At 61.5% G+C, this 55,210-nt stretch carries 51 protein-coding genes, 2 tRNA genes and 7 pseudogenes (2 of these 60 running past the window's edge); 25 read left to right on the top strand and 35 right to left on the bottom strand.

Annotated elements, in window-relative coordinates; translation table 11 throughout:
- The 6 genes and pseudogenes from ACFQJB_RS03765 to rdgB all read left to right on the top strand — a co-directional run.
- Positions 1-3: the 3' portion of a universal stress protein gene (locus ACFQJB_RS03765; protein ID WP_379727946.1), read on the top strand. The gene continues 417 nt to the left of window position 1, outside the view; the window shows 3 of its 420 coding nt (coding positions 418-420); the start codon falls outside the window, past its left edge; the stop codon is at positions 1-3.
- Between the two features lie 129 nt (positions 4-132).
- A pseudogene (locus ACFQJB_RS03760) lies at positions 133-877 on the top strand (lycopene cyclase domain-containing protein).
- 77 nt (positions 878-954) lie between these two features.
- Positions 955-1,260, top strand: a complete 306-nt coding sequence (locus tag ACFQJB_RS03755; protein ID WP_120100367.1) for a 30S ribosomal protein S24e — start codon at positions 955-957, stop codon at positions 1,258-1,260.
- A 6-nt stretch (positions 1,261-1,266) separates the two neighbouring features.
- The gene (locus tag ACFQJB_RS03750) at positions 1,267-2,979 is read left to right on the top strand and encodes a bifunctional N(6)-L-threonylcarbamoyladenine synthase/serine/threonine protein kinase (RefSeq protein ID WP_379724123.1); all 1,713 of its coding nucleotides are present in this window, start codon (positions 1,267-1,269) and stop codon (positions 2,977-2,979) included.
- A gap of 76 nt (positions 2,980-3,055) precedes the next feature.
- Positions 3,056-3,349, top strand: a complete 294-nt coding sequence (locus tag ACFQJB_RS03745; protein WP_120082628.1) for a DUF5808 domain-containing protein — start codon at positions 3,056-3,058, stop codon at positions 3,347-3,349.
- A 48-nt stretch (positions 3,350-3,397) separates the two neighbouring features.
- Positions 3,398-3,964: an RdgB/HAM1 family non-canonical purine NTP pyrophosphatase gene (gene rdgB, locus ACFQJB_RS03740; RefSeq protein ID WP_379724119.1), complete on the top strand. Its 567-nt coding sequence runs from the start codon at positions 3,398-3,400 to the stop codon at positions 3,962-3,964.
- Here the strand turns inward: rdgB and ACFQJB_RS03735 are convergent.
- From ACFQJB_RS03735 to ACFQJB_RS03715, 5 genes and pseudogenes are all read right to left on the bottom strand, one after another.
- Entirely contained in the window at positions 3,952-4,566 is a 615-nt protein-coding gene (locus ACFQJB_RS03735; RefSeq protein WP_379724116.1) for a DUF7384 family protein, read from the bottom strand. The two genes, rdgB and ACFQJB_RS03735, sit on opposite strands and share 13 nt — an antisense overlap.
- 42 nt (positions 4,567-4,608) lie before the next feature.
- Positions 4,609-5,265, bottom strand: coding sequence for a potassium channel family protein (locus ACFQJB_RS03730; RefSeq protein WP_379724114.1), 657 nt, complete (start codon positions 5,263-5,265; stop codon positions 4,609-4,611).
- A 59-nt stretch (positions 5,266-5,324) separates the two neighbouring features.
- Entirely contained in the window at positions 5,325-5,774 is a 450-nt protein-coding gene (locus ACFQJB_RS03725) for a DUF5807 family protein (protein WP_379724111.1), read from the bottom strand.
- 62 nt (positions 5,775-5,836) lie between these two features.
- A complete protein-coding gene (locus ACFQJB_RS03720; RefSeq protein ID WP_379724108.1) occupies positions 5,837-6,424 on the bottom strand; it encodes a DUF7112 family protein in 588 nt (195 codons plus the stop codon).
- Between the two features lie 40 nt (positions 6,425-6,464).
- Positions 6,465-6,869 (bottom strand): annotated as a pseudogene (locus ACFQJB_RS03715) (30S ribosomal protein S6e); the annotation flags it as partial.
- 101 nt (positions 6,870-6,970) lie between these two features.
- Between ACFQJB_RS03715 and ACFQJB_RS03710 the strand changes: the two are divergent.
- Together ACFQJB_RS03710 and ACFQJB_RS03705 are read left to right on the top strand one after the other, a co-directional pair.
- The gene (locus ACFQJB_RS03710) at positions 6,971-7,804 is read left to right on the top strand and encodes a hypothetical protein (protein ID WP_379724105.1); all 834 of its coding nucleotides are present in this window, start codon (positions 6,971-6,973) and stop codon (positions 7,802-7,804) included.
- A gap of 145 nt (positions 7,805-7,949) precedes the next feature.
- Positions 7,950-8,477, top strand: a complete 528-nt coding sequence (locus ACFQJB_RS03705) for a hypothetical protein (protein ID WP_379724102.1) — start codon at positions 7,950-7,952, stop codon at positions 8,475-8,477.
- 52 nt (positions 8,478-8,529) lie between these two features.
- Here the strand turns inward: ACFQJB_RS03705 and ACFQJB_RS03700 are convergent, their stop codons facing one another.
- Positions 8,530-9,870, bottom strand: coding sequence for an RNA-guided endonuclease InsQ/TnpB family protein (locus tag ACFQJB_RS03700; protein WP_379724100.1), 1,341 nt, complete (start codon positions 9,868-9,870; stop codon positions 8,530-8,532).
- Positions 9,871-10,316: 446 nt separating this feature from the next.
- Between ACFQJB_RS03700 and ACFQJB_RS03695 the strand changes: the two genes are divergently transcribed.
- Entirely contained in the window at positions 10,317-10,763 is a 447-nt protein-coding gene (locus ACFQJB_RS03695) for a TRAM domain-containing protein (protein ID WP_379724097.1), read from the top strand.
- Positions 10,764-10,880: 117 nt separating this feature from the next.
- Here the strand turns inward: ACFQJB_RS03695 and ACFQJB_RS03690 are convergent.
- Positions 10,881-10,952 (bottom strand) — tRNA-Thr (locus ACFQJB_RS03690).
- Positions 10,953-11,026: 74 nt separating this feature from the next.
- Positions 11,027-11,689, bottom strand: a complete 663-nt coding sequence (locus ACFQJB_RS03685) for a DUF7114 family protein (RefSeq protein ID WP_120100392.1) — start codon at positions 11,687-11,689, stop codon at positions 11,027-11,029.
- A 258-nt stretch (positions 11,690-11,947) separates the two neighbouring features.
- Between ACFQJB_RS03685 and ACFQJB_RS03680 the strand changes: the two genes are divergently transcribed.
- Both ACFQJB_RS03680 and ACFQJB_RS03675 read left to right on the top strand, forming a co-directional pair.
- On the top strand, positions 11,948-13,216 hold the full coding sequence (locus tag ACFQJB_RS03680; protein ID WP_379724093.1) for a hypothetical protein: 1,269 nt from the start codon (positions 11,948-11,950) through the stop codon (positions 13,214-13,216).
- A 59-nt stretch (positions 13,217-13,275) separates the two neighbouring features.
- A complete protein-coding gene (locus ACFQJB_RS03675; RefSeq protein ID WP_379724090.1) occupies positions 13,276-14,139 on the top strand; it encodes a DUF7504 family protein in 864 nt (287 codons plus the stop codon).
- 442 nt (positions 14,140-14,581) lie between these two features.
- Here the strand turns inward: ACFQJB_RS03675 and ACFQJB_RS03670 are convergent, their stop codons facing one another.
- Positions 14,582-15,403 (bottom strand): hypothetical protein, encoded by an 822-nt coding sequence (locus ACFQJB_RS03670; protein ID WP_379724087.1) that lies wholly within the window; start codon positions 15,401-15,403, stop codon positions 14,582-14,584.
- A 324-nt stretch (positions 15,404-15,727) separates the two neighbouring features.
- Here ACFQJB_RS03670 and ACFQJB_RS03665 point away from each other — a divergent pair, with 324 nt between their 5' ends.
- Positions 15,728-16,840 (top strand): signal peptidase I, encoded by a 1,113-nt coding sequence (locus ACFQJB_RS03665; protein WP_379724084.1) that lies wholly within the window; start codon positions 15,728-15,730, stop codon positions 16,838-16,840.
- A 43-nt stretch (positions 16,841-16,883) separates the two neighbouring features.
- Here ACFQJB_RS03665 and ACFQJB_RS03660 read toward each other — a convergent pair whose 3' ends face one another.
- The 3 genes from ACFQJB_RS03660 to ACFQJB_RS03650 all read right to left on the bottom strand — a co-directional run bounded on the left by ACFQJB_RS03660 (position 16,884) and on the right by ACFQJB_RS03650 (position 20,804).
- A complete protein-coding gene (locus ACFQJB_RS03660; protein WP_379724081.1) occupies positions 16,884-17,714 on the bottom strand; it encodes a hypothetical protein in 831 nt (276 codons plus the stop codon).
- Between the two features lie 330 nt (positions 17,715-18,044).
- Entirely contained in the window at positions 18,045-19,424 is a 1,380-nt protein-coding gene (gene serS, locus ACFQJB_RS03655; protein WP_379724078.1) for a serine--tRNA ligase, read from the bottom strand.
- A gap of 39 nt (positions 19,425-19,463) precedes the next feature.
- Positions 19,464-20,804 carry a ribonuclease catalytic domain-containing protein gene (locus tag ACFQJB_RS03650; protein WP_379724075.1) on the bottom strand — a complete coding sequence of 447 codons (1,341 nt, stop codon included), beginning with the start codon at positions 20,802-20,804 and terminating at the stop codon, positions 19,464-19,466.
- Between the two features lie 91 nt (positions 20,805-20,895).
- Here ACFQJB_RS03650 and ACFQJB_RS03645 point away from each other — a divergent pair, with 91 nt between their 5' ends.
- On the top strand, positions 20,896-21,168 hold the full coding sequence (locus ACFQJB_RS03645; RefSeq protein ID WP_120100418.1) for a MarR family transcriptional regulator: 273 nt from the start codon (positions 20,896-20,898) through the stop codon (positions 21,166-21,168).
- A gap of 1 nt (position 21,169) precedes the next feature.
- Here ACFQJB_RS03645 and ACFQJB_RS03640 read toward each other — a convergent pair whose 3' ends face one another.
- Positions 21,170-21,472, bottom strand: coding sequence for a DUF7536 family protein (locus ACFQJB_RS03640; RefSeq protein ID WP_379724072.1), 303 nt, complete (start codon positions 21,470-21,472; stop codon positions 21,170-21,172).
- A gap of 77 nt (positions 21,473-21,549) precedes the next feature.
- Positions 21,550-22,896 (bottom strand): MFS transporter, encoded by a 1,347-nt coding sequence (locus ACFQJB_RS03635; RefSeq protein ID WP_379724069.1) that lies wholly within the window; start codon positions 22,894-22,896, stop codon positions 21,550-21,552.
- A 113-nt stretch (positions 22,897-23,009) separates the two neighbouring features.
- On the opposite strand from ACFQJB_RS03635, the pseudogene ACFQJB_RS03630 reads away from it, so the two are divergent.
- Together ACFQJB_RS03630 and ACFQJB_RS03625 are read left to right on the top strand one after the other, a co-directional pair.
- Positions 23,010-23,968 (top strand): annotated as a pseudogene (locus ACFQJB_RS03630) (succinylglutamate desuccinylase/aspartoacylase family protein).
- Between the two features lie 180 nt (positions 23,969-24,148).
- Complete coding sequence (locus ACFQJB_RS03625; protein ID WP_120100429.1) at positions 24,149-24,553, top strand: response regulator; 405 nt, start codon at positions 24,149-24,151, stop codon at positions 24,551-24,553.
- Positions 24,554-24,569: 16 nt separating this feature from the next.
- Here the strand turns inward: ACFQJB_RS03625 and ACFQJB_RS03620 are convergent.
- Positions 24,570-25,885: pseudogene (locus ACFQJB_RS03620) on the bottom strand (TiaS agmantine-binding domain-containing protein).
- Positions 25,886-26,046: 161 nt separating this feature from the next.
- Here ACFQJB_RS03620 and ACFQJB_RS03615 point away from each other — a divergent pair.
- Entirely contained in the window at positions 26,047-27,015 is a 969-nt protein-coding gene (locus tag ACFQJB_RS03615; RefSeq protein WP_379724066.1) for a transcriptional regulator, read from the top strand.
- On the opposite strand, the gene ACFQJB_RS03610 is transcribed toward ACFQJB_RS03615, so the two are convergent.
- From ACFQJB_RS03610 to ACFQJB_RS03595, 4 genes are all read right to left on the bottom strand, one after another.
- On the bottom strand, positions 27,012-27,257 hold the full coding sequence (locus ACFQJB_RS03610; RefSeq protein WP_379724063.1) for a glutaredoxin family protein: 246 nt from the start codon (positions 27,255-27,257) through the stop codon (positions 27,012-27,014). The two genes, ACFQJB_RS03615 and ACFQJB_RS03610, sit on opposite strands and share 4 nt — an antisense overlap.
- A gap of 113 nt (positions 27,258-27,370) precedes the next feature.
- Positions 27,371-27,778, bottom strand: coding sequence for a DUF7475 family protein (locus tag ACFQJB_RS03605; RefSeq protein ID WP_379724060.1), 408 nt, complete (start codon positions 27,776-27,778; stop codon positions 27,371-27,373).
- 128 nt (positions 27,779-27,906) lie between these two features.
- Positions 27,907-29,313, bottom strand: a complete 1,407-nt coding sequence (locus ACFQJB_RS03600; protein WP_379724057.1) for an NCS2 family permease — start codon at positions 29,311-29,313, stop codon at positions 27,907-27,909.
- A gap of 149 nt (positions 29,314-29,462) precedes the next feature.
- A complete protein-coding gene (locus ACFQJB_RS03595) occupies positions 29,463-30,176 on the bottom strand; it encodes a phosphoribosyltransferase family protein (protein ID WP_120100451.1) in 714 nt (237 codons plus the stop codon).
- 237 nt (positions 30,177-30,413) lie between these two features.
- Between ACFQJB_RS03595 and dpsA the strand changes: the two genes are divergently transcribed.
- Entirely contained in the window at positions 30,414-30,959 is a 546-nt protein-coding gene (dpsA, locus tag ACFQJB_RS03590; protein ID WP_379724054.1) for a DNA starvation/stationary phase protection protein DpsA, read from the top strand.
- 178 nt (positions 30,960-31,137) lie between these two features.
- Here the strand turns inward: dpsA and ACFQJB_RS03585 are convergent, their stop codons facing one another.
- The 3 genes and pseudogenes from ACFQJB_RS03585 to ACFQJB_RS03575 all read right to left on the bottom strand — a co-directional run.
- The gene (locus ACFQJB_RS03585) at positions 31,138-31,302 is read right to left on the bottom strand and encodes a hypothetical protein (RefSeq protein ID WP_165853216.1); all 165 of its coding nucleotides are present in this window, start codon (positions 31,300-31,302) and stop codon (positions 31,138-31,140) included.
- Positions 31,303-31,406: 104 nt separating this feature from the next.
- On the bottom strand, positions 31,407-31,706 hold the full coding sequence (locus tag ACFQJB_RS03580) for an ATP-binding protein (protein WP_379724051.1): 300 nt from the start codon (positions 31,704-31,706) through the stop codon (positions 31,407-31,409).
- Between the two features lie 485 nt (positions 31,707-32,191).
- Positions 32,192-33,433: pseudogene (locus tag ACFQJB_RS03575) on the bottom strand (histidine kinase N-terminal 7TM domain-containing protein); the annotation flags it as partial.
- A 295-nt stretch (positions 33,434-33,728) separates the two neighbouring features.
- On the opposite strand from ACFQJB_RS03575, the gene ACFQJB_RS03570 reads away from it, so the two are divergent.
- Entirely contained in the window at positions 33,729-34,079 is a 351-nt protein-coding gene (locus ACFQJB_RS03570; RefSeq protein WP_379724048.1) for a DUF7547 family protein, read from the top strand.
- Positions 34,080-34,516: 437 nt separating this feature from the next.
- On the opposite strand, the gene ACFQJB_RS03565 is transcribed toward ACFQJB_RS03570, so the two are convergent.
- Both ACFQJB_RS03565 and ACFQJB_RS03560 read right to left on the bottom strand, forming a co-directional pair.
- The gene (locus ACFQJB_RS03565) at positions 34,517-34,924 is read right to left on the bottom strand and encodes an OB-fold domain-containing protein (protein ID WP_379724045.1); all 408 of its coding nucleotides are present in this window, start codon (positions 34,922-34,924) and stop codon (positions 34,517-34,519) included.
- Complete coding sequence (locus ACFQJB_RS03560; protein ID WP_379724042.1) at positions 34,921-36,075, bottom strand: thiolase C-terminal domain-containing protein; 1,155 nt, start codon at positions 36,073-36,075, stop codon at positions 34,921-34,923. Before ACFQJB_RS03560 ends, ACFQJB_RS03565 begins: the two co-directional genes overlap by 4 nt.
- An 87-nt stretch (positions 36,076-36,162) precedes the next feature.
- On the opposite strand from ACFQJB_RS03560, the gene ACFQJB_RS03555 reads away from it, so the two are divergent.
- Entirely contained in the window at positions 36,163-36,576 is a 414-nt protein-coding gene (locus tag ACFQJB_RS03555; RefSeq protein WP_379724039.1) for a DUF7548 family protein, read from the top strand.
- A 26-nt stretch (positions 36,577-36,602) separates the two neighbouring features.
- On the opposite strand, the gene ACFQJB_RS03550 is transcribed toward ACFQJB_RS03555, so the two are convergent.
- On the bottom strand, positions 36,603-37,565 hold the full coding sequence (locus ACFQJB_RS03550) for an NADPH:quinone reductase (protein WP_379724037.1): 963 nt from the start codon (positions 37,563-37,565) through the stop codon (positions 36,603-36,605).
- Between the two features lie 63 nt (positions 37,566-37,628).
- Positions 37,629-39,557: a threonine--tRNA ligase gene (gene thrS, locus ACFQJB_RS03545; protein ID WP_379724034.1), complete on the bottom strand. Its 1,929-nt coding sequence runs from the start codon at positions 39,555-39,557 to the stop codon at positions 37,629-37,631.
- A gap of 728 nt (positions 39,558-40,285) precedes the next feature.
- Between thrS and lpdA the strand changes: the two genes are divergently transcribed.
- Both lpdA and ACFQJB_RS03535 read left to right on the top strand, forming a co-directional pair.
- On the top strand, positions 40,286-41,698 hold the full coding sequence (gene lpdA, locus ACFQJB_RS03540; protein WP_379724031.1) for a dihydrolipoyl dehydrogenase: 1,413 nt from the start codon (positions 40,286-40,288) through the stop codon (positions 41,696-41,698).
- 392 nt (positions 41,699-42,090) lie between these two features.
- Complete coding sequence (locus ACFQJB_RS03535) at positions 42,091-42,309, top strand: TrmB family transcriptional regulator (RefSeq protein WP_120100475.1); 219 nt, start codon at positions 42,091-42,093, stop codon at positions 42,307-42,309.
- A gap of 87 nt (positions 42,310-42,396) precedes the next feature.
- Here ACFQJB_RS03535 and ACFQJB_RS03530 read toward each other — a convergent pair whose 3' ends face one another.
- The 5 genes and pseudogenes from ACFQJB_RS03530 to ACFQJB_RS03510 form a co-directional block, all read right to left on the bottom strand.
- Positions 42,397-43,677, bottom strand: coding sequence for a hypothetical protein (locus ACFQJB_RS03530; protein WP_379724028.1), 1,281 nt, complete (start codon positions 43,675-43,677; stop codon positions 42,397-42,399).
- Between the two features lie 88 nt (positions 43,678-43,765).
- Positions 43,766-43,839 (bottom strand) — tRNA-Pro (locus tag ACFQJB_RS03525).
- A 45-nt stretch (positions 43,840-43,884) separates the two neighbouring features.
- Positions 43,885-45,120: an MBL fold metallo-hydrolase gene (locus tag ACFQJB_RS03520; protein WP_379724025.1), complete on the bottom strand. Its 1,236-nt coding sequence runs from the start codon at positions 45,118-45,120 to the stop codon at positions 43,885-43,887.
- A gap of 51 nt (positions 45,121-45,171) precedes the next feature.
- A pseudogene (locus tag ACFQJB_RS03515) lies at positions 45,172-45,463 on the bottom strand (hypothetical protein).
- Positions 45,464-45,529: 66 nt separating this feature from the next.
- Positions 45,530-46,858: a dihydroorotase gene (locus tag ACFQJB_RS03510; RefSeq protein WP_379724022.1), complete on the bottom strand. Its 1,329-nt coding sequence runs from the start codon at positions 46,856-46,858 to the stop codon at positions 45,530-45,532.
- Positions 46,859-47,093: 235 nt separating this feature from the next.
- On the opposite strand from ACFQJB_RS03510, the gene ACFQJB_RS03505 reads away from it, so the two are divergent.
- The gene (locus ACFQJB_RS03505) at positions 47,094-49,316 is read left to right on the top strand and encodes a CDC48 family AAA ATPase (RefSeq protein WP_379724019.1); all 2,223 of its coding nucleotides are present in this window, start codon (positions 47,094-47,096) and stop codon (positions 49,314-49,316) included.
- A gap of 135 nt (positions 49,317-49,451) precedes the next feature.
- Here the strand turns inward: ACFQJB_RS03505 and ACFQJB_RS03500 are convergent, their stop codons facing one another.
- The 4 genes from ACFQJB_RS03500 to ACFQJB_RS03485 form a co-directional block, all read right to left on the bottom strand.
- A complete protein-coding gene (locus ACFQJB_RS03500) occupies positions 49,452-49,898 on the bottom strand; it encodes a DUF7313 family protein (protein ID WP_379724016.1) in 447 nt (148 codons plus the stop codon).
- Between the two features lie 2 nt (positions 49,899-49,900).
- Positions 49,901-50,650 (bottom strand): ATP-NAD kinase, encoded by a 750-nt coding sequence (locus ACFQJB_RS03495; protein ID WP_379724013.1) that lies wholly within the window; start codon positions 50,648-50,650, stop codon positions 49,901-49,903.
- Positions 50,651-50,738: 88 nt separating this feature from the next.
- Positions 50,739-51,362 carry a DUF420 domain-containing protein gene (locus ACFQJB_RS03490; RefSeq protein ID WP_379724010.1) on the bottom strand — a complete coding sequence of 208 codons (624 nt, stop codon included), beginning with the start codon at positions 51,360-51,362 and terminating at the stop codon, positions 50,739-50,741.
- Between the two features lie 105 nt (positions 51,363-51,467).
- Complete coding sequence (locus ACFQJB_RS03485) at positions 51,468-52,523, bottom strand: NAD(P)-dependent glycerol-1-phosphate dehydrogenase (protein WP_379724007.1); 1,056 nt, start codon at positions 52,521-52,523, stop codon at positions 51,468-51,470.
- 85 nt (positions 52,524-52,608) lie between these two features.
- Between ACFQJB_RS03485 and ACFQJB_RS03480 the strand changes: the two are divergent.
- The 3 genes and pseudogenes from ACFQJB_RS03480 to ACFQJB_RS03470 form a co-directional block, all read left to right on the top strand.
- A pseudogene (locus ACFQJB_RS03480) lies at positions 52,609-54,032 on the top strand (APC family permease).
- The gene (locus ACFQJB_RS03475; RefSeq protein ID WP_379724004.1) at positions 54,032-54,736 is read left to right on the top strand and encodes a universal stress protein; all 705 of its coding nucleotides are present in this window, start codon (positions 54,032-54,034) and stop codon (positions 54,734-54,736) included. The pseudogene ACFQJB_RS03480 and the gene ACFQJB_RS03475 overlap by 1 nt, the downstream one beginning before the upstream one ends.
- Positions 54,737-54,870: 134 nt before the next feature.
- Positions 54,871-55,210, top strand: the beginning of a protein-coding gene (locus ACFQJB_RS03470) for a DUF7537 family lipoprotein (protein ID WP_379724001.1). It continues 389 nt past the right edge of the window; 340 of the gene's 729 nt are visible here — the first part of the coding sequence; the start codon lies at positions 54,871-54,873; its stop codon lies off the right edge, out of view.

The following is a 55,210-nucleotide window of genomic DNA, read 5'->3' as shown; positions in this document are numbered from 1 at the left end:
TAACCAGATCGGCCGGGGATAGCCACCGTCCTGTCGAACGGCGGTTCGTCCCACGATATCGTGTCACCGCATCGACGCATAGTGGGCGCTGTAGCCGCAATGTTGTTTTATCAGTGGGTGCTACGATAAGCAGTGCCCACCACCTATCTGCAGTTCCATCTCGTTTTGACACTGCCACTGTTGGCCCTGCTGTGGTACCTGACGCCGGCATACGATCGGATTCGGCGGCGACGCGGCGCGGCCGGGCTGGCGATCCTCGTTGCCATCGCCGTCGCCTACACGACGCCGTGGGGGTCGTATATGATCCAACGCGGCGTCTGGTGGTACGGTGAGGGGTCGTCGCCGCCCGACTGCTGTCGATTCCGGCCGGCGAATACCTGTTTTTCGGGATCCAGACGCTGACCGTCGGCTTTTATCTATACTGGCGCGGGTTCGATCCGAGCTACGAGACGGGCGATTTTGCGTGGGGCCCCCGGATCGCCGGCGTCGGTGTCGGCGTGCTGTTGTTCGGCGGTGGGCTCTGGATGGTGTTTCAGCAGCCGTCGTGGCTGTACCTTGGCGGGCTACTCGCGTGGGTTGGCCCCGTCGTCGCCCTCCAGTGGGCCGTCGGCGGCGGCTATCTCGTTCGTCGACCGCGGGCGTGGATCGAGGCGGCGTTGGTGCCGACGATCTATCTGTGGATTATCGATCGCTGGGCGATCGGTCAGGGACTGTGGGTGCTCTCTGAGCAGTATACGACCGGGATCGCCCCTTTGGCCTGCCGATCGAGGAGATCCTGTTTTTCCTCTCGGCTGGGGTGATGACCGTTACCGGGCTCGTGCTCTTCGAGTGGGTGCTGGACTGGAACGACACGCGGACAGCCGCGGCCAAACAGTAACAGCAGGTATCGTGGCGGGCAAAAGAGCCCCTTCGAAATCCTTTTACAGCTTTCGGGTGGAGTATCACCAACTAACCATGGACGTAACTATCGTCTCCGAGGAGGAGAACCCCATGTTGCATCGCACGGATATCCGGTTCGAGACGGTTCACGACGAGGCCACGCCATCACGGCTCTCGGTGCGTGACAGTCTCGCGGCCAAACTCGACAAGGACGCCGAAGAGGTCGTCGTCCACGAACTCGATACCACCTTCGGCATGCGAAAAACGGTCGGCTACGCGAAGGTCTACGACAGCCCCGACCACGCCGCCGAGGTCGAACAGGAACACATGTTGGAGCGCAACAAGATCGCCGACGACGCCCCCGACGCCGAGGAAGCCTAAGGCGACATGCGTGTGCTCGGCATCGAGGGCACCGCATGGGCCGCCAGCGCGGCCTGCTACGACGACTCCGACGACACCGTTTTCATCGAGTCGGATCCCTACCAACCCGATAGCGGCGGCATTCACCCGCGTGAGGCCGCCGAACATATGGGTGAAGCGATCCCAAAAGTCATCGACCGCGCGCTTGCGCACGCCGCTGAGACTGTCGACGACGCTGCCGACACAGCCGCCAGCGACGCTGACAGTCCAAACCGCTACGGCATCGACTGCGTTGCGTTCTCGCAGGGCCCGGGACTCGGCCCGTGTCTCCGCACGGTTGGCACCGCCGCCCGCGCGGCCGCGCAGGCCCTCAACGTGCCGCTGGTCGGCGTCAACCACATGGTCGCCCATCTCGAAATCGGCCGCCATCAGTCGGGGTTCGACTCGCCGGTCTGTCTGAACGCCTCGGGCGCAAACGCCCACCTGCTGGGCTACCACAACGGTCGCTACCGGGTGCTCGGCGAGACGATGGACACCGGCGTCGGCAACGCCCTCGATAAGTTTACCCGACACATCGGCTGGGAGCACCCCGGCGGCCCGAAAGTCGAGGCGGCAGCCACGGACGGCGAGCTCATCGATCTCCCCTACGTCGTCAAGGGGATGGACTTCTCGTTTTCCGGCATCATGAGCGCGGCGAAAGACGCCGCCGACGACGGCGAGGCGATCGAGGATATCTGCTTTTCGCTGCAAGAACACATCTTCGGGATGTTGACCGAAGTCGCCGAGCGCGCGCTGTCGCTGACGGGCACCGACGAACTCGTCCTCGGCGGCGGGGTGGGCCAAAACGCCCGCCTGCAGTCGATGCTGGAAACGATGTGTGAAGAACGCGGTGCGAGGTTCTACGTTCCAGACAACCGGTTTCTCCGTGACAACGCGGGGATGATCGCCGTCTTGGGGGCCAAACAGTTCGCCGCCGGGCAGACAGTCGCCATCGAGGACTCAACGGTCGATCCGAACTTTCGGCCCGACGAGGTCGCTGTCGCGTGGCGGCAGGGTGAGCAGTCAGTCGCGCGTGGCCGTGGCGTCGAGGCGGCGTCGTCAGCAGACGAGGCGACAGCGACGCAGTCCGTCGGTGATCGGCATGGTCGCCAGCGCGGGGCGGAAGCAGTCGTCGACATGGTTGCGCCGACCGACTGCGAGTACGAACTGCCCGCTCAGTGTGTTCGGAAACGCCGACTCTCGAAGACCTATCGCCATCCCGCCCTCGATACGACACTCACCGGCGAACGCACGACGGCTGAGGCGCGACTGACCAGCGAGGCCCGCGCCGCTGGTGTCCCGACACCCCTTGTCTGGGATGTCGACCGCGAAACCGCGACACTCCACCTCCAGCACGTCGGCGAGGCTGATCTTGCCGAGCGACTGACCACCGACGCGGTCACGACGGTAGGGAACCATCTCGCAGCGATCCACAATGCAGGGCTGGTGCATGGCGATCCAACCACCCGAAACGTCCGCGTCGGCGACCGTGTCTGGCTGGTCGATTTCGGCCTCGGCTTCCATTCGGGCCACATCGAGGATTACGCGATGGATCTGCATGTGCTCCGCCAGAGCCTCGCGGCGACCGCTGACGACCCAAACCCACTACTCGATGCGGTGAGTGATGGTTACACTGCTGCCGGCAACCCAGAAGTCATCGATCGGCTGGCAACGGTCGAAGATCGCGGCCGGTATCAGTAACCGGCACCGCGGCGAGCCCTAACCTATCAGTGCAGAAAGGCGAATTTTCATTACACTGAGGCAACTACCACCTCCCATGGGAAAGAAATCCGAGTCCGGAACGCTGTTTGGCATCCCGTATAACTTCGAACGCCCCTCCATCGGCCGGCTGCTGTCGGCCCACTGGAAACCCGACGAGGGGATGCTCGTCGAGAAACCGTTCGGCATCGGCTACACGCTGAACCTCGCCAGCTGGCGGTCGTGGGTCGCCCTGGGTGTCACCGGCGCGCTGCTCTATCAGGAGCGCAGCGGCGGCAGCGATGACGGCGAGGACATCGATCTCGACGACGACGGCGACGACGAGCCGGTCGAAGTCATCGTCGAAGACTAACACCCCGTAAATCGACGCCTCTTTTCGCGCCGCGACGAACCACCAGCCATGCTGCAGTATGTGACGACCAACCCCGGCAAGCTCCGGGAGGCCGAAAGCTATCTCGGCGACGGGACGATCGACACCTACGACTACGACTACCCGGAGATCCAAGCCCCGACGCTGGAGCCGATCGCGGCCGCAGGGGCCCGCGATGCCTACCGCGAGGTCGGCGAGCCGGTCGTCGTCGACGACGCTGGGCTCTTCATTGACGCCTTTGATGGCTTTCCGGGGCCGTACTCCTCGTTTGTCGAAACCACCATCGGCGTCGACCGCGTCTGGGAGTTAGCCGAGCCACTGAGCGATCGCAGCGCTGCGTTCCGCTGTGTGTTAGCCTACTGTGATGGCGAGGCGGTCGACGACCCCGTCGACGATGGCAGCCTTCCAGTACAGTGTTTCACCGGCGTCGTCGACGGTGAGATCGTCGCCCCGCGCGGTGACGGCGGCTTCGGGTACGATCCGATCTTCGAACACGACGGAGCGACGTTTGCGGAGCGCACCGCCGTGGAGAAAAACGAGCTGTCACATCGTGGCCGCGCGCTTGCGGCCTTCGCCGAGTGGTATCAGCAGCGGTAGCTACGCCGATCGTGGCTCCCGGTTCGGGTCGGGGAGGAATCGTCGGCGACCGTGCCGTACAGTCGGTCTGGGTCAAACAGTTGTGCGAACGCCGCGGGCTCGCGCACGCTAACCGGGAACCGCCCGCTGAGTGTCGCCCCAGCCTGCGCGCCGGTGAGTCCCTCATCAAACGACAACAGGTGCATCGCGCCACCGCGGTAGGCCGAGGCGAGTGCCGGGTGGTCGCCGGGGTGGTGGACAACAGGCTCCCGCCACGAATCAATGGCTGCCCGCCAGTCGCGCGCCAGATCGCTGTCGGCGATCGTTTCGATGACGGCTTCGGCGTCGGCGAGTAGGTCGTCGCTGGCGACGAGCGTCGTCCAGGAGTGTTGCCACAGGGGTTCAAGCGCGGCTCTGGCGTCGCCGTCGCCACACAGGTCGGCTACAAGCACGTCGGCATCGGCGACAACGCGGACGGGCTGTGACTCCCGTGGCTCGGTGATCGCCGCAGCGTCGGCCTCAGAGGCCGCCTCAGTTGTGCGATCACGGTGTGACGAGAGCGCAGTTTCGATGGCTTCGCGGTCGACCGTCGGCGCGCGAGCAAACAGCTCGGGCCAGTGCATACGCGGCGTTGCAGGCCCGTTTACAAGAGCGTTCCCAGTCGGCTACTCGCCAAGGAGGATCGCGGTAACCTCGTCGACAGCGTCCTGCTCGACGACGAGTGCCAGTCGATCACCGGCCTCAACGGTTGTCGTCGGCAGCGGGATCGTCATCGGATCGCGTTTGTGGCCGTGGGCGTAGAGCCGCGCGGTCTCCGGCAGATCGATCTCCGAAACCCGCTGGCCGACGATCGGGGCGTCGTCATCGACAGTGACCGTCGTCAACTGGAGGGCCTCGGTCAGATCGCCGATCGCGTTGAGACTACCGCCGAGGAGCGCGGTTTTCGCGCCGGCCGCGCCGAGTCGCTGTGGGTAGATGACATCATCGGCGGCCGCGGCGTACTCCTCATATTTGTCGCTGCTCACATCCTCGCTGATCCGCAGGACGGTGCGACAGCCGTACTCCTGGCCGAGCAGACAGATCTCGTGGTTGACCGCCACATCGCCGGTGATCCCGCCGATGGCGTCGGCGTCGTCGATGCCGGCTTCCTGTAACACCGATTCGTCGGCCCCGTCGCCGTGGATCACGGTCAGCCCCGTCTCACGGGCGCGGTCGACCTTCTCGCGATCGTTGTCAACAACGACGACATCGTAGCCTTCCTCGTCTAACACCCGGGCCGTGCGGGCTCCAACCCGGCCGTAGCCAACGACAATGATTCGCATACGGCTTCGTATGAGAGTCGGCGTCAAAAAGGTATGTTCCCGGCGGCGACAGTGGCCGCTCAGGCCGGTGGATCGGCCACCCACTTCTGGCTGAAGTCGGTGCCACAACTACAGTGGGCGTAGGCGTGGATCACATCGCCCTCAGCGTAGAGCCCGCCAACCTCTTGGTTTTCGGCCTCGGCAAACGCGAAGCCGAACTCGATGTGGTGATCGTCGATGGCCGCCTCGGCGTCGGTGTCGCCTGCGTCGGGACAGACGCCACCGGCGAGGCGGTCATCGATCTCGCCGGTACGATCCATCGCCTGCTTGGCAAACGCCATCGGATCAAGCCCGGTGCTGTCAGCGAAGGCCTCTCGGCCCGTCTCGCCGGCCACGACAACGACGACGCCACCATCGACAGCGATACCGGCCGTTGACAGTGGGTGGTCACCATCGAAGACAGTATCAGCGACGTAAATCGCTACGTCATCCAGTCGGTCGCCGGCGAGAAACGCGGTGAGATCGTCCATACTCGGTGTGGTGACGCCACGCATTTAGGAATATCCACTCGGTCGGGATCCCAGCCAGCGGCTCAGTTGTCGCCATCGAGCGATTCGGCGATCGACTGCAAGGAGTCCCGGGGTTCATGTTTGACCGTGTAGACGGCGCGATCACCCGGCGCGCGCAGCCCGTATCGCTCGCCGTCGACGATCACATCACAGATAACGCTGTCGCCGATCTCGCGGTCGAGCCCGCGGAGCCACTCGCCGAGTCGGTTGGTGCCCTCGCCGGTCGACCGGGCCTGTTTGCGGGTGGCATAGGCGCCATACAACAGTCGCCCGCTGTCGTCGCCCGCAACGGTCGCAAAATAGTCCGCGCCGTCGATCACGATCGTGAGTCGGTCGTCGACGGCGACCGCCTCGGCGACGGCTGCCGGGAGTTCGAGACAGGGGTGCGGCTGCCGCCACGGCGGACGATCGTCGCCCGATATGAATCGACCGCGTCGCTGTCGCTCGGAAGCCGCGTCGACATGGACGGTCTCCTTACGCGTCCGCTTTCTCGTCGTCGCTGTCAGCGTCGGCCGCCTCGTCAGCATCCGCCGCATCGGCGTCTGCGTCAGCATCTTCCGCAGCGTCTTCGGTATCTGCATCCTCAGCATCGTCGGCGTCCGCCACTTCATCCTCATCCTCGTCCGCGTCCTCAGCATCGGCGTCTTCCGCTTCTTCGTCTTCGTCTGGTTCCGGCTCTTCGAGGCCGAGAGCGACACGAACGTTGTCGTCGCTGTCGACGATCGTCGCGTTGACCTGTGCGGTCTCCTCGGAGACCTGGCGGCCGCGAACAGTGATGCGTTTGCGCTCGCCGTCACGGGTGGGGTTGAAGCCGACGCCGCCCTCAAGCAGGCGTTCGCGGATCTGTGCGCCCGGAACATCCTCCCGCATCGGACGGCCTGTCTCGTCGGAGCCACCGGTCAGTTTGAGCGTGTACTCATCAAGGCCGACCGCACCGCCGTCGACCTCCTCGCCGAGCTCTCGCCCGAGGAATCGGTTGGCGTCCTGTCCGTCGACCTCATGTTGATACGTCTGTCCGTCGGTCGGGTCAGCGACGGCGACTTGGAATTCTGCCATACCACTGTCTGTTCGGTCGCCGATAAAAAGCACGTCGAAACCGCCCTCACAGCCACCGGCGGTTAGTAATCGTTATACACCGGACGTACGTTGCCCGAAACATGCAACGACGCGCTGTGGCCGTGTACGTCGCGTTGTTCGTCCTCATCGGCGTTGCGTCGTACACGCTGATGGTAACCGCCGAACAACCACAAGTAGCGGTCGAGAATCCGAATTTCCAGCTCTCATCGGGTGATGGATTCACCGTCGACGGACAGTCCTACACCGCAGCGACGGTCGAAGAGGTCACCGAGGAGGGCGGCCACGGGAGTACAAGCACCCACAGAGAGGCGACGCTCGAATGGACGGTGGCGAATGTCGAAAACACCGACGACTGGGCAGTCGGCGACACGATCACCGTCGACGAACGCGAGTGGAATGTCGTCAGTACCTCAGCCTCGTCGGTGACCGTCGAGGAGGCCATCGACCGCACGGCGATCCTCGAAGCCGATCCGGCTGCTGACAACACAACCTACTCCGGTGACAACGGCGAGTTCGTCCTCGTCGACGACGAGCGCGTCCCTGTCTCGGAGTACTTCGATCCCGCAACGGTGACATTCACCGAGGGTGAAACGGTGCCGTACGATGGCCAGCAGGCCACGATCGATACGGTCACCAACGAGAGTATCACCGTGTCGTGGACGGCTGATGAGTCCAACAGTCAGACGCTGAAAACCGGCGATACGATCACGCTTGCCGACAACACCACTTACACCGCCTACTTCACCGGGGCGAACACCGTTGAGCTGACCGACAACGCCGAGGCCTACCAGGCATCCGTTAGCGAGCAGGAGACGTTCTCTCAGCGCGTCACCGGGCTGCGGTGGGTCACGTTCACCGCCGGCTTCATCGCGATGCTGTTGATCGCTTTCGCGTTCCTCCCCTCGCGGTACTGAACGCACACCGTTCCAAGCGGATCTTTTCACCTCGGTCGCTGTCGACGGCAGGTGTCGGTGATGGTGACCGCCATGCGGCGTCGCGGAAGCGTCGTGACGATGTGTATGCAGGAAGTATTTATTCCGGCTTCGGTAACGGGAGCACATGGAACCGGGCGAGTACGTTGTTGACACCGAGGACGACGAACCTGATCTCGCGGTCGTTGTCTTGCAGCGAGACGCACCGATCAGCGAAGTCACCGTGTCGGATCCCGACTCGGATCGAACGGTCGCCGCTGACAATCCCGACTACGAGGCCTCCGAGCCCGCCGTCAGCGTTGCTTTTGTCGAATCCGGGCTCAACCGACGGTGGCCTGACTGGACAGACGCCCCACCCAGCGAACTCTATGGCGGGGCAACCGAGCACAACGTGAAGCTCTACACCTTTCCCGAGGGTAGACTTCGGACGCTGACCGGCCAACAAGCGGCGATTATGCTCGCCGAGGAGACGGTTGATCTCACCGCCCTCCAAGCACGGCTTGAAGACGCCGGCTGGACGGTCGACCCCGCCGACCATCTGATCACCGTCGAGAAACGCGACGAGCAGTATCGGATCTACAAAACGGGCGACGTTGACGGAACGGGCAAACTCCGAACGCCGCTGACAAATCTCGTCGAGGAGTACAGCGAATGACATCCTCCGCGCCGTGAACGGCGCGGTTTCCACCATGGGAGTCTCAGCCGGTCTAAGATTCCCCGGCGGCAAGATTCCCGTCGCTGTTGACGGTACTCGGGTCTGTGCGCTGTTGTTTGGGACGATGAGAGTGTGATATCTCCAGCCACTCATGGCTGTCCCACTCCAACCGCACGGGCCGTGCCATCGGCCTGACTGCCTGCACGGTCTGCCGCGCTAAGAACGTCTCACTAGCGGTGAGGTCGGCGTGGCCCTCAAACCCGCACTGACACATCAACGTATCTTGATGTCGGTGTGTTCGATCTGTTGAGCCACACTGCGGGCACTCTCGACTCGTCCACGCCTCTGATCGAACCGCAATCGAAATATCGTATTCCTCGGCTGTCGTCGCCAACCGTTCGGTGAACTGTTTGAACGCCCAGAAGTTGTGTGTCTTGGCGTTCGTCTCGACCGACCAGTGGGTGTCGAGTACGTCGGTCAAGCCGCCGATATACACGGTAGCAACGCCCTCGTCGTACAGTCGTTCGATCAGGTCACGACACAGCGCGGCTTGGGCGTGGTCGCGGCGGCGAGTACGTTGGCGATACAACCGCCGGATACGCTGGCTGCTGTATCGGCCTTCCGATAGCTTGGACTGTAAGCGAGCGATTTCTCGCGTCGTGTCGCGGAATCGGTCGAACAACTCACGCCCTTCGTACAGATATTGCTCACCGGTCGTTGTAGTGCAAGCGACGAGATTGTTCGCGCCAATGTCCAGAGCGGCTTCTTCCGAAGCCAGTGGAGTTGCCTGTGCATCGTCAGAAACAGTCACAGGCTGCGAAGCTCTGAATACATCGTCTGTCTCGTCGTACCACAGTTCTAACCGGCTTTGATCGTCATACTCAGGCCAGTTTGGGTCACCAACGATTTCGAGTCTGAAGCGACTTTTCGGGCTGCTGTGTTTGTCTCGCAGTTCCTCGCCAACAACGAACTCAAGCCGGGATCGGTCGCCCCACTCGACGGTGTATGCGTCCTTGCGGATGACACCTTTGAAAACACGCCCATCGTCTTCGTTGCCACGGAATCCCGGCGGTTCCGGGTGTTCGGTGACTTGCTGGTTATCAGGATCGTGGAACTCGTCTTTGAGGCGGAAGAACGACCGCCACGCTTCACTGTTTGTCGCAATCACTTGCTGGGCGGTTGAGGCACCGAGAACGCATTTGTATTGGCCTTCGAGTTGACCGGTATCAGCGTCCCATACGTCACCCTCGAAGCCGTCTTCGTCGTTGTACCGCATCAAACGCTGGTAGTTGATTTCGTTCCAAAGCGCAGCAGAAGCGTCCAACAACTCCCGTAGCACTTGCTCATCGTCGTCGGTGAGCGGTCGCACGGCGAAGGTGTTGGTGCGCTTCATCCAAAGTATAATATGTCCCAATGTCTAATAAGACTATTGATGCGACCGAATATCGACATTGATTGGGCGACCCACGGACGAATCAAAGACCATGCAGAAGCGAACGATCTTGACCTTTCAACAGCCTACACAGAGGTTCTGGAGGTTGGACTCGACACGTTGGAGACTCAGGACTAGCAGCGGTTCGGTGGATGGTTTAGTCAAGCGCACGCGATTCACGCCCGTCCCCAGAAATCGGAGATTTCTGGTGTGCAAACAAATCGCGGAGCGATTTGTCAACGCCCTGTTCGGCGTCCGGTTCCGACTGGTCGGAACGCTCCCGCCTCACGGTAAGGACGGGACTCTCTCGCTATATTAGGTAGCCCCGTTGCCGCTGTCTCCAGCGACATCGCCGCCTGTGGCGTCGATAGGTTCAAGAGACTGGCCGCGTCTTTTTCAGCAACTCAATGGAGATCCCCGAGCAACTCGCTTGTTTGTACACCGCAGAGCTCACCGAAACCGAGGACAGCTACACGCTCACCGTGCCAGCAACGGAGGTCGAAAAAGGGGCTGTCACACCGGGAGAGACGCTCCGTGTCGCCATACTGGCCGACAGCGAGGGCAGCGATAGCAACGACAGTCCCGACGACAGCACCGAGGCAACACCGTCGACAGCACGGTCTGAGACACCGACGGCGTCGCAGCCCGAGCCGCCGGTGAGCGAGGATGAGACGCGCGTCGTCGAGATCGAAGATGTAGGCGACCAAGGCGACGGGATCACCCGCGTCGAACGCGGCTTTGTGGTGATCGTCCCCGAGACCGAGGAGGGCGAGACCGTCGAAATCCGGATCGAAACGGTTCGACCGAACGTTGCCTTCGGAACCGTCATCGATCGACTTGACCACGCCGAGTAGCCGCCGCCTGCTGTCGTATCGTGAGATGACTCAATCACCACTGTTCAGTCGTGGCTACTGAACGCTGCTCGGTGGTGATGACCACCCGCTACGTAGATAGGAAGTCAGTATAAGGAAAGCCTGGGCCGGAATTTGAATCCGGGGTCTCGTCCTTACCAAGGACGCGCTTTACCGCTAAGCTACCCAGGCACGCACTCAGTCGTAGTTCGGGTTTGTCTTTAGGCGTTTCGATTCGGCGGTGCCGCCCCGCGGTTTGTGGCCGGTCAGCGATCACCAACAGATGACGCGACTGGGTCGTCGCTGCCGGCGGCCAGCTCGGTCAGTCGTTGCCGAACCGGCTCAGTGACGACGCTCGCCGCCGGCGGCAAGGTCTCGTAGTTGCGGGCGGCGTTGGCCGCAAACTCAAGTAGCGCCTCGGTGGGATCAGTACCAACGGCGGTGACGCCGGCCCGAACTGCCAACACGAAGATATCAGCCTCAAGATTGCGATCGAGCGTGGGGGCGTCAGCGTCGGGCTCCCGGCGGCGGGTCTGATCCCGACCGAAGGCCCGGATGGTTTCGACAGCAGCATCCGAGACCTCGGTTCGAGCCAATAGATAAAATCCCCGCGAGACGAGGATATCGGCCGCCAGAATCTCTAAGTCGGCGTCGATTTCGCTCTCCTCGGCGGTTGTCCATGGCTCCTCGTGGGCCAACGATCGCGTCAGTCGGAGCCCTTCGTAGATAAGTTGGACGCCAACACTTCGGTCGATAACGGCCTCCGGGGCAAGCGAGGGCTTTCGGCCAAGCGCGCTCTCATACACTAAGACACCGGGTGCCATCGACGCCCGCTCAAGGCGATCGAGCAGGACGGCTCGCAGCCGTGGTGGCTCAATATCTTCAACTGTGTCGCGGGCCGCAGTCCGCGCCCGCACGGCAGCATCCATTACAATACTGTAGGCAAGCGACAGGCAAAGACCTTTGGAACCACCCACTGACCGACGGCACGCGGCCGAAACACAGCGGGGCGACAACAGGTCGCTGGTGCTGCCAACACGGGATATCGCCATCAACGATGACGAATGTCCGACAGACAGCTGACAGAAACGGCGCGGCTTTGGCGTATCAGGGTTTCACGCGTTCGAAATACAGTATGTTTTTAACATAGTATCACGATAATTGATTTCACAACAAACGTATCGCTCATGTCACGTGATCAACTCTCGGACGACGGAACGCCCGCGGTCGACACGGATGCACTCGGCGCGTGGGTCGCCGAAACCGCGGCGAAGAAAGGCGTCTCCGAGCGGGAGCTCCTCGATGAGATCCTCTCGTCGTACTGGGTGCTCGAAGAGCTCTCAGATGTCGTCCTCAACGGCGATCCGACCGCCGAGGGCAGCGAACACACATCGAGCCGTCAAGAGGCTCCACCGGATCCCACCCCTCGGACGGCGTCGCCCGACCGACGGGAACAGCCCACCGACCGGCAGGAGCGATCTACCGACCACCAAGAACGACCAACTGACGGCGGCGAGCAGCCGTCGACCAAGCGAAACTCGACGGCCGAGCCGGAGCCGTCAGCCGAGTCAAATCGACCGGCGGCGTCGACGGCAGACGAGGACTTAGAGCTCTCAGGGATCGAACAAGAGCTTGGAAAGCTTCGGACGGTCATCAACGAACTGGCGAGCGAACAGTCGCTGCCGACACCGGAGTCGGCGACGCCGAACGCTGAGCGTGCTGACCCCGAGGCGTCATCGTCAACTGACAGGGACGATGAAGCCGGCGAGTTTGAGGAATTTACGCCAGCAGACACGGAATCGTGGGCGGAGAGTCGCGGCGTTGTCGCCGAGTTAGACGATGAGCTCATCGAGATCAGAAGCCGGCTCTCCGAGCTCGAAGCCGAGCTCACCGACCGGCTCGCCGAGGAGGCCGACGAACGGGCGGAACTCGAAGCGTGGATCGAAACTGAGTTCGATAATATCGAGGACGTACTCCAACACCTGCTGTCGACGACCGACAACCTCGAATATCGGCTTGGGTCGGCGATCGAATCACAACGCGAGCAGCTTGAACCGCTGCAGGCCGCTCATGCCGAACAGGAGCAGTTGCAGACGCTGAAAAACGAGGCGATCGAAAAGGGCGTCGACGCCGCCGACTGTGACGATTGTGGCGAGACGGTTGATCTCGGTCTGCTGCCGGAGCCGTACTGTCCGAACTGCGATCAGCAGTTCACCGGTGTCACCGCAAGCAGTTGGTGGCCCTTTGATACGGCGACGCTGCGAACCGCGACCGCACGGCGATCACAGACAGAGAACGCATGGGGAAGCGCCCCACCCGAGGAATCACACGCGGCTGACCGACGATCGAACCAGAACGACCAACCACCAGCAGCCCCACACAACGATCAACAGGAGCGGTCGGAACTCGACGGCCAACAGCGAACCGATGGTGGGTTCAATTGGGTTGATGACTGACGATCCCCGAAATCGTCGCCGACCAACTCACGACGGAAAGATGGACTTCGGTGTCATCGATGAATAACAACAGCCCACGCCAGGAACACGAGGTGAACGCCACCGCCGGACAGGTCGTCTCGGCGGCGACAATGGCCACCACCGGCGGAGCTACAGCGGCACCCGCGCAATCGGCTAATCGGCTGTGGGATGATTTCAGTGATGACAACGACACCGACGCAGAGGCAGCGTCGACTGCTGACGAGGCCGTCGCCACGGAGTCGACATCGACACCCCAGCAGTCTCCAGAGCCAGATCAAGCGTTCGACGGCGTCTTAGAGACGCTGTCTTCGTTTGGGCAATCAACCTCGCCGACGCAGGTGCTCGTACTGAGCCCGACGAATCACGGCGTCACCAATGATATCTTCACGCAGATCTGTGCGACCGAGGGAACGGCCACCCAGAACGTCGTCTTCGTGACCGCGACGCGGTCAACCAGCGACCGGCTCCCGATGACCCGAAAGTTCCAGGCGTGGGTTGAAGGACACACAACGCTGATCGAGGTTGGCCAGCCGCGGTCAGATCCGGAATCGACGCGCGGTACCAATACGCTGGGACGAAAAGTTGACTCACATAAGGAAGTGCCGAATCCACAGAATCTGGCGAAACTCGGCGTCGTCATCAGCCACGAGTTCAGCCGGATCGACAATCAGTATCCGACCGTGCTGGGATTCCATACGCTATCGTCGATGGTACAGCATCTCGGCACTGAAACGGTGGTGCCGTTCCTGTATACGCTCTGTTCGAAGCTCGATGAGTCAGGCGTGATGGGCTACTGTCATCTTGATCCGGGCCGACACAGCGACGATGATGTCGAGACGATCAAATCGGTGTTTGATGTGTCGGTTCGGATTCAACCGGATGGTAGTGTGGATATTGAGTGAGTTCGTAGAATTCGTTGCAACGGAACTGCTCTGGTAGTCCTACAATCTGCGTGTAGCACGTTTTATCAGTATGATTTTACACATCAGAAATAGCCACATTCAGGGGGAACATCTCGTTGACTCAAAGCACCCAAGACGAGGTCTGAGAGCGTCTCCGATACCCTCTTCAGATTGGTTGGAGATCGATAACGAGGAACTCGCTGAAATTCGCAACGAGCGGACGCAGATATCGTCCGACAAACCGTGAACGAACGACACGAGCGTCGAAACGAGGCTATCGAGAAACCTGCAGCGATAGGGGACTTCTGATATGGTGTTAGACACAGCGTTTCTGATCGGGGTAAACGCGGCTCGGGCCAAGATACCTTCCATTGATTCGTTACGAACCTGATAGACAGTGCCGCCGCTGGCAGCCGTAAAAAACTGAGAAGGACGAGGGTGGTTACTGGACTTCGCCGAAGGTGACGCTCGTCAGGAGGTCAACGTTTGCGAACCCGTCATTCTGGAAGTCGTAATCCGACCCGCCCGAGGCCGCACTTGCGAGGGCCTCTTCGAGCGCGCTGTTGTAATTCAGCGTGAGGTCAACGGTGGCAGTTTCCCCTGAATTGATCGTGACCGTATTGTTGGCATTGTCACCGGTTCCAAGAGCACCCTCCGAAGGATCGGGGGAGACCTTGCCGCCGGAAGTATTGGTGTCAGTGCCTTCGTTGACGCTGAACGTGATCAGCTGGTTCACGTCGGACTCGTCCAGATTATTGCTCGTATCTGTAACGTCGTCTCCGTACGAGTAGCGCGCCGAAATTGTCTTGTTCTGTCCGCCGTTGTTGGCGATTTCGAGCGGTGGGATACCGTTTGTGTCACTGTAGGGACTCGCGTTCGAACCTACCGTACTGTTCTGATTGTCTTCGACGGTGGCGTCGTTGGGTGTCCCCAGTGCCATACTCAGGCCGTCGTTCTCTTGGTCGTTGACCGTCAGTTGCGGGGTACTGACATTCTCGATACCGGAGCCGATGGTGTCGTTTATCGTCCCCTCTGAGTTAACGTAACTCACCGTGTCGTTGACGTAATTTTCGGTGCTGTTGTCGATTTGACTGCCGACCGTAGGAAGATCACTGTTCCGCCGGATCGTGAGGTTGTTTGTAGCGATAACGTTGAAGTTCGCGCCAGCGTCAGCACTGCCACTGATCGATGCGCCTGTCACTGAAGCGGCTCCACTGAGTGTGGCTGCCGTCCCCAGCCCGAGGATAAAGTTTCGTCGATTCATTGTACCGAACGGTAGTTACCAACTTATGCTATCCATATAATTATTTCGGAATAGAATGTCGCGGGTGGATACACCACATAGGCAATATTTCCGATAGCAGGAGAAACAGCACGGTTTTTGAACCCATCAAACAGGGACTAAATAAATATTCAGATGTAGGTTTGCATTATAGGTTATAGTTGCACAGCGGTACGCGGCAGCTGCAACAACAAATAGAACTGATATTCATACACAAGAATAGCTGACGAGTCGGAAAGTACATCTACGACGGCCAGTTACATACTGGCCGGTCGCTATACAATTATCCGGGCGACTGGTACAACTATGCGCCTCAGATCAGCCGCCGGAACGGCGGTAACCGTGCTGTTAGTCGTCGCCGTTGTCCTGATACTGGTGACGCAGGTGTTCGGCTTTCCCTCACCGATCAGCTTCGTTGCGACCGACAGTATGGAGCCGCAGCTGGAGCCGGGGGACGGCTTCATCGGGATACCGAAGCCGCTAGCAGGCGAAATCAAGCCAGGAGACGTGATCACCTTCGAGGCACAGGAGGTCGGCGGGGGTGGGCTGACTACACACCGAGTGGTCGAAGAAACCGACGAGGGATATATTACGAAAGGTGATGCCAACCCGTTCAGGGATACAGCGGCTGGAGAGCCTCCGGTACAGGAAAGTCAGATACAGCTCGTCGTGGTTCAAATGAACGGCGAGATCGTCGCAATCCCCTACATTGGGCAGCTGCAAAGTATGGTACAGGGCACTATTGCGACGGTAATCAATGGCCTCGGTATCAGTGCGATTTCCTCGAGCAACCCTGGTGTCATCATCGGCGTCGTCGGTTTTATCCTCGTGGTGGTGTCAGGATTCTACGAAGCTTTCACCCCTGAGAATGACCGAACGCTCAGCCGCTCGATACGGCGACGGGGGACGATTGATAGTCGAGTTTTGCTCATTGGGCTGCTGCTTGTGCTGTCACTCCCGTTGTTGTCGGTCTCTGCCATCCCGAGCAGCACCGACGAGCTAACGATTATCAGTTCTACTTCGCCTGATCCCGACGATCCATCGATAATCAAAGCCGGAAATTACACCGAAGCGAACGTCACCATCGAAAACGGCCAGCCGATACCGATGGTAATTATCGTCGAGCCGGCGAGCGAGGGGGTGAAAGTGTACGATCAGGTACTCCCAGCTGCCAGCGGCGAGACGGTAAAATCGAAGTTCCGGGTATACGCACCGGAGGAAACCGGGCCGTTCGTCCGGAGTCGATCCACCAGTTACTACATCCACTCGCTTCCGACCTCCGTGATCGCCTTCCTCCATCGAATCCATCCGGTCATCGCGCTCGCGGCGACAATAGGAGTGATATTGGCACCGGTGGCAATCGGATTCCTGCTCGTCGTCGGTACCCGACAGATCCCACTCCGGGATGTCGGTCGCTAGCAGTCAGCGATCCGCGATGTGAGAGGCTACTGTTCGTACGTGATCAGTAGGTGTTGTTTTCGACCGTGATCGCATCGAGCAAATCAACCGTCGTGATCGAGTCTCCGAAGCTCGCGGTCGTATCGATGGCGTCCCTGATGTTCTCCTTCGGGTTCAGTGTGGCCGACCCCAGCACAGTGTTTACCGTCAGCTCCGTCAGATCGACCTTCAGATCGATCCGGAACGAATCGCCGGGCTCTACGATCTTCGATTCGGTCGGCGTATCGTCGTTGGTCGTCGGATCCGGCGATAGCCGCAGGTCGGTGCCGTTGGCCGGGTCGCGCGATTGGAACCGATACACATGCTGTACGTCGTGCTGGGAAAGCTCGTTCGAGAAATCACCTCCGACGACCACGTCCTCGCCGTACTGCCCGTTCGGATCGTAGGCCTGGTTGTCCCGGTCGTATCTGATGGCGACGTTCTTGTCGTCACCACCGTTGTTCTCGACGCGGAGAATATCCTCGAAAAGAAACGTGTCAGTACTATTTTCGATTGAGAGTGCAACCTTTATCTCTAGCTCGTCGTTTACCGTGGTATCTCGCGGGGAGACTGTTGCCACGGGAGCGTCATCGCGAGAGATATCGTCGAGTGGGTCGCTCCCGCTCTGAAAAAACGAATCGTTCGAGGGGTAGGGGACGTACTGCTCCTCATAGGAACTTCTGACCGTTCCGTCGTCGTTGAATGCGGCCCCCGCCTTGACCTCGAGGTTTTCGTCAACGATGGCGTTGATGTTCGATGATGCATCCGCTGTCCCGGCGATAGCCGCAGTCGTCGCAACCGCGCCGCTCCCGGAGGCAAGCGCACCGATACCGGCAAGCAGTGTTCGACGTTTCATTGTGGATCACAACCGCCTGCAAACACGAGGTTCGAGACAGACACGAGATCTCGTTCCAGTCAAACGGCGGTTGTCGAGGAGTGTCGGCGAGATGTGGTGCTACTAATATGTGATTTTTTGTATCAGGTTTATGCGTTGCTATATTCACGTATTGAGCGACAGACGAGGCGGTATTGACAAAATTGATCGATGAAATAGATGATAGCACAAACTAACGACTGTCACTGATCGAGCCACATCCTATTACTGGAATCAAGCTGTGCTGTCAGCGGCAAATCTTAGCATAACAGGTGAAGTGACCATGGTGGTAAGTGTACACTGCCATCCGCGTCAGTCGTCTGTCCCGTCACCAACCGCGCTCTCACCCACTGCCTCGTGACCCTCAATCCGTTCCTGTCCACCCATGTACGGCCGCAACGCTTCCGGCACCGTCACGGTGGCATCCTCGTTCTGATAATACTCTAAGATCGCAACCATCACCCGCGGCACCGCCAGCCCCGAGCCGTTGAGCGTGTGGAGATACTCCGCGGATTCGTGCTGCTCGGGACGGTACTGAATCCCCGCCCGCCGGGCCTGAAACGCCCGGAAGTTCGACACTGAGGAGACTTCCAGCCACCGACCACCCTCCTCAGGGCCGTCCTCCATGTCGTCACCAGGGGCCCAAACCTCGATGTCGTATTTTTTCGCCTGCGTGAACCCGAGATCACCGGTACACATCTCCAAGATCCGGTACGGCAGTCCGAGTTCCTGGAGCACCGATTCGGCCTCGCTAACAAGCGCTTCAAACCGCTCGTCGCTGTCCTCGGGACGGACGAAGTTCACTAACTCGACCTTGTTGAACTGGTGGACACGGACGATCCCACGGGTTTCGGTGCCGTGTTCGCCGGCCTCCTGCCGGAAGTTCGGTGAGTAGGCCTGATATTTGAGGGGGAGGTCGTCATCCAACAGAATCTCATCGCGATGGAGGTTAGTGACGGGCACCTCAGCGGTCGGCAGCAGCCAGAGATCATCATCGTCGTAGGGCTCGCTGTTGTCGCCCTCGATCCGGTAGGCATCCTCGGTGAACTTGGGGAACTGGCCGGTTCCGCGCATCGACGCGCTGTTGACCGGCAGCGGCGGGAAGATGTCGGTGTACCCCTGCTCGCGGTGGAGCTCCAGCATAAATTGGATCAGGGCGTGTTCAAGGCGCGCGCCGTCACCCTTCGCGAAGTAGAAGCCGCCACCGGAGACCTTCGCACCGCGGTCGAAATCCAGAATCTCAAGCTCCTCGCCGAGGTCATAGTGCGGTTCGATCTCGTCGGGAAGCTCTCGGTGGTCGTCGAAGCCTTCGCGGCGACGCTCGACGTTTTCGCTTTCATCATCGCCGACCGGCACGGAATCGTCGGGCAACTGTGGCAGCGTCAGCAGTGCGGCTTCGAGTTCGGCCTCCAGCTCGTCGGCGCGGGCTTCGATCGCCTGCAGCTCGTCTTTGAGCTCCGAGGAGCGTTCGATGGCCTCCTCGGCCTCGTCATCCTTCCCCTCGGCTTTGAGCTGGCCGATCGTGCTTGAGACCTCGTTGCGCTCATGTCGGAGGTCATCGCCCTCACTTTTGAGTGATCGCCACTCCTCGTCGATCTCCAAAATCCGATCCAGGTCGACGTCGACACCCTTCTGTTCGAGGGCAGCACGAACGGCCGCGGGGTTCTCGCGGACAAACTGTCTACGCAGCATTGCCGGAACGTTTTGCCGTCGGTGTGAAAACGGTATCTATTACTGCTGAGTTTCGGGCACCTGATTGACGGTCTCGCGTTCTTCCTCGTCCATCTCCGCAAAGTCGGCGTCGTCGACGACTTCGAGCCCACGGTCGTTGATCGCATGGCCTTCGAGATGCAGTTCCTCCATATACTGCTTGTAGAGGCGTTCGACCGTTTCTCCATCTTTCTCCTTGTCGGAGGCGCGATCACAGAGCTCGATCAGATCCTCGGGTACGTCGTTTTCGGCGACGATCCAGTGATTGATGAGATCCGACAGCCGCCGGATCGGACTGGTAAAGTGACCATAGATATCGAAGTTCAGCGCGTGATGGCCGCCAAAGGGGTCGTTCATGTATTTCGCACGCGGCATCACCTTGAGGACGGCGCGCTGAATTTTGTTGAGCTGTCGGCCCGGTGATTCCTCCAGTGCGGCGTTGACGGCTTTTCGGGGCTCGTCCCATGAGCCACCCGGGATCGACACCCCGTCGAGATCCTGAATCTCCTTGAGCGCCTCGTTCCACTGGTCGGGTGTTGGCTGCGGATGGACACGGTACATCGCCTCAACGCCGCGATCCCACATCAGCTCGTGGGTGACGGCCTTGTTCGCTTTCAGCATGCACTCCTCGACGATGGTGTGAGCGCGATCCCGTGAGGGGTTGAGCACGAGCGAGCCGTCCTCCTTGCGTTGCTCGTGGAGTTGGTCGGCCAACTCGTAGACGAGATTGCACTCCTCATGGAGTGGTGCGCCCGCTTCCTCGATTCGGTTTTCGGCCTCAGTATAGGTCAGTCGCTCATCGCTGTGGATGACGGATTTGTAGATGTCGACCTCCTCGAAGGAGAGGGTCTCGCGGTCGATGGTCATCTCGACGGTGTGTGCCAGCCGGTCTTCCTCGGGAACAAGCGAGCAGACGGTCTCGGCCAACACCGGCGGCAACATATGAACGGTGTAAGCGGGAAGATAGACGGTGTTGCAGCGTTCGACCGCCTCGGCCCACATCTCGGAGCCGGGGTGGACGTAGTGGCTCACGTCGGCGATATGCACCCACAGCGTGTAGGTCTCCTCGTCGGCGTCGATGCTGATCGCGTCGTCGAAGTCCTGGGCATCGGCGGGGTCGGTCGTCCACGCCGTGAGATCGCGGAGGTCGCGTCGCTCCTCAAGTTCATCCTCAATCTCGTCGTAGACGTCCTCAGTTCGCTTTCGGGCTTCGACGAGCACGTCGCTGGGGAACTCGTCGTTGATCTCGAACTCCTCGAAGAGGTCGGCCCGTTTTTCGGCGAGGCGGTCGGCGACGGTCTCGGTGATCCGAACCGGGCCTTGGCCCTCGGCGGTGCCGGCGTCGGCCTGCGCATCTGACATGGCCGATCCAACGGGTGGCCGGTAGAAAGGCGTGTCGGGCGGCCATGATACTGGTGAAGTTTTATACTCCTGTCGCTCGGAACCAATATCGATGGCTGGAACAGACGACGAAACACTTGACGACCTCCCACCGAGCGCGAAGCTGGTTTTCAAAGTCCTCGAGTACAACGGCACCCTCACCCAGAAGGGGATCGTCGAGGAATCGATGCTCTCGGCACGTACCGTCCGGTATGCCCTCGAACGCCTCGAACGGATCGGCCTCGTCGAGGAGGATGTCTACTTTGCCGACGCCAGACAGAATATCTACGAGCTCACCCCACAGGCCGCCGAGGCTATCGAAAACAGCGAAGCGATCGCCGACTAACTCACACGTTCTTCGAGAGCCGCACCGCCCGGATCGCCGTCAACACGACGACAACGCCGAGTGCCGTCGCCGACGCAAATACGATCGCCAACAGCAGAAACCAGGCTTCGGGGCCGACGATCGGATACGTTCGTTCAAACCCAACGGGGCCAAGCAGCTCAAAGATACGGACAGCGTATGCAAGCGCGGCAACGCCGATCCCGACGCCGACACCGACCAGCGTGTTTCGTTTCACCGCCAACGCCTCAAGCAGGGCCGCTGTCGGCGGGCCATCTGTCTCCGCGTCAGCGTCGGACTCACTCATATCGACCGCTACGAACGCGATGATAAAAGCGGCACCGACTGCCGGTCACACAGTCAATCGCAACTGCCGACCCCCAATCACTGATAAGCGGTAAACTCCTCGCCAGCGGCGAGAAAGTAGCCGGTGCCAACGAGGCCGATCACGGTCGCAACAGCGAACGCCATGGTCGGCTCACCGGCGATGAGTTGGCCCTCGCCGAGCGGGTTCGGCAACCCGCCGTAAAGCGCGCCACCGAGGGCTCCACTCGGGATGACGATCAGATTCCGAAGCAGGTAGTACGCACCGGTCACTCGCCCGCCAGCGTCGGCCTCGGCAGGGCCAACGATCAATGCCTTGTGCGCCGGGAGGCCAGCAAACCGGAGCCCGGAGAACGCAAAGAGAACCGTGAGCACAACGGGATCAGGTGGCGCGCTGATCAACAGCACCGGAAAGATCGCATACACCGCAAACCCGCTCGCAACGACGGGTTTGAGCCCGACCCGCTCGGCGAGGGCGGCGGCCGGCGCCATCACCACCAACGCGACGACCATCTCGACGCCGAGCAGCAGGCCGAAAAACGTCGCCGGCGCGAGATCGACGCCGCCGACCCCCGGCAGTGAGAGCGACAGCCCGACATTAAGAAACTCGGTGACGACGATGATGAAAAAGACGTAGACCATGCCGTTGGCGAACCGAACCAAGGTGTCGCCGATGAGCAGCGGTCGGAGCGTCGACGGCAACGAGTGGAGATCCGAGCGAAGCTGCGACAGCCCCTCGACGGAATCGCCGAAGCTGTCGTCGCTGGCATCGTACAGGATGTGTTGGACAGCGGTAGCGACGACACCGACGACAACGGCGACAGCGAGGACATAGCGGAAACTCACGGTGAAATCGGGGTGCAACGCGAGCAGGCCGGCAGCAAGCACCGGCCCCAACAGAAACGCACTCCGGCGAAAAGTCTCGGTGCTGGCAAAGCCGCGAGCCAGTCGCTCGGGTGGAACGCTCTGTTTGACAATCGCAAACGTCGCTCCGAGGCCAAATGACTTCCAAGCCTGTGCGAGGATGAGGCCGACAAATACCCAGAGCCACGGCTGAATCGTGAACCCGCCGATCGCAAGCGTTCCGAACGACGGCGCGACCGCCCACAACAGAAAGCCGAGCGTCGACGCCGCACCGAAGAGGGTCAGGGCGTATCGGGAGCCGATCCGATCTGAGACCGCCCCACCGGGGTACGGATACAGGGCGCTGAGAAGATTTCCAACCGTCCCAAAGAGCCCGATGACAAAGCCGCTGGCACCGAGGACACGGAGGTACTCCGGGAGAAACCGGGTTGTCATCTGGAAGCCAAGGCTAAAGGCAAACATGGCAACCGAGAGGACGAACACGTCACCGGAGAGGGTGACAAACTGGCGGTAGCCATCGAGAGGACTGGCCTCCTCGTCCATTAGGAACCCCATCAGCCCAGTACGGCAAAATGATAGCGTGAGAGTCGATACCACGATCAGTGTGCTCACGTGGGATCGAACCGCTAAAGAACGGGGCGTCCCTCCGTTCGCCAATGACGATTACGCTCGGAACCGCCGCGGCCGATCCCGGAGCGATCGACACCGGCCGGCTGGCGGTCGGTGAGACCCGCGACGGCAGTCCGGCGCGGCTCCCGGTTGCGGTCATCAACGGGGCCGACGACGGCAAGCGGCTCTATCTGCAGGCGGTCAGCGACGGCAACGAGCTCAACGGGCTTGGTGTCATTCGAGAGGTGGTGCCACAGCTTGATCCGGCCGAGCTTGCTGGCGAGATCATGATCGTCGGCATCGTCAACTACCATGGCTTTCAGGTTGCCGAACACCGCAACCCGATCGACGATCGCAAGCTCAACCGGACGTTCCCCGGCGATAGCGAGGGTACCGCCAGCGAGCGTATCGCCGACGCCGTCTTCGAGGTCGCCAAAACAGCGGATCTGATCTTGGATCTCCACCAGGGCTCGACCAGTCGCATGATCAACGAGGTGCGGGTGCGGTGTGGTCGGCGACACACGATGCACAGCGAGTGTCTCCGCTTGGCGAAGGTGTTCAACTGCGGCTACGTCCTCGATCAGAAGGGCCCAGAGGGGCAACTCGCCCGCGTCGCCCCGGATGAGGGGATTCCGACTGTCGACCCTGAACTCGGCGGCTCGGTCGGCTTCGACCCCGAGAGCGTGCAAGCCGGCGTGGAGGAGTCTACAATGTCCTCCGGCATTACGAGTTTCTTGACGGCGGGCCCTCGATGGAGCGACAGACCAGAGCCAAGCGGTTCGATCAGTACGGCGCGTCGGTCGGCGGGCTGGTCGAGTACCGTGCCGATCTCGGCGAGCGTATCGACGCCGGCGACACGCTGTTTGCGGTCACCGACACCTTCGGTCAGGTCAAAGCCGAAGCCACGGCCGACAACAGCGGCATTCTCTGGCGGTCACGACGACTCCCACAAGTCGCCAGCGGCGAGTACGTCTGTTCGGTCGGTACCAACGTCGACAGCTACTGATCCCGTCGTCGTGGTGTCGATCAGCTGTGACCGTCGACTCAGTCAGCGAAAAACAACCCACAGAGACGCAAAAATAAGTAGTCGGGACACATAGGATCGCCAACGGAGTCTCCGGGCGATGATACATCACCAACACACAGGGCACGACAGCGGGCCGGGAACCCCCGAGGAGCCACAGGGATGACCGCACCCAAGGTACTGCTAGTCGAGGACAGCGAGTTCATGTCGATGCGGGTTGTCGACGCGCTGGAATCGAACCACGGCATGAATCTGACGGCGGTCGAAACAGCCAGCGAGGCACGAACCTGCCTCAAAACCAATAGCTTCGATGTGATCGTTGTCAACTACGAGCTCCCGGATGAGACCGGCATCGAGTTTGCTGGCTCGCTCAACAAATCGGGCACCGAGCCGTCCGTCCCGATCATCCTCCTAACAGGCAAGGAACTCGAACCGATCGCCAGCGACGCCGTCGACAACGGTGTCACCGAGTTTGTCTACAAGGGCGACCACGCCGCCGCCGATATGGATGTATTGGCCAACCGTATCGAGACGGTCATCGCCGCCTACGGCACCACGGCCGCGTAGTCGAGTCCCGCTCCACCTATCGTTCTGGATGTGTCGGCGCATCGAACCCGCCGCGAACGAGCGGTTTAGCGATGTGGCGACGCGCAGACGGCGGCACCTCATACCAGCCCTGCTCCAGTGCTCGATCGATCTGTCGGGTGACCTTCCCAGGGGCCGACGTGCCGCAGTCCCGGCACCGATACCCCTGCCCGCGGCCGGCTGACTTCATCCGTCGACCACAGCCATCACAGGTCGGCGTCACCCGCTCGGTACGGTGGAGTGCCCGAACTGCGAACTTTTCGAGTTTGATCGTGCCGTCGCTGTACTCGCCACAGACCGTGAGCCGGTCGCCGGTTCGAAGCGAACGCACCCGGTCGCGGAACCGTTTCGTCGGCTCAAAGGCGACACAGTCAGCGGTCGCGTCAGTGCTCGTGTCGTCAGCGTCGTCACCAGTTTCCGAGCCGAGTGTGAAGAACACGTGGCCGCCTTCTCGTGTTTCCGGTGGCTCGGTAACGACGCCGTCGACACGGGAGGCCACGCCGTCTTGCAGGGAGGCAAGTGTACCTGCCTGGAGATGCAGGTCGGTTCCCTGGTTCGTCACAAAACAGCGAGTTCGTTCGACTGCTTCGCTGTCGATCGCGCCGGCAACACGGGCGACAGCATCGGGGTCGTCACCACGGATCCCATAGAGGATCGGGCCGGGGGCGTTTGGCACGCAGACTGCCTGGCCCGCCTCACGATCGACGGTATCCCAGACGGTCGGATAGCCGCGGTCGGCGGCCGCAAAGACGGAGTCGAGATCGACCTCTCGGGGGAGCCACAACGATCAAACTCGCGGTAGGTGATGTGTTCGTACGTCCACTCATCGACGGCCGCCCATGCGCCGACAGCCGCTAGCGCGCCGATCCGGCCGCGGCCAGCCACGTCGCAGCCTTCACCTGTCCAGCCGCGATGCTCGTAGCCCGCCGCGTCGGCGATATCGACCGCGGTGGCGAGGCTGAGTTGATCGCCCATGGCGCGCGCGGCGAAATCGGCGACGGCCTCGGGCACGCTCTCGGGGTCGTCATCGGCGACAACGAGCCCGGGGCTCGTTCGGGCGTCGGCGTCGACAGCGAGGGACGCGATGTGATCGACAGCAAGCTCGGTCGCTTCGGTGACCGAGAGATCGGTGTGGATCGCCAACGCGGCGTTGCCCCGCGTTTTGTGCTCGACGGCCGGGTTCAGTCGAACGAGCAGCGTGCGGGTGACCTGCCCGCCAGCGTCGACGATGGCCTCGGCTACTCGGGCGGCGAGGTAGGTCGTACACATCCCCCGCGTTCGGGAGTCGGTGTCGTCGAGCCCGATGATGGTCATCGCCGGCTGTACCGCCGCGGGGCGAAAATCGGTTTCGGGTCGGCCGAGCCAGTTTATATATAATCGTATCGGTGCTGTGAACACAGAAATCAACTGACGTGACGCCGACGGCTGGCTGTCGGTGCCGCAACGTATATATGTGATAACTTACTGCTTCGGCTATGTCACGGACAGCACTGGTCGGCAATATCACCGCGATGCTGGAGGACGCCGACTTCCTTGTCAGCGACCGGTGTTCCGTCCGACCGAAAAGCTTCGATCTCGCGGCTCGCCGCGGGGACGATCTCGTGCTGTTGAAGGTACTCGGCAATATCGACGCGTTCAATCCCGAAACCGGTGCTGAGCTCCGCCGACTCGGCGAATATCTCTCGGCGACGCCGATGGTGATCGGCCTGCGAACGCGCAACGAGGACCTCAAACCCGGCGTCGTCTACTTCCGCCACGGCGTCCCGGTGTTCAACCCCGATACCGCCTACGACCTGTTCGTCGAAGAAGTTCCGCCGCTGATCTACGCCGCTCCCGGCGGCCTCTACGTCAGCATCGACGGCGACCTCTTGGCCGACGAACGCGAGGAACGCGGCTGGAGTCTCGGCCGGCTGGCGACCGAACTCGGCGTCTCTCGGCGAACCGTCTCAAAGTACGAGGATGGGATGAACGCCTCGATCGAGGTGGCGATCCACTTGGAGGAGCTGTTTGATCAGCCGTTCTCGAATCCGGTCTCCGTGCTTGATGGCGCGGAAGACGTCCACGACGCTGACCCCGTCCCGGATGAGCCCGACGCCGACCCCGACGACGAACACGTGTTGACGGTGCTTGCAGAGGCCGGTTTCGACGTGCATCCGACGACGCGCTCGCCGTTTAAGGCCGTCAGCAAGGCGACCGACCGGCGAGCCAGCGATGTGTTGACCGGCCACTCATCGTTTACCGAAAGCGCGGAAAAACGCGCCGAGCTCATGGGCTCGATCGGTCGTGTCACGAAAACGCGGTCGGTGTACTTCACGGCCGAACAGACGAAACGCGAGTCAGTCGGCGGGACAGCGATCGTCTCCTGTGAGGAACTGGCCGGCATGTCTGATCCGGAATCGATCCGCGAACTGATCCAAGAACGAGCGGCCGAACCTGAAGCTTAGGCGTAGTGTTCGTCGAGATGGGCGACGATATCGTCGCTTTCGGGCATCCCGTCGATATCGTGTTCATCGTCGATCAACACCGGCACACCGGTTTGGCCGCTGACCTCCTTGACCTCGGTGCGCTCGCTGTGTGAGCGCGGCACCTCTCGGGACTCATACGCAAGCCCGAGGTCGTCGAGTTTTGAGATGACTTTCGCACAGTACGGACAGCCCGGTAGTTCATAGAGGATGAGGTCTGACATCGGCCGTCCTACGGTCGGGAGGCAAATGAAGCCACTGGTGTTGTGTGCGAAAGCGTCCCGAACGCGAGATCGCTGCTGGTTCGGCGGCGTCGGATCCACTGCGACGGCCGCAGTCAGGCGTCAGCTTGGCTGTACAACACGAGCGCGCTGCCCGCAAGTACCGCCTCGGCGACCTTGCTGATCACAGCAATCGGGTTGAGGCTTCCGCCCATGTAGAACGCCTCGACGCTCCAGCCCTGAAACGCAAACAGCGCGAGGATCGTGATGATCGAATACGCCGCGGCGACAAGGAACAGTGAGCGCCGCCAGTAGCGGGTGAGGTAGACCCCGATCCCACCCAGAAAGCCCAGCCCGTTGAGCGCGAACAAGATCGCAAGCGTCTGGCTGAACTGGATGGCTCTGGTGACAGCCAGCAGGTGAAGGACGCCGGTGATGATGGCAGCGATGATAGCGACGTACCCAAGTGTGTTGGTAGGCCACTGAATTCCTGTAGGAATCGACGTTGCAGCGGTGTTTGACATACGTGTGGCAATGAAGCAATCGCGCAAAAGCGGTCTGGTGCAGTCCTGCAACGCGTCGCACGCTTCTAACGGGGCAGATCACCGTCTCAGCACGGGATCACAAGGAGACCAAAAGAAAGCAGCCCCGGCTACAGCAGCATCCCGCTGGTCTGAATATAGAAGTAGACGATCAGTACCGCTGCCAAGAGCCACTGTCCAAGCCGGATATCATCGGCTTCACCCGAGGCGGCCTTCACCAGCGGGTAGCTGATGATTCCGGCGGCCAGTCCGTCGGCGATCGAGTACGTCAGCGGCATGATCGTGATCGTCAGGGCCGCCGAGATCGACCACGCCGGATCGCGCCAGTCGATGTCGATAACGCCCTCAAACATGATGATGCCGACGATCACCAGCGCGATAAACGAGGCGTAACTCGGGATCGCCGAGGCGATAGCAACAAACGGGATCATCAACAGAAAGAGCCCGGCGACGACAAGCGTGGTCAATCCCGTGCGGCCGCCGGCTTCGACACCGGTCGAGGACTCGATGTAGGTCGTCACCGTCGAGGTGCCGAGCATCGCGCCGACGGTTGTGCCGACGGCGTCGGCCATCAGCGGCTTGTCCATCTCCGGGAGTTCGCCGTTTTCATCGAGGAAGTCGCCGAATTGAGCGATCCCGATCAACGTCCCGGCGGTGTCGAAGAAATCCACGAAAAAGAACGTCAACACAACGAAGCCGAAGGTGAGTGGTTCGACCGCCGAGAGCCCGTCGATGAACGCGCCGGCCAGCGGTGTGATGTCGTACTGAATCCCCGTAATCACGCCGAGGACGCCCTGCTGTTCGACCGCCGACAGCACCGATTCGTCGACAAGCACGCCGCGGTCAACGACGCCGCCGAGGGTGAGTGCCCAGCCGGCGATCGCGGTCGTGAGGATGCCGATGATGATCGAGCCGGTTACCCCGCGAGCCCAGAGCAGCAACGTCAGCACAACGCCCGACAACCCGAGGATGGCCACCGGGTTCGAGCCGACCGAGCCGAGCGTCACCAGCGTCGCATCATCGTTGACGATCACCTGAAACTCCTGTAAGCCGATAAACAGCAGAAAGACACCGATCCCCGCACCGACAGCGAACTTGACGGGCTCGGGGAAGAGGTTGATAATGTATTCTCGTGCGCCGATGGCCGTCAACACGATGAAGATGATCCCTTCAACAAAGACGGCGGCGAGCGCCGTCTGCCACGGGATACCTAAGCCGAGAACGACGGTAAACGCAAAGAAGGCGTTCAGCCCCAATCCCGGCGCAAGGCCGAAGGGCCGATTGGCGTACAGTGCCATCACCAGCATCGCGGCCACCGAGGCAAGGATCGTTGTGATGGCGATCATCTGGAAGACCTCTGGGTCGCTGTACCCCTCGATGCTGATCGCGTTCGACAACACCGTCGGGTTGACGACGATGATGTAAGCCATCGCGAGGAACGTTGTCGCGCCGGCGATCACCTCTGAGTTGACATCGGTGTCGTGATCGTCGAGGTCGAAAAACGAGTTAAGTCCCATTTGTGGTATGTAGCGGTTGCTTGCGACACTGACTTAAAAATTCGCATAATTGTGTGGTGAACTACTAGATCGCTGTCGAATATCGATGAAGGATCGTGATATCCTGTGAAACGAACTATCGAGCAGGCGACTGATCGCCGACCCACAATCTACTCAACGGTCGTCAACGCCGCCACCGGCGCGTCAGTGCGCTCGCGGGCGCGGGCCAGCCCCTCGTCGCCGACAGCGATCAACGTGAAGACACCGACGACATCGGCGTCAGCCTGGGCGGCGATATCCAACAGCAACTCCTGGGTTTCCCCCGAGCGGATCAGATCGTCGACGATGAGCACCGATTCACCCGCAGCGAGTCCGGCAGCCGGCAGATAGTAGGTGAGTTCGATCCCCGAGGAGAGTCGCTGGCGGGCTTCGATAAACTCCTCGACGGCGGTCTCCTTGGATTTCTTGGCGTAAGCCAGCCGAGCATCGAAGTATGATGCCATCGCCGCTCCAAGGGTGATGCCGTCGGTCGCGGCGGTCAGCACCACATCCGGCCGCTCGAAGCCAACGCTGGTGGCAGCGACCGGCGCGACGCGGTCGAGAAACGACTGATCGAAGACGACCGCCGAGTTGTCGACGTACCCCTCGTCGTCGACGCTAACCCGAGAGCGGAGTTCCCGTGCGACGGCCTCCCGGCCGATCTCGCCGACGATCGCTTCGGCGCGGTCGACCCCGGGGAGGACGTGGCCGTTGACGTATCGGTTGAGATCGCCTTCCGGCAGTCCAGTTTCCGCAGAAAGCTCCGCGTAGGTGCGATCGGTTTTCAACATCCGCAGGACAGCAACGGCCTGTAGCTGGAGGGCTGCCTTCTCAGCACGGTTCATACCACCGTTTCGAGATTGTGTAAGTATGAATACATCGGTACGGGAACAGCGACACGTATCCAGTGAAGTGGATACCAACAGGGCATTCTGGAGCGGACGAGGGATCGAGAACACCGACTTCACGACTGTCTGTGCTGTTAGAGTTCGCTACTTTTGCAAACAATAGTTTTTGAAATCGAAAAACGTATTTCTATATCCCAAATAGTTAAGTGGGTGGCAGCCGAACAAATAGTTGCTATGAGTACCCAACAGACAGTTCGCCAGCAGTACGACGAGATCGAAGAATCGGAGGCCCTCGGTCTCGACGCCGACAAAGCCGAGCAGATCGTCGACGCGCTGAACACGGATCTCGCCAACGCCTACGTGCTGTATCACCAACTCCATAAACACCACTGGAACGTCGAGGGTGCGGAGTTCCGTGACATCCACGTGTTCCTCCAAGAAGCCTACGAGAATATGGAAGCCGGTGCGGACATGATCGCCGAACGCGCCCAGGCCATCGGCGGTGTCCCGATCGCCGGCCCGGCCAACCAAGAGGAACACGCCACCATCGAGTTCGAAGGTGAGGATGTCCACGATATCCGTACCTCCCTGCAGAACGATATGGAGGCGTACGCCACCATCATCGAGGGGATGCGCGACCACATCCAACTGGCGGCGAACCTCGGCGATCCGACGACCGAACACATCCTCAAGGAGATCCTCGTCGGCATCGAGGAAGACGCCCACCACATCGAACACTACCTCGAAGACGACACGCTCGTCGACTCGGCGAGCAACTAACGACCACCGCGGCCACTCGTTTTTCCCCGAACGCACAGCAACCACAGTCACAACGAAGGCGGACGCGACACACAGTCACGACTACCCGAAAACGCTCAGTCACAACAACCATCCAGTCACGACAACTGCCTACCAGGTCACAAGCTCGCCATACGCACTGACAACAGAAACAGACAGATTATCGCGGGATAGAGACGCTGTAGTCGGTGGCGATCCAGCCGTCAGCGTTGCCATCCTCGGTAAACACAGTTCGCTCAGGCGTCGCGTTACAGACCGTCACACGCGGCGTGTCAGCGGCCGCGTCAGGGTCAGTTTCCGGCCCGGTCGTGTCGGTGGTTTCCATACACCGTCTTAGGTAGGCCTAAAGGCATATACGTTTTGGTCGGCCTAACATCCCGCCAGCGAACAGCGATCGACAGCAGCGCCAGCGCACGATTGATCAATCCGCTATGCTGGTGCCGATGGAACCGGGAGTCGAATCTCGATCGTCGTTCCCTGCTGTGATTTTGGAACGGTGATCTCGCCGTCGAGGGTCGTTATGATCCAGTAGGTAAGCCACAGACCAAGCCCCTGGCCGTGAACGAGCGGATCCTCTTTCCCATCAGCCAACACCTGCCGTTCATCCTCCGGCAGCCCTGGGCCATCATCGTTGATCGTGATCCGAAGTTGGTCGTCGGTTTCATCGACAGCAGGTGGATCGCCGGTTGTTCGCCACCGTGGACAGCGGCGTTTTCGAGCAGTTCCCACAGCGGTGTCTCGATCCGTGGCAACGTTGTTGCGATCGCAGACGCTGGGATCTCGGTCGTCACCGACGCCTCGGGATACCGGGTGGTGAGTTGGTCGATCGCCTGCTCTAAGATCGGTGCAAGATCGACCGTTTCCAACTCCGGAGACAGTTCACGGTTGGCCTCAATACGGCGTGCGGACTCAGTAAGATCGAGCAGTCGGTCGGCGGTCTCGACGATCTGTTCGGCCTTCGATGCGTCGTCGCCGTCCAACTCCGTCGCCAACAACTCGGCGTAGCCGTTGATCACGGTGAGCTTGTTGCGGACGTTGTGTCGCAACACGCGGTTAATGACACTGATGAGCCCCTCCCGTTGGCGACGATCACTGGCATCTCGAACCATCACCTGGGCACCGACGATATGTTCCGGCGTTCGCGATTCCGGATCGATACCAGCCTCATAGATTGGGACGGCTCGGATATCAACATACACCGTCCGACCGGAATGCGTTGCGATCGGCAGATCACGCACCTGGATTGATTCGCCGTTTGTGACCTCTGTGAAGTAGTCCTCAGCTAATTCGATCGTCTCATCATCAGTCCCGAGTATCGACATCGGCTCGCCGGTGAGCTCAGCAGGCTCGTATCCAAGAAAGTCCTCGACCGAGGGAGAGACAAATTTGAATCGACCAGCAAGATCGATCCGAAACACGAACGCAAAGCTGGCGGCGATGACCGCCCGATACAACTCGGTTCGTTCATCGAGTTCGCGCTCTCGTTCGATGAGCGTACGTCGCTGTCGTTCGAGATCCGTGACATCAGTGAGGGCTAAGACCTCAACTGCCGAATCGCCGAGAGTCATCGATCGCGGGGAAACAAGATAGTATTCCGTCCCCTCACTGCTGTCACGGGCAACGATCTGTTCGTCGTCGCTTTCGCGGGTGGCGGCGACCAACGGAAGCACGTCGGCAAGTGATTCGCCGGTCGAATCCGCTAGTTCGGGAAAGGCGGCTTCGGCAGCCGGCGAGTAGTCCTGAATCCGGTCGCGGGTATCAAGGATGATCGCCGCCTCATCGCCTTGGGCGGTTGTCCGAACAGCCAAGAACTGCTCGCCAAAGATGAACAGCGTGCCGATCGCGAAGGCGGCAACGCCGATCGGGGCATAGATGAAGTTGATCAACTGCGGGGTCGCAATCGCAACGAGATCAAGCGTGACAGGAAGAGCGAGCAGCCCCGTCAAGACCCCCAGCGGTTTGGTGTCGTACCCTGACTCGACATACAGTTCGAAGATCATGAACAGGCCGACGGCGGCAAGCACATACGCCAGGCTTGTTGAGATCCAGTGGACGATCCCGTGATCGATCGCCAGATAGCGGAACGGCGTTGTCACCGGCGTCGTCGTAAAGTAGAGGCCGTGAAGCGGGTTCGTGAGCTTGATCGAGACGATCGTAAGGAAGACAGCCATACCAAGCCGGCGGAGTATCGTATTTTTGTGGAGCGACCGACCGGTGTAGGCGGACGCAAAGTATAGCCACGCCCAGACGGTCGCAAACCCTGAGATGAGGCCGACAATGTAGGTTGCCTCTCGAAGGGGCGCGGGAACAACAAAAAACGCCGTTTTGAGGATCGCCCAGATACCGGTCGTCGCAAGCAAGCCGACCAGCCCATACCGCATCTCAGCATCGTTGAAGCTGCGGGCGCGCGGAATCGAGGCAAAACAGGCGAGCCCGCTGAGGAAAAACAGCCCCATGTAGGCAACGCCGGCGGAAGTCGTCCACGGTGCGGCCATTAATACACCACTAATACGTGTCCGAGAAGGATAAAAACCGGGTCAACGCACCGGAGCGCGACAGTGGCTCGGCGTCGTTCGAACTACCCAAAACTGCTGTATGAGATGGCTATAGTCAGCGATAGCCAGCCGGTCTGAGAATTGTCAACGGCGGCCGAGTGATTCATAGCTGACCAGACAACTTTTGTGAAGCAGATTGCCCACCCCCGAGAGAGGGTGCCACAGTCTTAACAGACCTGCGACCCAACAGGATGTTATGAGTCCACCCGCAGACAGCCCATCTGATCCGCCGGATCGCGATGAGTTGGCGGCCCAGCTTGACGACCTCGAGGCGACGCTCACAGACCTCCGAGGTGAGCTTCGCGACCAAGGTCGCCGCGGGCCACCACAGCCCCCACAACTGAGCGAGTTGCTTCGGTTTACCGAGCAGTATACCATCCCGACACTGATTGCGATCCTTGAGGCGACGATCCGCTCACTTGAGTTGCTGCGGCGGACGCTCCGGTTGGCCGATCCCGAACGCGCTGCCCGCGAGGAGGGGCTGCCGCTCGGGGCCGACTTGACGAGGTTGGCAGCGAGGCCGGACGACAGCTTGCCGACGCGTTGACGGAACTTCGCACCGCGCTGTCCGAAGCCGACCTCCCCGAGAACGCCGAGTCTCGCGATCTCATTACTGATGCCCGCGAGCTGACCGGCGAGATCGAACGCCGGCTCAGAGACGCCGAGCAAACCGTCAGCGATCACCGCGACAAGCAGCGACAGGATGGCCACCGCCAGCCGACCACCGACAGCGATACCGCCGGCGGTGGTGGTGTCCTCATCGACGTGAGTGACGATGGCGCGGCCGCAACACGAGAGGAAGACAAGAGCGACGACGCGGACAGCCAACAGCCCACCAGCGACGACGGCCCTGAGGTGGATGTCGACGCCGAACTCGAATCGATCAAAGACGAACTCGATGAGGCCGAACAGGCGATCGACGACGCGGAGCGTGATGAGAAGCCGGACAGCTCGACGGAAGACGACGACACCGACGCGACCTGGTTACTCGACCGGGCGGAACCGATAGCCGTCCCACGACTGGCTTTCGGGTTCCCGTATTCCGGCGTCGGGATCGCGGAGCTCCGGAGCGTAGACCGGTTCAACGGTGTCGCCGATCTCGACATCGCCGTCCGTCAGCTGACCGATCGCCCGCACCGATTCGCCGTCGACGTGGAACTCGACGATAGCGAGGTGGTTCGGCTCGCGGACGCCCGGTGGTGTCGCCGTCGAGGTTGTCCACGTCACGACGGTTGCATGGTAGTCGCTGAGGTCGACCATCTCGACCGGCTCTTGGCCATCGGGGCCAAGCGGATGCGCCGGATAGAGGATCGACCCGTCGGGGTAGCGGGCGGCTTCCATCGGCGGCTGCTCGTCGCTCTCGGCGTCGTGGGTATCCTGGTGCTCGCTCATTGGCCTGCCTCCATGATCGTCGTAATCACACAGTTGCCAAAGCCACCGACGTTGCAGGCAAGCCCAGTCTCGGCCTCGACCTGTCGCGACCCGGCGGTGCCGGTGAGTTGTTTGTAGATCTCATATACTTGGGCGACACCGCTGGCACCGAGGGGATGGCCCTTCGATTTCAGGCCGCCGGAGGTGTTGATCGGGAGTTCGCCGTCGCGGTCGGTGACACCCTCCTCGACGGCTTTCCAGCCCTCGCCCTGCTCGAAAAAGCCGAGCCCCTCCGATTGGAGGAATTCGAGAATCGTGAACATGTCGTGGAGTTCGGCCACATCGATATCGTCGGGGCTGAGGCCGGCCTGCTCGTAGGCGATCGCACTTGAGTCGACGACGCCGTTCATTACTGTTGGATCCTCACGCTCGTGGACAACGTGGGTGTCGGTCGCGCCGCCGATGCCGGAGATCACCGCGTAGTCATCGGCGTACTCGCTGGCGACCGACTCGGGACACAGCAAGAGGGCGGCTGAGCCGTCGGTAATGGGGCAGAAATCGTAGAGTCGCAGCGGGTCGGCGACGATCGGCGATTCCATGACGGTCTCAAGATCGACCTCCTTCTGGAACTGGGCGTGTGGGTTGTCGACGCCGTTTTTGTGATTTTTGACGGCGACCTTGGCGAGACTTTCGCGTGGGGCGTCGTACTCGTGGAGGTATCGCCGGGCGGTCAGCCCAGCAAAGGAGGGCAGGGTGACGCCGTGTTTGTACTCCGTGGGGTGGGTCAGCGAGGCGATCACGTCGGTCGCCTCGGCGGTCGTGCGGTGGGTCATCTTCTCGCCGCCGATGAGGAGGGTGAGATCGCTGGCACCGGACGCAACGGACTGCCACGCGCTGTAGACGCCCGCGCCGCCGGAGGAGCTTGTCTGGTCGATTCTGGCGGTGTACGCGGGGAGTGCGTCAAGGTCGTGGGCGACGGCGTTGGCGATGCCGGTCTGGCCCTCGAACTCACCGCTGGCCATATTCGATACGTAGAGATGCTCAAGGTCGTCGCCGTCGATTTCAGCGTTGGCCAAGCAGTCCTGGCCGGCTTCCGCGAGTAGCTCGCGGATCCAGCCCTCGCGTTGGCCAAACTGGGTCATCGACGCGCCGACGATCGCAACGCGATCCATACCACGTCTCTCACGGCGGGGTAGTTACCGATTTCCCTTCCAACCCATCTCGGGCGATTTAACAGGACGGGCGGCCGAGACGGTGGTATGGAGCCGGATCGCATGCTGCCGTATCTCGGAGCCGTGGCGTCACTCGTCTTTACCGTGGTCGCCGCCGCGCCGTATGTGCTTATCACCGGACAGACGGAGCTGTTGGGTGCCTACTATGGGGCTGGCCCGTTCGGTCTCACCGGCGGGATCTTTCTGGCCATCCTGGGGGTTGTGATCTTCCTCTCAGGTGTCCGTGGGCAGGCTGATCCGACGCTTGTCGCCGGGATCATGCTCGCGGTTGGGCTGGCTATCTTTGGGCTGACAGCTGCCTGGACGCTGCTGCTTCCGTCGGGGGTTATCTACAGCTTCCCGACACAGTACGACTGGCTGGAATTCCATCCCTGGGCAACCCTCGTTGCCAGCGGGCTCATCGGCGGGGCCGCGGCGGGATACGCGTTCGTCGTCAACTGAGTTTGGTACTATAGCCGCCCGCCCGTTCAGGGGGTGATAACGAGTTTGCCGAGGAAGCTCTCCGCCAGCACCGCACGCTGAGCCTCGGCTGCGCCGTCAAGGTCGTACTGCTGAGCGATCTCAATATCCAGCTCACCTGACGCCAGCAGTCGCGCTACGTTCCGGAGCGGGTCTCGCAGATCGGGCGTGTTGAACATGCTCATCAGCGTCAGCTGCAGATCCTTCCCACGGACGGCTGAAGACTGGCTGAAGCCGACCGACTGCTCCTTTTCGCCGATTCCGACAACCCGACAGCCGGTAGCGGCCACGTCGGCATCGAACTGGAGGTACTCGTGCATGCGGTGATCGAGAACCACGTCGACACCGCCGTCGCTGGCATCGAGGACTGCGTCGGCGAGATCATCACGGTGGTAGTCGAAGACGTGATCCGCGCCAAGATCGCCAAGCTCGTCGTGATACTGCGGGCTGGCGGTTGTGATCACCTGTGCGCCCGCGGCGGCCGCGATTTGGACGGCCGCGTGGCCGACGCCACCGGAGCCACCGTGAATTAGACACCAGTCGCCGAGTTGGAGATCAGCGTGGTCGATCAGTGCGCGCCATGCCGTGACGGCGGCGACGCCCGCCGCGCCGGCGGCAACGGTGTCGACGCCCTCAGGGAGGGTGACGACTCGGTCGTCGGGGATCGCGGTGTACTCGGCGTAGCCGCCGTAGTGATCCTTGCCGATGCCGGTGGCCATGACCGCGTCGCCCCCGCTGAAGCCGGTTACATCGTTGCCGACGGCAACAACCTCGCCGGCGGCGTCGATGCCGGGGATCATCGGCAGCGTGAACGGCTCGTAGGATCCCTCTCGAAAGTAGGTGTCGACGGGGTTGACCGCTGCACCGTCGACGGCGATCAGCACCTCGTCGGCCGCCGGTTCGGGGCGGTCGAGTTCGTCTACCTGGAGTACGTCGGTGCCACCGTGGCTATGGAATCTGACGGCGCGCATACCTTGGTTGAGGGGTGGGAGTCGAATAAACGCCGCGGCGCGGTTGGGTCGAACCGTAAGGGGTCAGTCGAGGAAGTCCGGTTCCTCGCGTTTCTCGTCGCGCTCGTCGCTGAGGTGGTCGATGAACGTCTCAAGCTCGATATCCTGCTGTTCGCGCTCCTTGCGATCCCGGACTGAGACAGTACCGGCCTCGGCCTCGTCGCTGCCGACGACGAGCATGTACGGCACCCGGTCGTCCTGTGCCTCGCGGATCTTCCGGCCGAGCGTCCAGGAGCGATCCTCGATGTCGACGCGGAAATCGGCGGCTTCGAGGTCGTTTTTCAGGCGGTGAGCGTAGCCGAGTTCGTCGTCGCTGATCGGCAGAATACGAACCTGTTCGGGTGCGAGCCACAGCGGGAACTTCCCGTCGTAATGCTCGATGAGCACCATGAAGAACCGCTCGAAACTGCCGTACAGCGCGCGGTGGATCATCACCGGGCGATGTTCTTCGTTGTCTTCGCCGGTGTAGGAGAGATCGAATCGCTCGGGCATGTTGAAATCGAGTTGGACGGTCGGCCCGTCCCACTTGCGACCCAGCGCGTCAGTGAAGGCGAAATCGATCTTCGGGCCGTAGAACGCGCCGTCGCCGGCCTCCAGTTCGTAGTCCATGTTCGCACTTTCGAGGACGCTTTCGAGTTGGGACTCGGCCTTTTCCCAGATCTCGTCGCCGCCGACTGATTTCTCTGGTCGCGTGGCGAGAGCGACCTCGTAGTCGAGGTCGAACGTCTCCAGCACGTCGTTGATCATCGCCATGATGTCGTTGACCTCCGATTCAATCTGTTCGGGCCGGACGAAGAGGTGGCCGTCGTCGATGGTGAACGCCCAGACGCGGGAGAGCCCCGAGAGTTCGCCGCGCTGCTCCTTACGATAGACTTTGCCGTTTTCGGCGTAGCGGACGGGCAGATCGCGGTATGACCAGGAGTTTTGCTCGAAGATTGTCGCGTGGCCGGGGCAGTTCATCGGCTTGAGGCCGTACTCCTCGTCGTTCACGTCGAGCAGGAACATGTCGTCGACGTAGTTGTCGTAATGCCCCGACTGCTTCCAGAGTTCCGTTCGGAAGAGGTGTGGCGTCTCGACGTACTCGTAGCCGTACTCCTCGTTCATCGACTCGCCGTAGTCCTCAAGCTCTTTGAGGATGGTTTTGCCGTTGGGGTGATACAGCGGCAGGCCAGGGCCGGTGACGGTCGGAATGGAGAATAAATCGAGTTCTTGACCGAGTTTGCGGTGGTCGCGCTCTTTGGCCTCCTCGCGCATCGTGAGGAAGTCTTCGAGATCGGATTCTTTCTCGAAAGCTGTGCCGTGAACGCGAGTCAGGGTGTCGTTTTCCTCGTCGCCGCGCCAATAGGACGACGAGATGTTGAGGAGTTTGAACGCGCCGATCTCGCCGGTCGACTCGACGTGGGGGCCCTGACAGAGATCCTCGAACTCGGCCTGCTCGTAGAAGGAAACCTCCGCCTCGTCGGCTTCCCGGCCGAGGATATCGAGCTTGTACTCGTTGTCGCCTTCGTACTTTGCGACGGCCTCGTCGCGGTCGTAGACGACGCGTTCGATATCGTAGTCGGCGTCGATGATCTCCTGCATCTCATCTTCGATCTCTCGGAGGTCATCCTCGTCGAGATCGACACCGGTGATATCGTAGTAGAAGCCCTCCTCAGTCCACGGGCCGATGGTGAGTTTGGCGTCGTCGTACAGTCGCAGCAGAGCCTGTGCAAAGACGTGAGCCGCCGAGTGTCGCAACACAGAGAGGTATTCGTCGCTTTGGTCGGTGACGATCTCGATCCGGTCGCCGTCGGAGACGGGCGTCGCTTTGTCGACTAATTCGCCTTCGATCTTGCCGGCAACGGTGTCGTCGCCGAGGCCGGGGCCGATCTCGTAGGCCACATCCTCCAACGTTGCCCCTTCGGGCACGCTCAGTTCGGAGCCGTCCGGCAGGACGACAGCGAGTTCGCTCATGAATTTGGGAAACCGACAGCCGCGGATAAGTGTTGTTGGATGCGGTTGTGGATATTAAGAGTTCCACAAAAGCTTCGCACCTATAATCGATACTGATAGTATTGGAAGTGAAATTAAACCAATTTCTGTTATTGTCGGCGGATAGGAGACAATTATTCTCTTAGACAACCATATAAAAGACAAAATAAACAGTAGAATTCCAATTAGCATCCCGAAAGTAACTATGATTTGAGTGGCTGGGTGAGAAGGGAAAAGAGTGTCAAATGCATCACCCCATGCATTAATGGCGATCTCTGAGGGGTCTGTTTTGTTGCCTCGTGATTGCTGAGTCTTTCTGCGGCTAATTTGCTTCTGCTCATCTACAATATCGCGTATTGTCCCGTGTAATGTGTAAAAAATAGCACCTGCAGGGATTGACACAAGAAACAGGATTAGGCCCAGAAACGAATCATGGAGTGTGAGATAATATGCCGTCACAGCGGATGGCCACAACCAAATCTCCTCTCGTCCTTGTGCGAAAGCACTTGGCCCAGGTACGTTCATAACAGTAGGATGAGGTAATATTCGGTCAAAAATGACAAAATAGTTTGGAGTACAAACGGCTATATTCTAAAATTGCGTTCTCGTTACCAAGCCTTCCATGACCAGTGAAATTCTGGTGAAAATACGACCTTCTGAGCGGTCGATCGTGACGAACTACTATTGTGATCCGAATCGTAGCATGACTAATGCCAACAATGACCGATCTCGCTGTCATCGGTGCCGGGCCGGGCGGCTACACCGCAGCCATCCGCGGCGCACAGAAGGGCCTCGATGTCGTCCTCGTCGAGCGCGAAACCGTCGGCGGCGTCTGTCTCAACCACGGCTGTATCCCCGCGAAAGCGTTGATCCACGCCGCCGGCTTCCAGAAGGATATCGACCACTGGAACGCCCTCGGCATCAAAACCGGCCCGGTCGATGTCGATTTCGACGCCATCCAAGACTGGAAGGACAGCGTGATCGACACACTCGATCAGCAAGTCCTCGATAGCCTCGATCACCACGGCGTCGAAGTGATCGAAGGCACCGCTCGGTTCGCGGACTCGAATACACTTCACGTCGACAATGATAGCGGCACCAGCGACGACGAGCCGCAACCGATCACCTTCGAGACGGCGATCATCGCTACCGGCTCCGATCCCATCGAGATCCCTGGCCTCGAATACGACCAGAAAGGCGTCATCTCCTCCCGAGAGATCCTGCAGGTCGACGAGGTGCCCGACGAGATCGTCGTCGTTGGCGGCGGCTACATCGGGATGGAAGCAGTGACGAAATTCTCGAAGTTCGGCGCGCGCGTCAAGATCGTCGAAGCCCTCGACCGCGTGCTCACCCAGTTCGAGCCCGAAATCGTCGATTCGATTCAGGAGACCAGCGAGATGTACGACGACGAGATCTACACCTCGACGCTGGCCCAGGGCGTTGAGTACGACGACGGCCGCCCCGTCCTCGTCGCCGAGCAGGACGACGAGGAAATCCGGCTCCCCGGCGATTACATCGTCGTCGCTGCCGGCCGGGAGCCAACCGCCGCATATGACCGTCTGGGGCTCGCTACCACCGATATCGAACACACTGACAACGGCGTCATCGATGTCGACGACCAGCTTCGGACGGCCGACGACAGCATCCTTGCGATCGGCGACGCCGCCGGCCCACCGTATCTGGCACACGTTGCCGCCCACGAAGGAAAAATCGCCGCCGCGGTGGCCGCTGGCGAGGAGCGCGCTGTCGACACCGAGTACATGCCGACAGTGATGTACACCGACCCGGAGGTCGCCACCGTCGGCCTGTCTGAGGCTGCGGCTACCGAGCAGTACGACGACGTGGTGGTCGGTCGGATGCCGATGGCAACCTCCGGTCGCGCGCTGACGACCGATAAAACGTCAGGGTATCTCAAGGTGATCGCCGACAGCGACGAACAACTGCTTGGTGTGCGGATCGTCGGGGCACGCGCCTCGGATACGATCGCCGAGGCGACGCTGGCCCTCGAACTGGAGGCCTCGCTTGGCGATATCGTGACCACAATGCACGCACATCCGACATTCCCGGAGACACTCGTCGAGGCCGCCGAAGCCGCCCGAGATGAAGCAATCCACGCATACTGAATGGCACACTGTTGGGCACACCACCTGCCGAGTGGATACGGTCACCGGTGTCGAGAACCCACGCTCGTAGCCAGCCCACGAGACAAAGCCCGTCGTCTCAGGAGAATCATATCCTCCGGTTGTTGTCGGTGATGGAAAACGTACTCGGAACCGGCTTACCTCAGTAATCACCAGCACCGAACCGCCGAAAAACACGTCGTATGTGAGCATCCCACACGAATACGTCGACAGTCGAAACAGGCGGCCGATACCGGCTGCAGCATCAGTCATGATTGATCACATCGAACCGGGGAGACCAGCTCAGACCCCGAAAAACAGGCGTTTGTCTCGTTTGTGTGGGTTCGACGAACGACGTAGCCTACATTTATTATTGTCGAAGCCAAGGGTAAGATATGATCGCAGAGACGGCGTCGCAGATCGCACTTCCGGGCGAACTCGAATCACCCCGGGCAAAGCTCGTGTATCTGTTCCTGTCGATGAACGGCACCGTGACAATCAACGAACTGCAGAATGGCCTCGATATGAAGAAGATCTCCTTGTACAGCGTCCTCAAATGTCTTGAGAAGCAGAACCTGATCTCGAAAAACGGCGACAGCTACGCGTTGGCATAGGTCGTCAATCGTCGTCGAACTGGCTCGAACAATTCTCGGCAGCTACATAGATTTTCTTACCGTTGATACACGCCGTAATACCCACACTTAGCCCTGCCAGACTCGCACGTGGTCGGCGGTTCCAGCCCCGACAGCAGCACGGCCCTCGGTGAGTGAGACACCGGTCAGATTCGTCGTCAGCGGGCCATCGAGATCGAACGACCATGCCGGCGTAGTCCCGTCGTCAGTTCGCCGGAGTGCATCGATCGTCCAACGATCGGTCGTCGGCACAAGTAGTTCGGGCTGGCCGTCGCCGTCGAGATCGCCAGCCAGGCCGCCATCGAGATTCCGTGAGCCATAGGTGTGACTCGAATACCCCTCACGCGTGGCGACGACTGAAAGTTCGTCGTCGCGGAGGCGGTAGAACTCGACGGTTCGGTCGACGTGTGGTTTTCTGACGACAGCGAGTTCGCGGGTTCCGTCCGGGGTGAACGATGCAACACAGAGCTGGTGTCGCCAGCCGGAGCCATAGATCGGCCCTGTTGCCACCTCGGATCCACCGGTATCATACACCCGAATCCGCGCACCATCGGTCGAATCAGCGACGGTTGTGACAAGCTCCGTTTCACCGTCGCCATCGAGGTCAGCCACCAGCGGTGACACCCCCTCGAAAACGGTCGGCGCGTCGAGTTCGACAGTTGTTATGACGCCCTCGGCGGCAGTATCGATAACCGCCAGACTGCCAGCCTCGGTTTGATCGCCGAGCGCGCCGTGGCGGTATCGATCCGTCTTCGCCCCGTAGACCGCCAGCCGGCTGTCGTCGACGGCGACAAGCCGGGCGTCAACCGGTGCGGCCACGGCCAGTCGCGTCGGTGACGCATCGCGCCAGAGCACAACGTCGCCGTTGGCAGCGACATAACAGAGCCCGCCATCGATGGGAACTGGATGGGTGTGGTCGGCACAGTCCGCCGGTCGGGTGATGAGTTCGGGCGGCCCAGTCGTACGGTAGCCAACTGGTGGGAGTTGAATGGTACCGTGGTCGACCACCAGTTCGCTGTCGCCGCCACTGAGACGGTGAGTTGTGGCGACACCGTCGGACGTGACGATCGTCCAATAGCTATCGGTTTTACCGGTAGCGAGTAGCCATGCCGGGCGGCCGTCGACATCGATTTCCACCGGAGACGCGTCAGCGACGTTGCCGGTTCCGGCGAGGAGGCGGTTCCCGCTGGCCTGTAGGTGGGTGTAGGCCGCTGTCGCCGTCGCCGGGCGCGCCGGTGGCGAGCCTGACGGCCCTGATGGAGCGGCTGACTCATCGGTTCCGAGACAGCCGGCTGTGGCTGTCGCTGCCGAGCCGAGTACGCCCAGTAGCCGGCGACGTGAGAGCGGCATTGCTGGCTGTTGGTGTAGTAGTCCGAAAAAGCCGTGCCGATTGCTTACCAGCAGCGCAACGACGACTCACTTCGTTCGCAGAATTGAATGGGCTCGCCCGGATTCGAACCGGGGTCACGGGCACCCAAGGCCCGAAGTATGGCCAAGCTAACCCACGAGCCCGCAGCCTACGATACCGGGGACGTGGTGTAAAGCGTTTCGTTTGGCTTACCCCACAGTGCAGTCATCGCCGACGCCGGGCGCGCTGGCGTCAACCCCCTCGTCACGCAGTTCAGCAGCGAATCCCTCACAGTTGTCGCCGTGGTTGACGAGCACCGTCGCCTCCTCGTAGGCATCGAGAAATGATCGCAACCCATCGCGGTCGGCGTGAGCAGAGAAATCAAAGAGTGCAGTTTGGGCAGCGACCGGCCGAACCCCGCCGTTGAGCTCACATCGGCCCGTCTCAAGCAGTTCTCGCCCGGGCGTCCCCTCGACCTGATAGCCGGTCAGCGAGATCCGGTTGGTCGGGTCAGTTCTAATCTCGGGGATATAGGTCATCGCCGGCCCGCCGGCAAGCATCCCACTGGTGGTGACGATAACGGTATTTTGAGCGGCGATCCGTTTTCGTTGGCCGTCCCGGCCGGTGACTGTGCGCGCGTGGCGGGCGGCGCGATCGAGGGCGTCTGCATCGCGCAGAAAATCAGGGTACCCTCGAAGCATGTCAAGTACCTCGACGCCCATCCCGTCGACGTAGCAGTCGATATCGTGGGCGGCACAGACCATGAGCATCTCCTGTGTGCGCCCAATCCCGAAAGCCGGAACGACGACGGTGCCACCCTCCCACAGCGTCGTCCGCGTCGTCTCTGCGAAGCGGGCTTCGACCGACTCGCGGTTCTCGTGGGACACGTCTGCGTAGGTTGATTCACAGATAACGACATCCGCCGCGGGCCGCGCTGTCGACCCCGACAACAACCTGGTGTCGTCGGTGTGAAAATCCGCGGTGTACAGCAGCCGTGTGTCGCCGTCGTCGACGAGAACGTGCGCGCTGCCGGGGATGTGGCCGGCGTCGTAGAGGGTGATCTCGTGGCCTGCCGCCTCGAAGGACTCGCGGTAGCCGTGTCGACACTCGACTTCCCCGAGGCGGGCGACGTGAGTCTGCGTAAAGGGACACTGCATGGTGCCGCCATGGAGTTTCAGCGTATCGCGGGCAAGAATCCGGGTCAGTGCCGCGGTCGGCGGCGTCCAGTGGATCTCGGGGCGGCGGTCACCCGAGAGCAGCGTCGGCACCGCACCGGCGTGATCGAGATGGCCGTGGGAGACAACAACGGCTTCGGGCTCAACGTCGCCAACAGGGTACTGCATCGGCGTTGCTGTCTGAACCCCGTAATCAAGCAGCAGGCGGTCGTTGACGAGGATTGCACTGCGGCCAACCTCGCCGGCCCCGCCGAGAAACTGCACGTCCATTAGCAACTGATCGTCGCTGGCGACGCTTTCATCCGTCGATCCGGGGTCGCGTTAGGTGTCGAGTGCTGGATCGCCTGCTTTCGCTTGGACGGTGAACTGTTGGTAGCCGCCGTAGGCGAGTTCGAGCGCGCCAAGCCACCAGTTCCAGCGGTCGACGAGATCCGCGCCGTCGGGAGCGTCCTGCAGATTATCGACGATATCGTCGACGCTGAGGGCAACCCCGGTCGGCTTCGGGCTTGCCGACAGCGGCAAGATCGGTCGCCTGGCGGATGACGACGCGGCGGTCGGCCGCTGGGCTATCGAAGGCCGCTCGCAGGGCGTCGTCGAGATGAGTCGCGTCCACAGTTGGTCAACGGGCGCAGTGCATATGAGTCCAGCGGCCGCCCCGCGGCTGGTGGAACGCGACCCCTCAGGTGCGGACGTTTTCGCCGTCGACGTCGCCAAACTGCTCATCATCATCGCTGCGGTCACGTCCATCGGCCGGCGTGCGCTCATAGACGACCTGGCCGCGAACCATCGTGAGTTCCGGGAAGACGCCTTGCCGACCCGCAAACGGCGTCCACCCGCATTTGCTGTGAGTGTCATCGCCGCGGATCGCTCGGGGGTCGTCAGGGTCGACGAGGACGAGATCAGCGTCGTAGCCGGGGGCGATCCGCCCCTTCGATTCCAGATCGAAGATCTCGGCCGGGTTGTGAGCGACGAGGTCGACGACGCGCTCGTAGCTGAACTCTCCTTGGCGAGCCGATTCTAACAGCAGCGGCAGCATCGTCTCGACGCCGGGGACGCCGCTGGGGGCGTCCCACAGGCCAGCATCCTTCTCCTCGCGTGTGTGCGGCGCGTGATCGGTTGCAACGATGTCGACGGTGCCGTCGGCGACGCGTTCAAAGACGGCTTGGCGGCGATCCTCGCTCCGGAGCGGCGGGTTCATGCGGCCGTGGGTGCCGAGCTCGTCGAGATCCGCACGGGAGAGATAGAGATGATGTGGACAGACCTCACAGGTCGCGCCGCCGTCGACGGCGGCATCGATCCCCTCCGGCGTCGACGTATGGGCGATGTGGAGATCTGCACCCGTTTCCTGGCCGACTTCGGTTGCGTACTCGACGGCCGCTGCCTCAGCCTCGGCTGTGCGGTAGGTGCTCCAGAGATCGGCATTGGCCGCCCGGCCCGGCCCGCCGGCGTCGGCGTCGCGGGCGGCAGTGTCGAAGAGGGTTTCGTCCTCGGCGTGGACGGTGACCGTTACCCCCTCGTCGACGGCTCGGTCGACGGCGTCAGCGAAATCATCGGGAGCGACACCCATGTCGCCGGTCGAATCCGCGAGGAAGACTTCACCGAGCGCGCAGAGTGGGCGGTCGAACAGCGAGTCAGGCTCCCAGTCGCCGGTGACGCCGCCGTTGATCCCATAATCGATACAGGCCTGCTCGGCGGCTGCAGCCTTAGTGTCGAAGCTCTCGCCGGTCGTCGTCGGTGGCGACGTGTTCGGCATGTCGATGACGGTTGTGACGCCACCAGCAGCCGCACTCCGGGTGCCGGTTGTCCACGTTTCCTTGTGTGGGTATCCGGGTTCGCGGAAGTGAACGTGGGCGTCGATTGCGCCCGGCAAAAGCAGGTTGCCGGCGGCGTCGATCACCGACTCGTCGGGTGCTGGATCAAGCTCAGGCTCGACCGCAGCGATCTGTTCGCCGTCGATGCGGCAGTCGACGGTGTGACCATCGACGAGTTCGGCGTTCGTGAGGAGCATGCTGTGGGCTGTGGGTGGCAGGCTCCTAAGTGTCGCGGATGGCGTGGTCGCAATACGGCCGCAGCCGGTAGGGATTTGTGTGCGGAGCCACTCGTTTGGTATACTGTGACACGACACGACGCACGGGCGACCGGCAGGCCGCAAGCCGGGACGGCGATTCGTGGGCGAACCCCCGGGTAGCAACACACTTATCCGCCGACCGGACTGACGAGTTGGTAATTACTGAGAGACAATCATGAACGAAGTGCAACTTGAAGTGGCGAAGGCGTACCCGAACGATTCGGGTCGCGGGATCGCCCGTCTTGACCCCGATACACTGCTGCATCTCAAGCTCTCGCCGGGCGACATCATCGAGATCGAGGGCGCGGAAACGACCGCCGCGAAGGTCTGGCGCGCCGACCGCCAAGACTGGAACACCGACACCGTCCGCATCGACGGCTTTACGCGGCAGAACGCGGACGTCGGCATCGGCGAACGCGTCTCGATCCGCAAGGCCGAGGCCGAAAAGGCCGAAAAGCTCGTCCTCGCTCCGCCCGAGGAGGCCAGCGTCCAGTTCGGCAGCGACGCCGCTGGGATGGTCAAACGGCAGATCTTGAAGCGGCCGGTTGTCGAACGCGACATCGTCCCGGTGATGTCCTCAACGAACCACCCCTTCATGCGCTCGCCAGGACAGGCGATCCCGCTGATCGCCGTCGAAACCGAGCCCGAGGGCGTCTGTCTCATCACCGAAGACACCGACGTGGAACTTCGCGAGGAGCCCATCTCGGGTTTCGAGAAGACCGGCGGCGGGATCACCTACGAGGATATCGGCGGCCTCGAAAACGAGATCCAGCGCGTCCGCGAGATGGTCGAGTTGCCGATGAAACACCCCCAGATCTTCAAGAAACTCGGCATCGAGCCACCGCAGGGGGTGCTGTTACACGGGCCACCCGGCACCGGGAAAACCTTACTCGCCAAGGCTGTCGCCAACGAGACCTCCGCGAGTTTCTTCTCTATCGCCGGCCCGGAGATCATCTCGAAGTACTACGGGGAGAGCGAGCAGCAACTCAGGGAGATCTTCGAAGACGCCAAAGACGAGTCGCCATCGATCATCTTCATCGACGAACTCGACTCCATCGCACCGAAACGCGAGGACGTGACCGGCGAGGTCGAACGGCGCGTCGTCGCCCAACTGCTGACGATGATGGACGGGCTGGAGGCTCGCGGACAAGTCGTCGTCATCGCTGCGACCAACCGTGTCGACAGCGTCGATCCCGCGTTGCGTCGACCGGGGCGGTTTGATCGAGAGATCGAGATCGGCGTCCCCGACGAAGTTGGCCGCAAGGAGATCCTCCAGATCCACACCCGTGGGATGCCGCTGTCCGACGATGTGTCGCTGGGCCACCTTGCTGGCGAAACGCATGGCTTCGTCGGTGCCGACATCCAGAGTCTAACCAAGGAGGCGGCGATGAAGGCACTCCGGCGATACCTCCCAGAGATCGATCTCGACGAGGAGGATATCCCGCCAAGTTTGATCGATCGAATGATCGTCAAACGCGAGGACTTCCGGGGCGCACTCAACGAGGTCGAACCCTCGGCGATGCGGGAGGTACTCGTCGAGTTACCCAAGATCACCTGGGACGATGTCGGCGGGCTCGAATCACCACAACAACAGGTCAAAGAGGCCGTTGAGTGGCCGCTGACAAGCCCCGAAAAGTTCGAACGGATGGGCGTCGAGGCTCCGAAAGGCATCCTGTTGTACGGCCCACCCGGCACTGGCAAGACGTTGATGGCGAAAGCCGTCGCCAGCGAGACCAACGCCAACTTCATCTCGGTGCGGGGGCCACAACTGCTCTCGAAGTGGGTCGGGGAATCCGAGAAAGCGATCCGCCAGACGTTCCGGAAGGCCCGGCAGGTCAACCCGACGATCATCTTCTTCGATGAGCTCGACAGCCTCGCCCCTGCCCGCGGCCAAGACATGGGCAACAACGTCTCGGAACGGGTTGTCAACCAACTGTTGACCGAACTCGACGGGCTCGAAGAGATGGGCGATGTGATGGTCATCGGCGCGACCAACCGCCCGGATATGATCGACCCTGCCTTACTCCGGTCGGGGCGGTTCGATCGCTTGGTGAAGATCGGCCAACCCGACGAGGAAGGCCGCGAGCAGATCCTCAAGATCCACACCGACGACACGCCGCTGTCGCCCGATGTCAGCCTCCGTGAGATCGCTGAGATCACTGACGGCTACGTCGGCTCGGATCTGGAGTCGATCGCCCGCGAGAGCGCGATCGAAGCCCTTCGGGATGACGACGACGCGACGGAAGTCGAGATGCAGCACTTCCGACAGGCGCTTGAATCGGTGCGCCCGACCGTCACCGACGAGATCGAGGCCTACTACGAGGATGTCGAAGAGCAGTTCCGCGGCGGCGGCGACCAACTCGGCGACCGTCGGGGCGGCCGCGTCGGCTTCCAGTAAGGCTGGGCGTCGACACCGCTGTCTTTTGAGCAGCTCATATCGATGTTTTGAACCGGGGAACTACCGAATCAGCATCAGCGACTGTCGATCGAGCACACACCGGTGGAACCGACGCCGCGGTGGTGGGCCGGTTCGTTACGCCAACAGGGCGTCGAGCACCGGCTGATAGAGGAACGGGAGTGCGTAGTAGGCGGCGTACACCAACACGAGCAGTGAGATCGCAAAGCCCGCTTTCGGGCGTTCGAACGTCATATCGTTGCGGGCTTCGACCGCTCTGGACTCGTACTCGAAGAAGTCGGTGATGAACACGCCGATCACCGGCAGCATGAGGATCATGCCGCTGGTCGGTCGGTACACGGTAAACAGCAGCCCAAGGATGACCAGCCCGGTGGTGGTGAACACGTGTGGCGGATAGCGACTGAGCCCGTCGTCGCCGGTTTGCTCAACCTGTTGTTTCTGCGTGCGGTGGCTCATCAGTCGGGTGACGATGTTGCCGACCGCAAGGGTGAGGATGGCAATCGGGAGCATCGGCCCGACCGTCTCGATCCAGCCGAGGGGAACGAGAAACTGTAGTGGGTACATACCTAGTCCTGTGGCGACGACTCATTAGAGTTTTTCCAATTGCGCCCGCGCTCATCGAGCCGGCGACGATCAACAACGGTGATCGATCCCGCAACCGAGACGGAAACCGTGAGGTCGGCACCGCCACTGGCGACCGCGCGACCGTCGGCGAGGACGCTCACAGCGTCGTCGCGCTCAACCCGGAGCGTCAGCGGCGGGCTGACAACCCACTGATCGGCCGTCATCGCAAACGGGGCGATGGGAACGACCGCGAGGCCGGTGTCGGGTGCGAGCCGCGGCCCGCCGGCAGCCCGGCTGTAGGTGGCCGTTCCCAGCGGCGTGGCGACGACGACGCCGTCGGCGCGAAACGTCGTCAGCGTCGTCTCCTCGGTCACCGCTCGGTACTCCGAGATCCGGGCTGGATCGGTCGTCACGATCGCACAGTCCCGAACAGCACGCGTTGCCGTGTCACCAGTCTGTACTGACAGCACCCGGCGGGTCGTCGTTGGCACTGTCGTCGCCGCGTGGGCCGCGAGGTGTGCAAGCAGGGTCGAGCGATCGGTTGGCGTGTCATCGCTGTCGCTCGCTGGCAGCAAGAGCAACGGTCGATCAGGCTCGCTGTCGACAGCCGCTCGGAGGGCAGCGTCGCCGACGGCGAGGAGCACGTCGGCGGCCGCCGGATCGACAAGGCTGAGTTCGTCGATCGCCGCGACCGTCTCGCGCAACTGCGTGGCCACCGCATCGGCCGGTGTCTGGGCGACGGCAACGTTCATCGAGATCGCCCCCACGCTACGTGCCGCATGGTCGGAGGCTGCGGCCGCACCGACAAAAGTCCCGCGTCGGCGAAGCCATCGCGTGCCATCAGGCGGCCACGAAGTCGTAGGCGTAGACGTGGTTGAGCAACAGATAGGTGATGACGCCTAACGCCAGCGAGAGAATCCACGTCCCGGCAGCGACCCGGCCGACAGTGCGGTGGGGTGTCTGCGTGCGAAGCTCCTCAGGCGTATGCGTCAGTCCGAGCACGACAGCGTACAAGACGAGTGGCATCGCCAGAATCGACAGCAGGATGTGGATTGCGAGCATAAGCAGGTAAGCCGGATACACCCACTCCCACAGCGGCACCCAACTGTAGGCCGAGTCAAGCACGAACTCTTTGGTGCCGCCGCCGGCGACTTTCGGGAGGTACATACTCAAAAACAGGAGGATGAGGACGAACGCCGAAAGCATCGCGTGGGCATGTTTGCTCACCTCGTCGTTGCGGATCCAGTACCAGCCGGCGGCCAGCGACGTGACCGCAAACGTGTTGACGACCGCAATCGCGTGGGCCAGCAGATTGACCTGTCCAAGGCTCAGTTCCGGAAAGAGGGCCTGTACCGAGGGCACCGCGAACACGCCGACGACTGCCGCGTAGCCGACCACGGCCAAGAGCAGTGTCGTCGCCCGCGGGTGGTCACGAGCCCAGCCGCCGACCATCGGAGTCTCCATACCCCGACTTGGGACGTGTCGGTAATGCGGGTTTCGACTCACTGCGAGCAGCGGCACAGCAACCGCGCGGTACGAGCAGCGGCGAACAGCGATGCGGTGACGGTCTTACTCGCGGTCGATGACGCCGGTCACGGTCGCCGTCTCGACGGCCGCATCGAGGTCGACACCGTTGCCGAGGATCGTATAGCGATCCCGGATTTCGTGAGCCGTCGTCAGCGCCTCCAGCACCTCATCGTCACTAACCCCGAGTTCGTCGGCCGTCGTCGGCGCGTCGATGCTGTCGAGGGCCTGCCGGATCGCCCGCCAGCGGCCGCCGTCGCCGCTATGGAGGTATTCGGTCAAAATCGAGCCGACGCCGACCTGGTGGCCATGCAAGGCTTTGTTCGGCGCGATGCGGTCGAGTTGGTGGGAAAACAGGTGTTCCGCGCCCGAAGCGGGACGGGAGGAGCCCGCGATCGACATGGCGACGCCGGAGGAGACGAGCGCCTTGACGACGATCCACGCGGACTCTTCGAGATTTGGGCGGATCGAGGCGGCATTGTCGACCAACATCTCGGCGGTCATCTCCGAGAGCGCGGCGGCGTACTCGGAGTATTCGACGTTTTTGAGTCTGTGGGCGAGCCGCCAGTCCTGGACGGCGGTGTAGTTCGAGATGATATCGGCACAGCCGGCGGTCGTCAACTCCCACGGCGCGCGGGCGATGACTTCCGTGTCGGCGACGACCGCCAGCGGCGGGTCGGCGGCGATCGAGTGGCGGCTGTCACCCTCCGGGATCGACGAGCGGCCGGAGACGATGCCGTCGTGGCTGGCGGCGGTCGGCACCGAGACGAAGCCGCGGTCGATCTCATCGGCAGCCATCTTGGCGATGTCGATAGGTTTGCCGCCGCCGAGGGCGATCAGATAGCCGGCGTCGACATCGCGGGCGACCTCGACGACGCGCTCGATGGAATCGAAGCTGGCGGATTCAATGGTAACCGTCGTTGGGTCGTCGAGTTGGGCGCGCAGGCGATCGCCCGCGAGTTCGTTCGGCGTCGGGCTGGTGACGACAAGCGGGTCACCGTGGAGATGGAGTTCGGCGACCGCTTGACCAAGCTCCTCGATGACGCCGTGGCCGACGACCACGTTGCGCGGGAGCTTGATCCAAGTCGATTTGTCGAACATACTCGCCCATCGACGGCCCAGCATGAAACCGTTTGGTGTCGCTACGGCCCCAGCTTATTACCGCGCCGGGAGTGAAGCCTTGGCAATGAGTAGCGAACCGACCGGAACCAACATCCAGGGCGAGGCACCCGACGCCGAGCCGGTCGTCGAGACCGACGAGGCAACGATCACCGAAGACGCCGAACTCGAACGCACACTCGGGCTCTCCGGTGGGTTGGCCATCGGCATCGGGACGATGATCGGCGCAGGCATCTTCGTCTTTCCGGGGCTGGCCGGCGCAGAAGTCGGGACGGCGGCTGCAGCCTCCTTCGGCGTCGGCGGGATCATCGCCTTACTGGTCGCGCTACCGACCTCAGAGTTGGCAACGGCGATGCCGAAAAGCGGCGGCGGCTACTACTTCATCTCTCGTGGGTTGGGGACACTCGCGGGGACGATCATCGGCCTCTCGCTGTGGATCGGTCTCGTGTTTGCGACCGCCTTCTATCTGGTCGGCCTGGATTTTACGCACTGGATGGGCTTGCCCTGGTCGGGATTACCGTCGGCGCGAGTCCGGGTATCATCGTCTCCGCGATCGCCGTCATCGCCGGGATCGGCTTTACCGTGTTGAACGTGACCGGCACCGAAAACGCGGCCAAACTCCAAAACGGGATCGTCGCACTGTTGTTGTCAATGCTGGTCGCGTTTCTCGCCTTCGGGATGGCCGACGCCCTCGGCTTCGTCGATGCCGGCACACCGCCGGGCGAGGCGCGAAACGTCTGGGCGATCGGCCCGATTATGTCGGTGGCTGCCCTCGTGTTCACGTCGTATCTCGGCTTCGCACAGGTCGCCACCGTCGCCGGCGAGATGAAATCCCCTGGGCGGAACCTCCCGCTGGCGATGCTCGGCTCGGTGTTGATCGTCACCGCGATGTATGTCATAACGATCTTCGTGGCGACGAGTGTCTTCACACAAGACGCCCTGGCCGCCGCCGGCGAGACCGCGATGGTCGAGATCGGTCGCGCGCTGCTCGGGACGCCAGGCGCGCTCGTGATCATCATCGGCGGGCTGTTGGCGACGATGTCGTCGGCCAACGCCTCGATTCTTAGCACCTCGCGAGCCATCTACGGCGTCTCGAAAGACGCCTTGCTTCCGGGGTGGGCGAGTCGAATCAACCTGAAATATGGAACCCCACACGTCGCCCTTGGACTGGCCGGCGGCCCCGTGGTCGTGTTGGCTGCGACCCGGCAGGTGCAGCTGCTCGCCGAGGTCGCCTCCTTCCTGCATCTGATCATGTACGGATTGATGTGTGTTGCGCTGATCGCCATCCGTCGCGACAGGCCCGAGTGGTACGATCCCGACTTCGTCGTTCCGGGTGGGCCGGTGATCCCAGCGGTCGGCGCGCTGGCGAGTTTCGGCCTGATCGCATTCATGGATCCGCTGTCGATCGGCGTTGGCCTCGGCGTTATCGCGGGAACCGCCGGGTGGTACTTCTATTACGCCCGCGACATTAGCCTCAAAGGAGCGCTATAATGACCCGCGTCCTCGTCCCCGTCGAAGTCTTGGCGGGTAAGACAGTCGCACCGGGGCTGATGGCCTTGCTGGGAACGGTCGATGTGACCGTCCTCGGCTACCATGTCCTGCCCGAACAGACGCCGCCGGATCAGGCGCGCCAGCAGTATGAGGAACGCGCGACCGCCGCGCTGGAAGACCTCAGCGAGGAGTTCCGAGCAGCCGGCGGCGCGGCCGACCACCGGCTGGTGTTCACCCACGACCGCGAGCAGACGGTGACCCGCGTCGCCGATGAGATCGACGCCGAGGCGTTTGCGATCTCCGGGATGACCGGCGATGCCGATTCCCTCCTCGTCTCGCTGTCGGGCGAGGTCGCCGCCGATCGGATCGTTGAGTTCGTGATCGAGTTGATCGGTAACCGCGATATCGCCGTGACACTGTTGCTCGCAACCGACGCCGAGGCGGCGGTCGACGACCGCTTAGAAACGGCTGCGACCCAGCTTCGTGAGGCCGGGATCGACACGAACACGTCGACGGCGACCGGCTCGCCGTTCGATTCGCTGATGGATGCGGCACCGACCCACGACGCGATTGTGATCGGCGAGGCAGCCCCGTCGCTGCGGTCGCTCGTCTTCGGCGATGAAGCCGAACGCGTGGCCGCGTCCTCGGTTGGCCCGGTGTTGGTCGTTCGGCGTGATGATGAGTCTGAGAGTATCGAATCGTAGCCAGCCGACGCAATGCAAATCAACCACCCAGCGGTAGAATCTAATTGAGCGATAGGGAACAATGTGATCCCGATACACTGCTTGCTCCGATATCGAGTCCCAACTGTTTTGAGTGGTTTCCGGTGAGTGTCGGTATGGTCAACCGCGTTCGAGGCCCCCGTTCTGTGATGCTGCTGGCCGTTGTTCTCATACTCGCTGGCTGTACTGGATCACCGACTCCGGAGCAACAGTCGCCGGCTCCCGAAGCGACTGTTGAGAACGTTTCATATCCCTCTGGTTGGTCACAAGAGGGGATCGCGGATATCGGTACTGCAATCCAGACGCATAAGACGACAGTGCAGAACACGTCCCGAACGAGCCGATTGAGCACCGTCGATGACGACAGCAACCGCACGGTAGTGCGAACCTTGGATACCGACGCTGGAGCCGCCTCAATACGATGGACAGACACACTGTTTGGATCCGACGAGCACT

Source organism: Halonotius sp. GCM10025705 (assembly GCF_042662885.1).
Taxonomy (GTDB): Archaea; Halobacteriota; Halobacteria; order Halobacteriales; family Haloferacaceae; genus Halonotius; species Halonotius aquaticus.
This window is presented reverse-complemented; position numbering and strand designations above follow the sequence as displayed.

Excerpts from the sequence above, each read along its gene's own strand:
- ACFQJB_RS03755 (WP_120100367.1), top strand. The coding sequence starts at position 955 with ATGGACGTAACTATCGTCTCCGAGGAGGAGAACCCCATGTTGCATCGC.
- ACFQJB_RS03750 (WP_379724123.1), top strand. The coding sequence starts at position 1,267 with ATGCGTGTGCTCGGCATCGAGGGCACCGCATGGGCCGCCAGCGCGGCC.
- ACFQJB_RS03745 (WP_120082628.1), top strand. The coding sequence starts at position 3,056 with ATGGGAAAGAAATCCGAGTCCGGAACGCTGTTTGGCATCCCGTATAAC.
- rdgB (WP_379724119.1), top strand. The coding sequence starts at position 3,398 with ATGCTGCAGTATGTGACGACCAACCCCGGCAAGCTCCGGGAGGCCGAA.
- ACFQJB_RS03735 (WP_379724116.1), bottom strand. The coding sequence starts at position 4,566 with ATGCACTGGCCCGAGCTGTTTGCTCGCGCGCCGACGGTCGACCGCGAA.
- ACFQJB_RS03730 (WP_379724114.1), bottom strand. The coding sequence starts at position 5,265 with ATGCGAATCATTGTCGTTGGCTACGGCCGGGTTGGAGCCCGCACGGCC.
- ACFQJB_RS03725 (WP_379724111.1), bottom strand. The coding sequence starts at position 5,774 with ATGGACGATCTCACCGCGTTTCTCGCCGGCGACCGACTGGATGACGTA.
- ACFQJB_RS03720 (WP_379724108.1), bottom strand. The coding sequence starts at position 6,424 with ATGAAGTGGCGGACGCCGACGATGCTGAGGATGCAGATACCGAAGACG.
- ACFQJB_RS03710 (WP_379724105.1), top strand. The coding sequence starts at position 6,971 with ATGCAACGACGCGCTGTGGCCGTGTACGTCGCGTTGTTCGTCCTCATC.
- ACFQJB_RS03705 (WP_379724102.1), top strand. The coding sequence starts at position 7,950 with ATGGAACCGGGCGAGTACGTTGTTGACACCGAGGACGACGAACCTGAT.
- ACFQJB_RS03700 (WP_379724100.1), bottom strand. The coding sequence starts at position 9,870 with ATGAAGCGCACCAACACCTTCGCCGTGCGACCGCTCACCGACGACGAT.
- ACFQJB_RS03695 (WP_379724097.1), top strand. The coding sequence starts at position 10,317 with ATGGAGATCCCCGAGCAACTCGCTTGTTTGTACACCGCAGAGCTCACC.
- ACFQJB_RS03685 (WP_120100392.1), bottom strand. The coding sequence starts at position 11,689 with ATGGATGCTGCCGTGCGGGCGCGGACTGCGGCCCGCGACACAGTTGAA.
- ACFQJB_RS03680 (WP_379724093.1), top strand. The coding sequence starts at position 11,948 with ATGTCACGTGATCAACTCTCGGACGACGGAACGCCCGCGGTCGACACG.
- ACFQJB_RS03675 (WP_379724090.1), top strand. The coding sequence starts at position 13,276 with ATGAATAACAACAGCCCACGCCAGGAACACGAGGTGAACGCCACCGCC.
- ACFQJB_RS03670 (WP_379724087.1), bottom strand. The coding sequence starts at position 15,403 with ATGAATCGACGAAACTTTATCCTCGGGCTGGGGACGGCAGCCACACTC.
- ACFQJB_RS03665 (WP_379724084.1), top strand. The coding sequence starts at position 15,728 with ATGCGCCTCAGATCAGCCGCCGGAACGGCGGTAACCGTGCTGTTAGTC.
- ACFQJB_RS03660 (WP_379724081.1), bottom strand. The coding sequence starts at position 17,714 with ATGAAACGTCGAACACTGCTTGCCGGTATCGGTGCGCTTGCCTCCGGG.
- serS (WP_379724078.1), bottom strand. The coding sequence starts at position 19,424 with ATGCTGCGTAGACAGTTTGTCCGCGAGAACCCCGCGGCCGTTCGTGCT.
- ACFQJB_RS03650 (WP_379724075.1), bottom strand. The coding sequence starts at position 20,804 with ATGTCAGATGCGCAGGCCGACGCCGGCACCGCCGAGGGCCAAGGCCCG.
- ACFQJB_RS03645 (WP_120100418.1), top strand. The coding sequence starts at position 20,896 with ATGGCTGGAACAGACGACGAAACACTTGACGACCTCCCACCGAGCGCG.
- ACFQJB_RS03640 (WP_379724072.1), bottom strand. The coding sequence starts at position 21,472 with ATGAGTGAGTCCGACGCTGACGCGGAGACAGATGGCCCGCCGACAGCG.
- ACFQJB_RS03635 (WP_379724069.1), bottom strand. The coding sequence starts at position 22,896 with ATGGACGAGGAGGCCAGTCCTCTCGATGGCTACCGCCAGTTTGTCACC.
- ACFQJB_RS03625 (WP_120100429.1), top strand. The coding sequence starts at position 24,149 with ATGACCGCACCCAAGGTACTGCTAGTCGAGGACAGCGAGTTCATGTCG.
- ACFQJB_RS03615 (WP_379724066.1), top strand. The coding sequence starts at position 26,047 with ATGTCACGGACAGCACTGGTCGGCAATATCACCGCGATGCTGGAGGAC.
- ACFQJB_RS03610 (WP_379724063.1), bottom strand. The coding sequence starts at position 27,257 with ATGTCAGACCTCATCCTCTATGAACTACCGGGCTGTCCGTACTGTGCG.
- ACFQJB_RS03605 (WP_379724060.1), bottom strand. The coding sequence starts at position 27,778 with ATGTCAAACACCGCTGCAACGTCGATTCCTACAGGAATTCAGTGGCCT.
- ACFQJB_RS03600 (WP_379724057.1), bottom strand. The coding sequence starts at position 29,313 with ATGGGACTTAACTCGTTTTTCGACCTCGACGATCACGACACCGATGTC.
- ACFQJB_RS03595 (WP_120100451.1), bottom strand. The coding sequence starts at position 30,176 with ATGAACCGTGCTGAGAAGGCAGCCCTCCAGCTACAGGCCGTTGCTGTC.
- dpsA (WP_379724054.1), top strand. The coding sequence starts at position 30,414 with ATGAGTACCCAACAGACAGTTCGCCAGCAGTACGACGAGATCGAAGAA.
- ACFQJB_RS03585 (WP_165853216.1), bottom strand. The coding sequence starts at position 31,302 with ATGGAAACCACCGACACGACCGGGCCGGAAACTGACCCTGACGCGGCC.
- ACFQJB_RS03570 (WP_379724048.1), top strand. The coding sequence starts at position 33,729 with ATGAGTCCACCCGCAGACAGCCCATCTGATCCGCCGGATCGCGATGAG.
- ACFQJB_RS03565 (WP_379724045.1), bottom strand. The coding sequence starts at position 34,924 with ATGAGCGAGCACCAGGATACCCACGACGCCGAGAGCGACGAGCAGCCG.
- ACFQJB_RS03560 (WP_379724042.1), bottom strand. The coding sequence starts at position 36,075 with ATGGATCGCGTTGCGATCGTCGGCGCGTCGATGACCCAGTTTGGCCAA.
- ACFQJB_RS03555 (WP_379724039.1), top strand. The coding sequence starts at position 36,163 with ATGGAGCCGGATCGCATGCTGCCGTATCTCGGAGCCGTGGCGTCACTC.
- ACFQJB_RS03550 (WP_379724037.1), bottom strand. The coding sequence starts at position 37,565 with ATGCGCGCCGTCAGATTCCATAGCCACGGTGGCACCGACGTACTCCAG.
- thrS (WP_379724034.1), bottom strand. The coding sequence starts at position 39,557 with ATGAGCGAACTCGCTGTCGTCCTGCCGGACGGCTCCGAACTGAGCGTG.
- lpdA (WP_379724031.1), top strand. The coding sequence starts at position 40,286 with ATGCCAACAATGACCGATCTCGCTGTCATCGGTGCCGGGCCGGGCGGC.
- ACFQJB_RS03535 (WP_120100475.1), top strand. The coding sequence starts at position 42,091 with ATGATCGCAGAGACGGCGTCGCAGATCGCACTTCCGGGCGAACTCGAA.
- ACFQJB_RS03530 (WP_379724028.1), bottom strand. The coding sequence starts at position 43,677 with ATGCCGCTCTCACGTCGCCGGCTACTGGGCGTACTCGGCTCGGCAGCG.
- ACFQJB_RS03520 (WP_379724025.1), bottom strand. The coding sequence starts at position 45,120 with ATGGACGTGCAGTTTCTCGGCGGGGCCGGCGAGGTTGGCCGCAGTGCA.
- ACFQJB_RS03510 (WP_379724022.1), bottom strand. The coding sequence starts at position 46,858 with ATGCTCCTCACGAACGCCGAACTCGTCGATGGTCACACCGTCGACTGC.
- ACFQJB_RS03505 (WP_379724019.1), top strand. The coding sequence starts at position 47,094 with ATGAACGAAGTGCAACTTGAAGTGGCGAAGGCGTACCCGAACGATTCG.
- ACFQJB_RS03500 (WP_379724016.1), bottom strand. The coding sequence starts at position 49,898 with ATGTACCCACTACAGTTTCTCGTTCCCCTCGGCTGGATCGAGACGGTC.
- ACFQJB_RS03495 (WP_379724013.1), bottom strand. The coding sequence starts at position 50,650 with ATGAACGTTGCCGTCGCCCAGACACCGGCCGATGCGGTGGCCACGCAG.
- ACFQJB_RS03490 (WP_379724010.1), bottom strand. The coding sequence starts at position 51,362 with ATGGAGACTCCGATGGTCGGCGGCTGGGCTCGTGACCACCCGCGGGCG.
- ACFQJB_RS03485 (WP_379724007.1), bottom strand. The coding sequence starts at position 52,523 with ATGTTCGACAAATCGACTTGGATCAAGCTCCCGCGCAACGTGGTCGTC.
- ACFQJB_RS03475 (WP_379724004.1), top strand. The coding sequence starts at position 54,032 with ATGACCCGCGTCCTCGTCCCCGTCGAAGTCTTGGCGGGTAAGACAGTC.